Here is a 56350-nt window from a genome sequence, read left to right on the forward strand (position 1 = left end):
AGCGCCGAGCCGGCCGCTGATGAGCACGGAGCCGAGCGGGATGAGCGGGCCGAACAGCAGCACGCCGTACACGATCCACACCAGGATGACGCTCCAGATCCAGGTCCGCGACCGGAAGCCGTGCCAGCCCTCGACCAGGTCACGCAGCGGTGACGACCCGGTTGCCGCAGGCGTGCCGCGCAGCCGCAGCCCGGCCAGGCACAGGCCGCTGACCGCGAACGTCGCGGCGTCGGCGGCGTAGAGCGGGGCCGCGCCGAGGAAGCCGAAGAGCAGACCGGCGGTCGCCGGGCCGAGCAGCTGCGCGATCGACGTGGCGATCTTGATCGTGGCGTTGGCCCGGTGCAGGTCGTCGGTGACCAGGGGCATGATCCCGTTGACCCCCGGCTGGAACGCCGCCGCGGAGATCCCGCTGACCGCCGAGCAGACGATCAGGAGCCACAGATGGGGGGTACCCGTGAAGAACGCCACGGCCACGGCCGACTGGGCCAGCAGCCGCACGACGTCCGCGCCCAGCATCAGCGGCCGGGCCCCGATCCGGTCGGCGAAGACGCCGCCGAACAGGATGCTCGCCAGGAACGGCACGGTGTAGGCGGCCAGCACCAGGCCCACTCCCGTCGCCCCGTAGAGGTGCCCGACCGCGAGGGCCGAGGCGACCACCAGCATCGCGTCGCCGTACACGGAGACGGTGCGGGCGAGGAAGTACCGCAGGAAGTTCCCGGTCCACAACACGCCCCGACCCCATCATGATCGCCGCCGGGGCGCCACCCGGCTCCGTCCGGCGGCGCTGGGATGTGACAGGCGTGACCTGCCCAACGGTTTGACCCACCGGCGCAACGGGTAACTGAGCCACCCATGATCGGGTCATGGACAGCGTAGAATGCAAGGGTATGACTGAGCCCCGCGGGATCGTCGTCGTCGGCGCGTCCGCCGGGGGCGTCGAGGCGCTGCGTGCATTCTGCGGCGCGCTGCCCGCCGACCTGCCTGGCGCGGTGTGCGTGGTGCTGCACATCCCCCGCGACGGCGGCACCGCACTGCCCAACATTCTGAACCGGTCGGGCCCGCTGCCGGCGGCACACGCCAGTGACGGCGCGGCGCTGGAGGCCGGGCGGGTCTACGTCGCCCCGCCCAATCGACATCTGCTGATCCGTGACGGGCACCTGCGCCTGTCGCACGGCCCGGTGGAGAATGGGCACCGGCCGGCCGCCGACCCGCTGTTCCGCTCGGCCGCCCGCTGGTGGGGCGCGTCCGTGCTCGGGGTCGTGCTCTCCGGCAACCGCGACGACGGCGCCTACGGGCTGGCCGAGGTGGCCCGCCAGGGCGGCGTCGGGCTGATCCAGGACCCGGCCGAGGCGCTGTACCCGTCCATGCCACGCCACGCCGCCGCGCAGGTGCCGACGGCCCGGACGCTGCCGGTCGCGATGATGGGACCGGCATTGGCCGAGCTGCTGGCCGACCTGCCCGGGCCGGCACCACGGGACGCCGTCGAGCACGCGGCGCTGGATGCGGAGGATGCCATGGCGGCGATGGAGGCCGTGACCGCCGACGAGATCGGCGGCGTGCCCGCCGGGTTCGGCTGCCCGTCGTGTCACGGCGCGCTGTTCGAGATGCCCGCGGCGGCCGGGCGGTTCCGCTGCCGGGTCGGGCACGCGTGGTCGGCGGCCGGGCTGCTGGGCGAGCTCGGTGGCACCCTGGAGGGCGCGCTGTGGATGGCGCTGCGCAGCCTCGAGGAGAAGGCGGCGCTGAGCCGGCGCATGGCCGACTCGGCGCGGGTCCGCGGGTTCCAGCCGACGGCCGGGCGCTACAGCGAGGCGGCCGGTGAGGCCGAGGCGGCCGGCAAGACGATCCGGCAGCTCATCGAGCGGCTCGGCGACCTGTCCGGGGGCGTCCCGGAGGATGTGCTGCAATGACGCCCGACGAGCTGACCTGCACCCACGAGCCGGGGTTCCCGGTGGCCGTGCTGCGCGCGACCGGGCGGCTGACGTTCGCCTCGGTGTCGCTGCTGCGCGGCGCGGGCCAGAAGGCGCTCACCGACCACCCCGAGGTGCTGCTGATCGACGTGGCCGGGCTCGTGGCCGTCGATGACATCACGCTCACGGTGTTCCCGATGATCGCCCGGCACGGCGTCGACTTCGGCACCGACATGATGCTCGTCGGCGCCACACCGGCCCTGCACGCGCAGCTGGACCGGCTCGGCGTCGCCCGCCAGGTGCCGGTGCACACCGGCCCGGCCGAGGCCGTCGCCGCCCACGCCCGGATGCCCGGGCCGCGGCGGCTCGAGCTGGCGCTCGCCGCCCGGCCGGCCTCCACGTCGGCCGCCCGCGAGCTCGTCGACCGGGCGTGCGCCCAGTGGCGGCTGCCGGAGCTGGCCGATCGGGCCGCGCTCATCGTGACCGAGCTCGTCGCCAACGCGATCGAGCACGCCGGCACCCCGATGCTGGTCAGCGTGGCCCTGCGCGACCGCCATCTGCACCTGGCCGTCCACGACGAGAGCCGGCTGCCCCTCGAGCGCTCCGGCGACGCCGGCGACGACGAGGACGAGGAGCCCGGCCGGGGCCTGCTGATCGTGGAGGGCATGGCCTCGGCGTGGGGCTGCCTGCATACCGCGGGCGGAAAGGTGGTGTGGGCGACGCTGCGGCGCGAGCCCAGGCGGTAGCGTGGCGCGGTGACGCAGACCGATCCGGACTTCGAGGCCCTCCTGGTCTACCTCAAGGAGGCCCGCGGCTTCGACTTCACCGGGTACAAGCGATCGAGCCTGATGCGCCGGGTCGACAGGCGCATGTCGCAGGTCCCGCCGGACGGCTACGCGGAGTACCTGGACTACCTGCAGGTGCACCCGGACGAGTTCACGGCCCTGTTCAACACCATCCTGATCAACGTGACCGGGTTCTTCCGCGACCCCGACGCCTGGGACGCGCTCAGTCGTGAGGTCCTCCCCCGCCTCGTCGAGGAGCAGGACGGGCCGCTGCGGGTGTGGAGCGCCGGGTGCGCGTCGGGCGAGGAGGCGTACACCCTCGCGATCGTCCTGGCCGAGACCATGGGCGCGGAGCGGTTCCGGGAGCGCATCAAGATCTACGCGACCGACGTCGACGAGGAGAGCCTCGTCCACGCCCGCCAGGCGACCTACGGCGAGCGCGACCTGGCACACCTCGAGCCCGGGCTGCTGGAGCGGTACTTCGAGCCCGCCGGCGGCCGGTTCACCTTCCGCAAGGACCTGCGCCGCTCGATCATCTTCGGCCGCAACGACCTGGTCCAGGACGCCCCGATAAGCCGCATCGACCTGCTGGTGTGCCGCAACGCGCTGATGTACTTCAACGCCGAGACCCAGACCCGCATCCTGTCGCGCTTCCACTTCGCGCTGGCCCCCGGCGGCGTGCTGTTCCTGGGCAAGGCCGAGATGCTGCTCAGCCACGCGAACCTGTTCACGCCCCTGGACCTCAAGCGGCGGATGTTCCGCAAGGTGTCGCGGCCCGTGCTCAACGGCGGGGCGTACCTGGCCGAGCCGAGCCACACGCCGCCGCGCACCGAGCTGTTCGGCCTGGACCGGCTGCGCAACGAGGCGTTCATGGCCAGCCCGGTCGCGCAGGTCGTGGTCACCGCCGACGGCCTGGTGGCGCTCACCAACCGGCGCGCCGAGACGCTCTTCGGGGTGTCACCGCGCGACATCGGCCGGCCCTTCCGCGATCTCGATCTGTCCTACCGGCCGGTGGAGCTGCGGGGGTACATCGAGCAGGCCCAGGTGGAGCGCAGGGTCACCCGGATCGACGACATCGAGCTGGCCACCGGCACCAGCGAGAAGCAGTTCCTCAACATCCAGATCCACCCGCTCATCGACTCCGACGCGGGCCTGCTCGGCGTCGTGGTCATCTTCCAGGACATGACCGCGTCGCGGCGGCTGCAGGACGAGCTCGAGCACGCCAACCGGCAGCTGGAGACCGCCTACGAGGAGCTGCAGTCCACCAACGAGGAGCTGGAGACCACCAACGAGGAGCTCCAGTCCACGGTCGAGGAGCTGGAGACCACCAACGAGGAGCTCCAGTCGACGAACGAGGAGCTCGAGACGATGAACGAGGAGCTGCAGTCGACGAACGACGAGCTCCAGTCCATCAACGACGAACTGCGCGAGCGCACCGCCGAGCTCAATGACGCGAACTCGTTCATGGAGGCCATCCTCACCAGCCTCCAGGCCGGCGTCGTCGTCCTCGACCGGGAGATGCACATCCTGGTCTGGAACCGCCGCTGCGAGGACCTGTGGGGCCTGCGCCCCGACGAGGCCGTCGGCCAGCACTTCCTCAACATCGACATCGGGTTGTCGACCGGGCAGCTGCGCCCGGCCATCCGTGACGTGCTCACCGGCCGATCGGCGCGGGAGGAGTCCGAGCAGACGGCGGTGAACCGCCGGGGGCGTACGGTCGAGCTGAGGGTGGTGTGCACGCCGCTCACGAGTGAGGCGTCGGGTGTCATCGGGGCGATCCTGGTGACGGAGGTGGGCGCGGGTGCGAATCCGGCGGCTCACGGTGCGGTTTCGCCCGGATCGGCATAGCGTGGGGTCGAGGGGGCGGTCATGGACTTGACAATCTTGGTGTCACAGCGGCCGGACGCAACCCTCCTGGAATGCTCGGGAGTGCTCGACTATGCGTCCGCGCCGTACCTACGGCAGATCGTGTTCGAGCAGTTCGACGCCCGGACGGCGGACGTCGCCGTCGACGTGCACCAGGTCCGCCTGGTCGACGCGGCCGCGATCAAGATCCTGGTCTACCTGCAGCGCCGAGGCGAGCAGATCGAGACCGACCTGCACGTCAGCGGCGCCACCGGCGTCGCACTCGCCGCCCTGGAGATCGCCGGCGCGGCGAAGCAGCTGGGCGTGTACGACGAGCTCGACTGGCCCCTCGACAACCGCGAACGCCGCTACGTCGACCTGGACCAGGTCGAGCTCAGCCACGGCCAGTGGCCGGCCGGTGTCACCGAGCAGCTGCTGCGCATGGCCCAGCTCGACGGCGACGACCCGGTCCGCGCCCGGATCCGCCGCCAGGTCATCGAACAGTGCCTCCCGGCCGCCCACCGCCTGGCCCGCCGCTACGACGGCGGCAGCGAGCCGGCCGCCGACCTGGCGCAGGTAGCGGCCCTGGGCCTGGTCAAGGCGGTGGACGGCTTCGACCCGCAGCACGGCACGGAGTTCGGCACCTACGCCACCCCGACGATCACCGGCGAGCTCAAGCGCCACTTCCGCGACCGCGCCTCGGGCGTCCGCCTGCCGCGCCGGCTCCAGGAGCTGCGCATGGCCGTCAACCACGCCCGCGACGCGCTGACGCAGCAACTGGGCCGCTCGCCGACCGTGCCCGACCTGGCGTCGTCGACCGGCCTCACGGAGGAGCAGGTCATCGAGGCGGTGGGGGCGACCCAGGCGTACCGCCCGCTCTCCCTGGACGTGCCGACCCCGGGCATGGACGACGACACGACGATGCTCGACACCCTGGGCGGCGAAGCACCGGAGTTCGCCCTTGTGGAGTACCGCGAGTCCCTGCGCCGGCTGATCGCCCGCCTGCCCGAACGCGAACAGCGCATCCTGTCCATGCGCTTCTACGGCAACCTCTCGCAGCTGGAGATCGCCAAGCAGGTCGGCCTGTCCCAGATGCACGTCTCCCGCCTGCTGGCCCACGCTCTGGGCTTCCTACGCCGCCACCTGGCCGAATAGAGCGCCGCTTTCGCCAGGCAGTCGACCACTGCCGCCGAGCAAGCAGCCACCAGATCGAGCAAGCAACCACCCGCACCGAACAAACACCCACGAGCCCAGGCGGGGCGACCACCACGCCGGGCGGCAACCCCTACGCCCAACACCCGCAAAGTCGCCGCCAGGCCGAACAGGCAACCACCCGCGCCGGACAAACAGCCACCAGGCCGGGTGAACAACCAGGTACGCCCTACGCCCCACAACCCGCCACCAGCCCGACCAGGCAACCACCAGGCCGGGCGGCAACCGCCCACGCCCAACACCCCGCAAATCGCCACCAGGCCGAACAGGCAACCACCGGGACGGGCGGCAACCGCCTAGGCCCAACACCCGGCAAATCGCCACCAGGCCGAACCGGCAACCACCCGCGCCATCCAGGCCAGCTGAGCAGCCACGGCCGACCAGGCAGCCGCACGCTTGCAAGAGGTCGAGCTACGACACCCAAGTCGATTTTCGTCAACATCGACCACGCCGCTCGACAACTATCCACATCGACGGACAGAACCGACAACCGTCGAGCCCGATCGAGGTGCCTCACAAACGTCGACGTCGACGAAGACGCCGAAGAGCGTGCTTGAGAAGGGTTCGATGCGCAGAGCGAGGCTCAACGACTTCGGTGCCTGGATGAGTGGGCTTGGTGATCGGGTGCCGGTGGACCTCGTCGCATACGAGCGGCGGGTTCGTTCGGGACGGTGCTTCATCTGCGCGTTCCTCGACGGTGAACCGGGGTTCGAGCACGAGCTGCTCCATGACGACGGGGCCCATGTGGCGTTCCTCAGCCGATATCCGACGCTGCCGGGCTACACGCTTGTTGTTCCACGCAGGCATGTCGAGGACGTGATCCGAGGTCTCACGCCAGAGGAGTATCTGCGCCTGCAGGCCGTGGTGCACCGAGTCGCTCATGCCGTCGGTGAGGTGGTCCAGCCAGAGCGCACCTACCTGCTCTCGCTCGGCAGTATGCAGGGCAACGCGCACGTGCACTGGCACGTCGCGCCGCTGCCGCCTGGCGTGCCGTACGAGCGGCAGCAGTATCACGCGCTCATGGCCGAGAACGGTGTCCTGCCGTATGCGCCGCAGCAGTTCGCCGAGCTGGGCGCGCGTATCCGGGCAGTGCTGGCGCATGTTTGAGAACGACTCGCGTTTGGTCGGCGTGCCGGTACGAACGCGACCCCGCCACCTCCGAAGCCACGATCCGCTGGGCTGCGATCAACACCATGGCCAGACGATTAGCCGGAGGCGAACCCGCCACCCGACAGCAACGCTGGCGCTGGCCAGACGAATGATGACCCACTTCTCAAACACGCACGAATAAACGCCCACATCGACGAAGACGCCGAACGACCGTCGACGCCCACAAATGTGCTCGACAACGATCCACGCTGACGGACAGAACCGGCAAACGTCCACGTCGACCAACGCGCCCGACAAACGTCGATGCCGACCAACGCGCCTGGCAAACGTCCACGTCGACCAACGCGCCCGGCGAACGTCGATGTCGACCAACGCGCCCGACAAACGTCGATGGCGCCGACGGTGCACTACAAACGTCGATGCTGACGAGGGTGCCCAACAACCGTCCACGGCGACGAAGATGCCTGAGCAACGTCCACGTCGACGAGGATGCCCGACAACCGTCGACGCCGACGAACGCGCCGGACAACGATTCACGCTGACGGGCACGGCCGACGGCCGTCGACGCCGGCCGATCCGGGGCGTCGGCGATCTCCCGCACGCTCACTCGGTCGTCGCCGTGCTCCAGAAATGGGTGGAGCGCGGCGTTGTCGATCGCCTTGCGGGTCTGAGCCTTCTTGCGCTTACGGCGACCGCTCTTGCTCGCCCCGCTGTTCGTAAGACAGGGCCACCGCCGGCCGGACCTGGTCGGGAGGTGCTCGTCGGCGTCGCCTGCTGAGCGCTGCCGGCCGCCGGGTGGGGACTCCAGTAAGTCAGGCCATCCTCCGGCCGGAGCGGGCCGGGCGGTGTTCGTTGGGCCTGCCGTCGTGCGCTACCAGCCGCCGGGTGGGGACTCCAGGTGGACCACCTTCGTCGCGGTCATCTCGTCAAGGAGTTCGGGGCCATAGCCGAAGCCCTGGCCGCTGCCGCGCCGCGGGTGGGCGGCGCCGCCGGGGGCGCCGCCGAAGACAGCGTTGATTTTGACGGTGCCGGTCTCCAGTTGCCGCCACGCGCGGTGGGCGTTGCTCATCGACGGGGTCAGGACCGTCGCGGCCAGGCCGTACGGGGAGCGGGTGGCGCGGCTCAGGGCCTCGTCGAACGACGCCACGGTGACCACGGGAGCCACCGGGCCGAAGGTTTCCGTCTCCACCACGCGCATCTCGTCGGTGCAGTCGGTCAGGACGGTCGGTGGGTACCAGGCGCCCGGGCCCTCCGGGATCGTGCCGCCGGTCAGGATGCGGGCGCCCCGGTCCACGGCGTCCACCACCTGGCCGTGGACGGCGCTGCGGTGGCGCAGGTCGACGAGCGGGCCGATCTCGAACGCCGCGGCCTCCTTCACCAGCGCGGCCAGGAACTCCTCGGCCACGTCCGCGTGCACGTAGATGCGCTCCACGGCGACGCAGATCTGGCCGGCGTTGGCGAATGCGCCGAGTGCCGCCTGCTGGGCGGCCCAGGCCGGGTCGACGCCGGTGTCGATGATGAGCGGGTCGCAGCCGCCGTTCTCCAGCAGAGCCTTGGCGCCGGTGCGGGCGGCCGCGGCGGCTATCGCGCGGCCGGTCGCGGTCGAGCCCACGTGGGCCACCACGTCGACGGCTGACTCGGCAAGCGCGGCGCCGGTCGGGGCGCCGCCGGCGAGCATGGACAGGACGCCCGGCGGGAAGTGCGGGGCGAGCGTCCTCGTGAGCAGCCAGCCGGTCGCCGGGGTGCGCTCGCTCGGCTTGGACACGGCGGCGTTGCCGGTCACGAGGGCGGCGCCCAGCAGGCCGCAGGAGATCGCGACCGGGTCGTTCCAGGGGGTGATGGCGGCCACGACGCCTCGGGGTTCGCGGACCATCAGGTCGGTGGCGCCCAGGTCACCGGCCAGGGTGCGGCCGCCGTGCAGCTGGCCCAGCTCGGCGTACTGCCGCAGTGTCCCCACCCCGGCGGCGATGGAGCCGGCCGCATCCGCCTCGGGCTTGCCCATCTCGGCCGACATAGTGCGGGCCAGCTCGACGGTGGCCTGCTCGACGGCGGTGGCCGCGGCGCGCAGGGCGTCCGCCCGGGCGGCGGGTGCGGTCGCAGCCCAGTCGGGCTGGGCAGCGCGGGCACCGGCGACGGCCGCCGCGACCTCGTGCGGGGTGGCCGCGGGGAAGTTCGCCACCGGTGCGCCGGCGTGCGGGCCGATCACGGTCGAGACGTCGCCGCCCGCCGACCATCGCCCGGCGATGAGGTGCTCAACGATGTGCATGACGGGCCCACCTTCCCCGCTTCCGGGCGGTCAAACGGTTCTCGCGCAGAACCGTTCCCAATGTGCGAAATCGGTTCTCCGCGAGAACCGATTTGGTTGGGCGATGCGGGCCCGGGTAGGCAAGCCGGACATGAAGGTTCTCGGGGTCAACGCGATCTTTCACGACCCGGCGGCCGCGCTGGTGATCGACGGGCGGACGGTGGCCGCGGCCGAGGAGGAGCGGTTCAGCCGGCGCAAGCACGGCAAGCGGCCGGTGCCGTTCTCGGCGTGGGAGGTGCCGGAGCTCTCGGCGGCGTGGTGCCTGCGCGAGGCGGGGCTGCGGCCGGAGGACCTCGACGCGGTCGCGTACTCGTTCGACCCGGCCCTGTGCGGCGACCTCGCGGCGCTCGGAGTCGACGATCCGGCCGACGCGATGCGGGTCGACTACGCGCGGCGGGCCCCGCAGTTCCTGGCCGCGGCCCTGCCCGGGCTCGATCCGCAGCAGGTCCGGTTCGTGCCGCACCACGTCGCCCACGCCGCGTCCGCGGGGCTGGCCACCGGCGGCGACGGCGCGGTCCTCGTGCTTGACGGTCGCGGTGAGACGGCCAGCCACCTCGCCGGCGTCTACCGCGACGGCCAGCTGACAGCGCTCGCCGCCCAGCAGCTGCCGCACTCGCTGGGGCTGCTGTACGAGAACCTGACCCGGCACCTGGGCTTCCTGCACTCCAGCGACGAGTACAAGGTGATGGCGCTGGCCTCCTACGGGCGGCCCCGGTTCCTGGCCGAGCTGCGCGAGCTGATCTACGCGACGGGCGACGGCGGCTTCCGGGTCGAGCAGATCGACTGGCCCGCGCTCGCGAAGGCCCGCGCCTCCGATGCGGAGCTCACCGCCGACCACGCGGATCTGGCCTCCTCGGTGCAGGCGCGGCTCGAAGAAGTACAACTGGAGCTGGCGCATTGGCTTTTTGCCGCGGCCGGCGGGCCGACGATGCTCACGATGGCCGGTGGTGTGGCGCTGAACTGCGTGGCCAACGCGCGGATCGCAGCCGAGGGGCCGTTCGCGCGGGTGTGGGTGCAGCCCGCGGCCGGGGATGCCGGCACGGCGCTCGGTGCGGCACTGCACGTCGCGGGCACGGCCGGGGCGGTGGAGCCGATGCGCGGGGCCGATCTCGGGCGCGGGTGGAGCGACGAGGAGCTGGAGGCCGAGCTGCGGCGGGCGGCGCTGCCCTACAGCCGGCCGGCCGACATCGCCGCCGAGGCCGCGCAGGTGCTCGCGCGCGGCGGGATCGTCGCCTGGTTCCAGGGGCGCAGCGAGTACGGCCCGCGGGCGCTCGGGCACCGCTCGCTGCTCGGCCACCCGGGTGAGCGGCGGATGACGGCGCGGATGAACGACGTGAAGGGGCGTGAGCAGTTCCGCCCGATCGCGCCGATGGTGCGCGCGGAGCGGTTCGCGGACGTGTTCGAGGGGCAGTACCCGAGCCCGTACATGCTGTTCGTGCACCGGGTGAAGCCGGCCTGGGCCGATCGGATCCCGGCCGTCGTGCACGTCGACGGGACGGCGCGGGTGCAGACGGTACATCCGGACTCCGAACCGTTGGTGGCCAGAATGCTTGCCGAGTTCGAGGCGCGCACGGGACTGCCCGTGGTCGTCAACACGTCGCTCAACACCGCCGGACGGCCCATGGTCGACACTCCGCGTGAGGCGATGGAGCTCTTCGGCTCGGCCCCGGTCGACCTGCTGGCGCTCGGGCCGTTCGCGGTCCACCGGGCGACGGCGTTCGCGGAGGACGGCGCGCGGTGAGCGTCAGCATCGTCGTGCCGACGCTCGGCCGGTCGACGCTGCGCGCGCTGCTCGACGCGCTCGGGTCGCTGCCGCCGGAGGTCGAGCTGCTCGTCGTCGAGGACGAGGGGCGCCACGGCCCGGCCGCGGCCCGCAACCGGGGCTGGCGCTCGGCGAGCGGTGACTGGGTGGTGTTCCTCGACGACGACGTGGTGCCGGCCGCCGACTGGTACCGGCGGCTGCTGCACGACCTCGACGTCGCCGACGACGTCGGCGCGGTGCAGGGCCGCATCCGGGTGCCGCGGCCGCACGGGCGCCGCCCGACCGACTGGGAGCGGGCCACGATCGGCCTGGAGGACGGGGCCTGGCTCACCGCCGACATCGCCTACCGCCGCAAGGCGCTCGACGAGGTCGGCGGGTTCGACGAGCGGTTCCCGCGCGCGTTCCGCGAGGACGCGGAGCTGGCGTACCGGGTGCGGCGGGCCGGGTGGCGGCTGGTCCGCGGCGGGCGGACCGTCACCCATCCGGTGCGCCCGGAGAGCCGCTGGGTCAGCCTGCGCACGCAGCGCGGCAACGCCGACGACGCCCTGCTGCGCCGCCTCTACGGGCCGCGGTGGCGGAGGCTGCTGCAGATCCCGCCGGGCCGCCGGGGCCGGCACGCGCTCATCACCGCCGCGGCCGCGGGCGCGCTCGCCGCGGCCGCGCTGCCGGGGCGCCGGCGGTGGCTGTCCGCCGTGGCGCTGCTGGGGTGGGCGGCGGGCACGGCCGAGTTCGCCGCGGCCCGGATCGCCCCCGGCCCGCGCGACCCGGCCGAGGTGGCGACGATGGCCGTCACAAGCATCCTCATCCCCCCGCTGGCGGTGGGGCACTGGCTGGCCGGCGCGTGGAGGTGGCGGGCGGCATGAACGTGTTCGACGCCGTGCTGCTCGATCGCGACGGGACGCTGATCGAGGACGTGCCGTACAACGGCGATCCGGCCCTGGTCCGCCCGATGCCCGGCGCGCGGGCCGCCCTCGATCGGCTGCGCGCCACCGGCCTGCGCCTCGGGGTCGTCACCAACCAGTCCGGCCTGGCCCGGGGCCGGTTCGGCGCCGCGCAGCTGGAGCTGGTCAACGCCCGGGTCGAGGAGCTGCTCGGGCCGTTCGACACGTGGCAGGTCTGCCCGCACGACGACGCCGACGGCTGCCGGTGCCGCAAGCCCCGGCCGGGTCTCGTGCACGCCGCGGCGGCCGCGCTCGGCACCACGGCCGAGCGGTGCGTGCTCATCGGTGACATCGGCCGCGACATGGCCGCCGCGCTCGCCGCCGGGGCCACCGGCATCCTCGTCCCGACCGCGGTGACCCTCCCCGCGGAGGTGGCCGCGGCGCCCGCCGTCGCCCCGGACCTGACAAGCGCCGCCGACCTGATCCTGCGCCGCGACGAGCTGCACCCGACCGGCCCACACCGGGCCCACACCGCCGGCACCGTCCTGGTCGTGCGGCCCGACTCGGTCGGCGACGTGCTCGTCACCGGCCCGGCCATCCGCACTGTCGCGGCCGCCGCCGGGCGGGTCGTGCTGCTGTGCGGGCCGCGCGGGCGCGCCGCGGCCGAGCTGCTGCCCGGCGTCGACGAGATCGTCGAGTGGCCGCTGCCGTGGATCGACCCCGCACCGGACCCGGTCGACCCGGCCGCGACCGCCGCGCTCGTCGGCCGGCTGGCCGCGCTCGGCGCCGACGAGGCGGTCGTGTTCACGTCGTTCCACCAGTCACCGCTGCCGACCGCGCTGCTGCTGCGGCTGGCCGGGGTCGGGCGGATCAGCGCGATAAGCGACGACTACCCCGGCTCGCTGCTCGACGTGCGGCATCGCGTGCCGCCGGGGGTACCGGAGGCGGAGCGGGCGCTGTCCCTGGCCGCCGCGGCCGGGTTCCCGCCCCGGCCCGGCGCCGATCTGCGGCTGCGGATCCGGGAGGTGCCGGACGCGCCCGAGCGGGGGCCGTACGTCGTGGTGCACCCCGGCGCGTCGGTGCCCGCCCGGGCCTGCCCGCCCGGCGTGTCCGCGCGGATCGTCGCCGCGCTCGCCGCCGCCGGGCACCGCGTGCTGGTCACCGGGTCGACGGCCGAGAAGCAGCTCACGGCCGAGGTCGCCGGGTCCGCCGGCGTCGACCTCGGCGGCGCGTTCGGGCTGGCCGGCCTGGCCGGGCTGCTCGCCGCCGCGGACTGCGTCGTGGTCGGCAACACCGGCCCGGCCCACCTCGCCGCCGCCGTCGGCACGCCGGTCGTCAGCCTCTACGCGCCGACCGTCCCCTTCGGACAGTGGGCGCCCTACCGCGTCCCGCTCGTGCGCCTCGGCGACGCCGCCGCGCACTGCCGGGACAGCCGGGCCGCGGCCTGCCCCATTGGCGGCCACCCGTGCCTGGCCGGCGTCGACCCGGCCGCGGTCGTCGCCGCCGTGGAACTGCTCAGCGCCGGGAGGCCCGCGTGAACATCCTGCTGTGGCATGTCCACGGGTCCTGGACGACGGCGTTCGTGCAGGGCAAGCACCGCTACCTGCTGCCGGTCACCGACGACCGCGGGCCGTGGGGCCGGGGCCGCGCCCAGACCTGGGACTGGCCCGAGTCCGTGCGCGAGGTGCAGTTCGAGCGGCTGGCCCGCGAACAGATCGACCTCATCGTCCTGCAGCGCCCGGAGGAGCTGGAGCTGCTCTCGCTGTGGGCCCCGACGGCGAAGATCCCGAAGGTGTACCTCGAGCACAACACGCCGAAGGGTGACGTACCCGGCACCCGCCACCCCATGGCCGACCGCGACGACGTCGTCATCGTCCACGTCACCCACTTCAACGCGCTGTTCTGGGACTGCGGCGCCACGGCGACGACGGTCATCGAGCACGGCATCGTGGAGCCCGCGGCCCGCTACACCGGCGAGCTCGAACGCCTGGCCGTCGTCACCAACGAGCCGGTCCGCCGCGGCCGGGTCACCGGCACCGACCTCTTCGCCCGGTTCGCGGCCGCCGCGCCCCTCGACGTCTTCGGCATGGGCGTCGAGCATCTGCCCGCGCTGCCGGGCCTGGCGTCGATAGGTGTCTTCGCCGACCCGCCGCAGGCCGCGATGCACGCCGAACTCGCCCGCCGCCGCGCCTACCTGCACCTGTGCCGGTGGACGTCGCTGGGCCTGTCACTGATCGAGGCGATGGCCATCGGCGTGCCGGTCGTCGCCCTGGGCACCACCGAGGCCGTCGAGGCGGTACCGCCGGGCGCCGGGGTGCTGTCCACCAACGTCGCCACCCTGCTCGACGCGGCGCTCTGGCTCATCGAATCGCCCGAGGACGCCCGGCGTCTCGGGGCCGCCGGACGGGCCGCGGCCCGGCGCCGGTACGGCCTCGACCGCTTCCTGGCCGACTGGGACCAACTGCTGGAGGAATCGTTGTGCGCATCGCGCTGATTTCGGAACACGCGAGCCCCCTTGCCCCGCCCGGGACGCAGGACGCCGGCGGGCAGAACACCCACGTCCGCGAGCTGGCCACAGCCTTGGCCGCGACCGGCCACGACGTGCGGGTCTACACCCGCCGCGACGCCGCCCGGCAACCGTCCACAGTGGCGATGGGCGACGGCGTGTCGGTCGTGCACGTCCCGGTCGGCCCGGCCCGGGTCCTGGCGAAGGACGCCCTGCTGCCGTACATGGGCGACTTCGGCCGCTGGCTCGGCGCGCAGTGGGACACCGACCCGTGGGTGCCCGACGTCGTGCACGCGCACTTCTGGATGAGCGGGCTCGCCGCGCTCACCGCGGCCGGGTCGCGCCGCATCCCGGTGGTGCAGACGTTCCACGCCCTCGGCACCGTCAAACGCCGCCACCAGGGCGCCGCCGACACCAGCCCCCCGCAGCGCATCGGCTTCGAACGGCACATCGGCCGGCACGTCGACCGGGTCGTCGCCCAGTGCCGCGACGAGGCCCGCGAACTGACCCGGCTCGGCGTGCCGCGCAGCCGCCTCGCGCTGGTGCCCTCCGGCGTCGACCTCGACCGCTTCACCCCCGACGGCCCGGCCGTCACCCTGTCGCCGGCCCACCACCACATCGTCTCCGTGGGCCGGCTGGTGGAGCGCAAGGGATTCGCCGAACTGATTCGAGCCCTTCCGTTCGTACCGCGGGCCGCCTGCCACATCCTGGGAGGGCCGGGCGACGCCGAGGCGGCCCGCCTGCGCCACATCGCCGAGGAGTGCGGCGTCGCGGACCGGGTGCACCTGGAGGGCCAGGTCCCGGCCGACGCGATGCCGGCGTGGTACCGCGCCGCCGACGTCGTCGCCGCGGTCCCCTGGTACGAGCCGTTCGGCCTCACCCCGCTCGAGGCCATGGCCTGCGGCCGCCCGGTCGTCGCCACCGCCGTGGGCGGGCTGCTGGACACCGTCGTCGACAACGTCACCGGCGAGCTCGTCCCGGCCCGCGACCCGCACGCCCTCGGCCACGCGCTGCGCCGCCTGCTCGACGATCCGATGCGCCGCCTCGGGTACGCCTCGGCGGCCCTGGACCGGGCCCGGACCCGCTACTCGTGGCAGCGCACCGCCGCGCAGCTCTCGGCCCTCTACAGCACCGTCAGCGGTCTGGCGCTCGGTGCCCGCGCCGAGGCGGTGGCCGGATGAACCCGCTGCACACGCACCTGGCCGCGCTCGCGGCGGCGATCGGGCCGTTCGGGCAGGCGGCGGACCGGCTGGAGCGCTGGGGCGGGCACCTGGCCCGGGTGCTCGGCGACGGCGGGCGGCTGCTGGTGTGCGGCAACGGCGGCAGCGCGGCCCAGGCCCAGCACCTGGCGGCCGAGCTGACCGGGCGCCTGCGCGACGAGCGCATCCCGCTGTCCGCGATCGCGCTGTGCGCGGACTCGTCGGCGGTCACGGCGATCGCGAACGACTACGGGTACGAGGACGTCTTCGCCCGTCAGGTCCTCGCCCACGGCCGCTCCGGCGACGTGCTCCTCGCCATGTCGACGAGCGGGCGCAGCCCGAACGTCCTGGCCGCGGTGACGGCGGCCCGGGGTGCGGGCCTGCACACGTGGGCGCTGACCGGCCCGGGTCCGACCCCGCTGGGTGAGCTGTGCGACGAGACGGTCCGCTGCCCCGGCGACGGCCAGGTCGTGCAGGAGCTGCACCTCGTCGCCGCCCACGTCATCTGCGAACACGTCGACGCCCACCTGCGCCTGCGCGACGACCGGCTGGTCGCGTCGTGACCCGGCGGCTGGTCGTCGTCGGGGACACGCTGCTCGACCGCGACGTCGACGGTACCGCGCGGCGGGTCAGTCCGGACGCACCCGCACTGGTGCTCGACGAGGAGTCCACTGTGGACCGGCCCGGCGGTGCCGGGCTGGCCGCGGTGCTGGCGGCCGCCGACGGGCTCGAGGTGACGCTGGTGACGGCGCTCGCCGACGACGCCGGCGGGCTGCGGCTGGCCGCGCTGCTGGCCGAGGCGGGGGTACGGCTGCATGCGGTGAACCTGCCGGGCGCGACGCCGGAGAAGGTCCGGCTGCGCGCCCGTGGGCAGGTGCTGCTGCGGCTCGACCGGGGCGGCCGCGCGCCGGCCCCGCCCCAGGACCCCGAGCATCTCCACGCGCTGTTCTCCGGGGCCGACGCCATCCTGGTCAGCGACTACGGGCGCGGGCTGACCGGCCGGCCGGGGCTGCGGGCGGCGCTCGGCGCGACGGGCACGCCGATCGTCTGGGACCCGCATCCGCGCGGCGCGGCGCCGGTGGCCGGGGTCCGGCTGGCGACCCCGAACGAGGCCGAGGCCCGGCTGCTCAGCGACGACGCCGGCGGGGGCGGGCGGATCGCCGCCACGACCCGGGCCGGGCAGGAGCTGCGGCGGCGGTGGCGGGCCGGCGCGGTCGTCGTCACCACCGGTGCGGCCGGAGCCGTGCTGTGCCACGCCGGGCCGACCCCGCTCGTCGTGCCCACCCCGCAGGTGGCCGAGGGGGACACCTGCGGGGCCGGCGACCGGTTCGCCGCCGCGGCCGCCGCCGCCCTGGCCGACGGTGCACTGCCCTCGGAGGCGGTCGCGGCCGCCGTCGCCGCGGCCACCGCGTACGTCGCCCGCAGCGCGCAACCGGCCCACCCGGCCGGGCCCGGCGGCGGCCGGGGCACCGGTCCCGCCGGCGGGACCGCCGCCGCGCACGAGGTCGTCGCCCGCGTCCGCGCGGCCGGTGGCACCATCGTCGCCACCGGGGGCTGCTTCGACCTCCTGCACGCCGGGCACGTCGCCACCCTGGAGGCGGCCCGGGCCCTCGGCGACTGCCTGATCGTCTGCCTCAACTCCGACGCCGGCGTCCGCGCGCTGAAAGGCCCGGACCGGCCGGTCAACCACGAAACCGACCGCAAGCGCCTGCTGTCGGCCCTCGCCAGCGTCGACGCCGTCGTCGTGTTCGACGAGCCGACGCCCGAGGCGACGCTGTCCTGGCTGCGCCCCGACATCTGGGTCAAGGGCGGCGACTACGCCGACGGCGGCCCGGCCCTGCCCGAGGCCGAACTGGTCCGGCAGTGGGGCGGCCAGACCGTGATCGTGCCGTACCTCGACGGCCGCTCCACCACGAAGCTCATCTCCACCGCCCGCTCGTCATCGTCCGGAGGAACCGCATGAGTCGCGCAGTACTGGTCACCGGAGGCTCCAGCGGCCTCGGCGCCGCCATCGTCACCGCCGCGCTGCAGGCCGGCGACCGCCCCTACGTCATCGACCGCCAGCCCCCGGCCGGGGGTGTCCCCTGGGCCGAGTGCGACCTGGCCGACACCCGCGCCGCCGAGGCCGCCACCCGCAAGGCGATCGCGGACCTCGGCCGCCTCGACGCCGTCGTCACCGCGGCCGGCATGGACGTGCCCGGCCGCCTGGCCGACGTACCGGCCGAGGTCTGGGAGCGGGTCGTCACCGTCGACCTGCTGGCCACGGCCGCCGTCATCCGGGCCGCGCTGCCGACCCTGACCGAGTCGCACGGCAACGTGGTGACAATCGCCTCGACGCTCGGCGTCAAGGCGGTAAGCGACGCCACGGCCTACTGCGCGGCCAAGTTCGGCGTGGTCGGCTTCACCCGCGCCCTGGCCGCCGAGCTGGCCGGGCAGGTGGGCGTCACGCTCGTCATCCCCGGCGGCATGCGGACCCGCTTCTTCGACGACCGCGACGAGCAGTACAAGCCGGGCCCTGACGCGATCCTCAACGACCCGGCAAACGTGGCGGCGGCGGTCCTGTTCGCCGTGGGCCAGCCCCGTGGCAGCGCCGTGCGCGAACTCGTGGTCTGCGCGGAGCAGGAGACCTCCTACCCGTGACCCTCACCCGACCGGCCTCGCCCGCCGCCCCGACCCGCACCCGCACCGGCACCGGCACCGGCACGGGCACGGGCACGGGCACAACCGATCCTGCCGCCGTCGGCGCGGGCGCGGCTGGCCCCTACCGCGTTGCCGTCGGTGCGGCTGGTTCCTGCGGCGTCGGCGTCGGCATTCGCGCCGGCGGGGACGGTGCTCACGGCATCGGCATCGGTGTTGGCGCGGGCGTTGGCGCGGGCGCGGGCGGCGCGGACGCGGGCGCGGGCGCGGGCGCGGGCGCGGGCGCGGGCGGCGCGGACGCGGGCGCGGGCGGCGCGGACGCGGGCGCGGGCGGCGCGGACGCGGGCGGCGCGGACGCGGGCGGCGCGGACGCGGGCGTGAGTGTTGGCGCGGGCGCGGGCGTTGGCGGCGCGGACGCGGGCGTGAGCGTTGGCGCGGGCGTTGGCGCGGGCGTTGGCGTTGGCGCGGGCGTTGGCGTTGGCGCGGGCGTTGGTGCGGGCGCGGGCGCGAGTGTTGGCGCGGACGGGGCGGATTCGGCTCGCGCGGGCGGGCCCGTGGATGGCTGGGCGGGAACGGGGCGCTGGTTTCGGTGATTCTGGTGCTGCGGGCCTTGGGGGTCGGCGACCTGGCGACCGCGGTCCCGGCGCTACGCGGGGTGCGGCGGGCCTTTCCGGGTGAGCGGATCGTGCTCGCCGCTCCGGCGTGGCTGGGGCCGCTCGCCGAGCTGACCGGCGTGGTCGACGAGCTGCTGCCGTGCGGCGGGCTCGACGATCGGCTGCCGCAGCTGCATCCGGCGGTCGCGGTCAACCTGCACGGGCGCGGGCCGCAGTCGACCGAGCTGCTGCGGGCCACGCTCCCCCGGCGGCTGCTGAGCTTCGGCAGCGGGGGGCCGCAGTGGCGCTTCGAGGAGCACGAGGTGCTGCGGTGGTGCCGGATGCTGCGGTGGTCCGGGATCGCCTGTGACAGTGCCGACCTCGCCCTGGATATGCCCGGTACGCAGCGGCCGGGGGCCACGGTCCTGCACCCGGGCGCCAAGTCTGGTCTGCGCCGGTGGCCGCCGGAGCGGTTCGCCGCGACCGCGCGCGCCCTGGCCGCGGCCGGTCATGATGTCGTCGTCACCGGGTCGGCGGCCGAGGCCGAGGTCGCGCAGGCCGTCGCCGCGGACGCCGGGCTGCCGGGCACCGCCGTCCTGGCCGGCGCCACCGGGCTGCGCGAACTGGCCGGGCTCGTCGGCCACGCCCGGGTCCTGATCAGCGGCGACACCGGGATCGCCCATCTGGCCACGGCGTACGGCACGCCGTCGGTCGTCCTGTTCGGGCCGGTGCCGCCGCGGCTGTGGGGACCGCCGCCGGACCGGCCGCAGCACGTGGCGATCTGGCGCGGGCGTACGGCCGAGCCCGGGGACACTGCGAGTGACCATCCGCATCCGGCCCTGCTGGCCGTCGCCGTGGACGAGGTCGTGGCCGCCGCCGACCGGGTCGCCCGCCCGCGCTCGCCGCAGCAGATCTCGACGCGCTGAGCACGGCGAGTGACCGGCCGAGCCGCACGCCGGTCCTTGCCGCGAGACGTGGCGCTTGCGTCGATCGCGTGTGGTCTGCTGTCGGCCGGCGAGCACGGTGAGTTACCGGTCGGTGCGGCGATGTCAGCTGTTGACGTCGGTGTGACGGGGCTGGGGTGCTTGAGGCGTTGAGTCGGCGCTCTGGGTAGTTGGTGTGGCCACTGTGCGTGATCGGGTCCTTGTGGGTCGCGGGGACTGCTCGCAGTACAACCGCTGCGTTTGTCGCATTGTGAGCGGGCGGTTGCTGGGAGCATTGTCGTTCGCGAATGTGCCGAGGTGGGGGCGGTGGAACGTAGGATCGGGCAGTGGGGATCTTCGAGGCGAACGACGGCACCGTGCTGGCCTATCACCGGATGGGGGCCGGGCGGCCGCTGATCTGCGTGCCGGGCGGGCCGATGCAGGCGTCGGCGTACCTCGGGGACCTCGGTGGGCTCGCCATGAAGTGGCCGCTGCTCGCGCTCGATCTGCGCGGGACCGGTGACTCTGCGGAGCCGGCCGACCCCGGGACGTACCGGTGCGATCGGCAGGTGGACGACCTCGAGGCGCTGCGCGTGCACCTCGGGTTCGACACGCTCGACCTGCTCGCGCACTCCGGCGGGGCGACGATCGCCATGCTGTACGCGGCCCGCTACCCGAGGCGCGTCGGCCGGCTCGCGCTCGTCACGCCGACGCCGCGGCCGGTCGGCATCGATGTCACGAACGAGGACCGCCGGGCCGTGGCCGTGCTGCGCCAGGGTGAGCCGTGGTTCGCGGAGTCGTTCGCCTCGCTGGAGCGGATCTGGGCCGGGTCGGCGACCGACGAGGACTGGGTGGCGATCACCCCGTTCGTGTACGGCCGATGGGACGAAACTTCGCGGTCGCACGCCGAACGGGCCGAGGCGCTCACGAACCGGGCCGCGGCCGCGGTGTACTACAGCGACGACGCCTTCGACCCGGCGGCGGTCCGGGCCGGCCTGGCGCTGCTGACCGCGCCGGTGCTGGTGCTGGCCGGGGAGTACGACATTCAGCTGGGGCCGAAGCACGCTGCGCAGTACGCCGCGTTCTTCTCCTCGCCGCTCGCCCCACCGGCCGAGGTCGCGGTCCTGCCGGCCGCCGGTCACTTTCCGTGGCTGGACGACCCCGCGTCGTTCGTCGACCAGCTCATCCGGTGGCTGCACGGGTAAGGTCGCCGGCAACACGCCGAACCGGTCATCCGAAACGGGGTGTCCGGGGCTGAACCGCCGCACGGCTTCTGGCAAACTGCCCGAATGCAACGACCGGCGAATCGCTGGACCGTCGGCCCCCTGCCCTCTTCCGTCTACTGGCGCCGCCGTGCCATGGTGGCGGTCGTCGTCGTGGGCGCGGTCCTGCTCGTGTGGATCTTCGCCCGCAACAGCGGCGGCGACCACCCGACGACGGCCACCAGCGCGGCGGCGTCCGGGCAGGGCGGCGGCTCGACCGCGAACCCCGCCGCGGGCGCGACCGGCGGCCCGGGTGCCACCGGCGGCCTGGGTGCCACCGGCGGGCCCGGTGCGAGCAGCGACCCTTCGGCCACGCCGCAGATCGTCCCGGCCAGCCCGGACCCGACCGGCCAGCCGACCGCGCAGCGCAGTGCCCCGCCGGCGAACATCCCGCCGTGCACCGACGACCAGATCGCCGTGACCGTGACCGTGGTCCCCTCCCCCGGCCCGCTCGGCGGCACGTTCTCCTTCGACATCAACATCGCCAGCAAGGCCACCGACTGGTGTACCCGCGACCTGGGCTCCGGGGCGCAGGAGGTCCAGATCCTGCGGGCCGGTGCCCTGCTGTTCTCCTCGGACGACTGCAACACCGCGAAGAAGACGGATGTGCGGGCGTTCGCTGTCGGGGACGCGGTGACGTACCGGATCCAGTGGAGCAGTTACCGCGCGACGCCGCACGTCTGTGCGGTCGGCGCCACACCGGCGCCCGAGGGGACGTATCAGGTGGTGGCGCGGGTCGGCTCGAAGCTCAGCGCCGCTACCGACTTCGCCATCAAGCGCTGAACGCCTGCCTGCGCCCTGCTGCTGGACCCGTGACCCCGCTCGCCGGTCTCCGGTCAGGGGTCTGGCCCGCATGTTCATAGCCCGGGGCGACGGGCGTTCGCGGGCTGATCGAGCGTGTGACGCTCGGGCGCGGACGGCGGCGCTGGGGCGCGGACGCCGGCGCTCCGGTGTGGATACTGGCGCTCCGGCGCGGACGCCGGCGCTCCGGCGTGGTCAGGTGCGGAGGCGGGCGTTGAGTTTGGCGGCCTGGCGGGTCAGGTGGTCGCGTTCGGCCAGGTTGCCGGCCTTGCGGGCGGCTTCGGCGTAGAGGCGGGCGGCGGCCGGGAGGTCACCGGCGCGCTCGTGGAGGTATGCGGACGCGGCGGTGTGGCGGGGCAGGCCCGGGTCGAGGGTGTTGAGGGCGGCCAGGCCGGCTTGGGGACCGTCGGCCTCGCCTACGGCGACGGCGCGGTTGAGGCGGACGACCGGGCTGTTGTTGAGGTTGAGAAGCTCGTCGTACCACTCGACGATCTGGACCCAGTCCGTCTCGGCGGCGGAGGGGGCGTCGGCGTGCAGCGCGGCGATGGCGGCCTGGGCCTGGTACTCGCCGAGGCGGTCGCGGGACAGTGCGGCCTGCAGGATGGCGACGCCCTCGGCGATCGCCGTGGTGTCCCAGCGGGTGCGGTCCTGGTCGGCCAGGAGTACCAGGCTGCCGTCGGCGGTGATCCGGGCGGCTCGGCGGGCGTGGTGCAGCAGCATCAGGGCGAGGAGACCGGCCACTTCCGGGTGGTCGATGACGGCCGCGAGCTGGCGGGTGAGGCGGATGGCCTCGGCGGCGAGGTCGACGTCGCCGGAGTACCCCTCGTTGAACACCAGATACAACACGCGCAGCACGGTGGCGACGTCGCCCGGCTGGTCGAGGCGGACACCGGAGACCGTGCGCTTGGCCCGGCTGATGCGCTGGGCCATCGTGGCCTCGGGGACCAGGTACGCCTCCGCTATCTGCCGGGTGGTCAGCCCGCCGACCGCGCGCAGGGTGAGAGCGACGGCTGACGAGGGCGTCAGGGCGGGGTGGGCGCACAGGAAGTACAACTGCAGCGTTTCGTCGTTCGTCGTGACCGGGCCCATGGGCGGCTCCGACTCGACCGTGTCCTCGCGGCGTCGGCGGGCGGCGTCGGCTCGGGCCGCGTCGAGGAACTTGCGCCAGGCCACGGTGATGAGCCAGCCCTTCGGCTCCCGTGGCGGGTCGGCGGGCCAGACCCGCACCGCCTCGACAAGCGCATCCTGGACGGCGTCCTCGGCCGCCGCGAAGTCGGCTCCGCGGCGGACGAGGACTGCGAGCACGCTCGGGACGAGGCTGCGGAGCAGCGCGGCGTCGTACATCGTCTCGGTCACTCCGTGATAGTCGTCGGCCCGAACTGCAGTCCATGACAGTCGTCAACGGTGATGACCGTCAACGTTGACTGCCAGCCGCTTCCGTTGCCGACTCCCCCACCGCTGTGTCCGCCGGGGGAGTCGTCGGCGTCGGCCGGTAGCCGAGGACCTCCACGGTGTCAGTGGGCCGGGACGACGGCACATTGACCTGCCAAGTTACCTGTCGGTGATGCACGCCCGGGCGGCACCGCCATCCATTTGCCCGTTCCGCAGCAACGCCGATCCCGCCGCCCGACCGGCAGCACCGATCCCCGGCCCACCCGACCGGCCGCAGCGCCGATCCCCGGCCCACCCGACCGGCCGCAGCGCCGATCCCATCAGCCGGTCGACGTGGACGGTGGTCGGTGACAGTTGTCGACGTGGACGGTCGTCCGTGATGGTTGTCGACATCGTCGGTGACGGTGGTCGGCGTTGACTGGGCGGTGGGACTGGCGGGCCCGGTGACGGGTGCAAGAGGTCGGAAGCGGGTGCAAGAGATCGAGTGGTGGGTGCTGCAGATCGGGTGGTGGGTGCTGCAGATCGGATGGTGGTGCTGGAGATCGGGTGGTGCCAAGAATCGGGTGAATGCTGGAGGTCGAGTGGTGGGTGCTCGACCTCCGATGGTGGGTGGTGACGGGGCGGTGGTGGTGGGTCAGTCGGTGACGGTGGGGGGTTCGGCCAGGAAGGGGCGCAGTTCCAGCCACTCGTGGATCGGCTTGCCGCCGGCGCCGGGGGCGGCGGAGAGTTCGGCGGCCACCTCGACGGCGCGGTCGTAGGAGTCCACGTCGACGATCATCCAGCCGGCGATCAGGTCCTTGGTCTCGGCGAACGGGCCGTCGGTCACCGGCGGGCGGCCCTCGCCGTCGTAGCGGACCCAGGTTCCCTCCGGCGCCAGAGCCTGGCCGTCCACGAACTCGCCCGTGCTCTCCAGGCGGGCCGCCCAGTCCCTCATGAACTGGATGTGCGTCGTGATCTCGTCCGGCGTCCACTTGTCCATCGGCACGTCGTTGACCCCCGCCGGCGCGCCGCGGTAGTGCTTCAGCAGCAGGTACTTCGCCATCGTCGACTCTCCTCGAAGCCTCGGTGACCCCGTGTCAGGTCACTCTCGCCGCGGGGACGGGGCCGCCGACGGGTTCTCGACATTCTGCCCGATGTGAGCTGGGTCACCGTGTTTGGCCGGGCGGCGAGCGGGGACGTGAGCAGGTATGGGCGACGTGAAGGTCGGTACCGCGTCGTGGACGGACAAGACGCTGCTGGAGTCCGGGTGGTACCCCGCCGAGGCCGACGACCCCGCCAAGCGACTGGGCTACTACGCGTCGCAGTTTCCGCTCGTCGAGGTGGATGCGACCTACTACTCGCCGCCGGCCGAGGCGACCGCGCGCCTGTGGGCCGAGCGCACGCCGCCCGGCTTCACGTTCAACATCAAGGCGTTCAGCCTGCTCACCGGGCACCCCACGAAGCTGACCGCGCTGCCGAAGGACCTGCGCCCGCCCGACGGCAAGGCGCGGCTGTACCCGAAGGACCTGCCGGCGCAGGTGTACGAGGACGTCTGGTCACGGTTCCTGAGCGCCCTCGACCCGCTCGTCGACGCCGGCAAGCTCGGGGTGCTGCTCTTCCAGTTCCCGCCGTGGTTCACCATCCGCCGGTCGAACAAGCAGACGCTGCTCGAGGTGGCCGCGCGCTGCCGGCCGCTGCGGGTGGCGATCGAGTTTCGTCACGGGTCGTGGTTCGACGGTGACAACCGGGCCGAGACCCTCGAGTTCCTGCGGGAACACGACCTGCCCTACGTCGTCGTCGACATGCCGCAGGGTCACCGCGAGTCGGTCCCGCCCGTCGTGGAGGCGACCTCCGACCTGGCGGTCGTGCGGTTCCACGGTCACAGCGAGCAGTGGACGAGCAAGAACATCCACGAGAAGTTCGGTTATCTGTACTCGAAACACGAGCTCGAGTCCTGGGCGCCGAAAATCGAGTCACTCGCGGCAGCCACGTCGACGACGCACGTGCTGATGAACAACTGCTACGGGGACAACGCCCAGCGCAACGCCGCCGACCTGCTGGGCCTGCTGCCGGTCGACGAGCCCGGCCCGGACTGACCCGAACACGAGCGCCTCCTCCACAAGTGTCCGGGCTCGGGGGGTGCCCGCCCCGGCCGCGCCCAACCGGTCGATGCCTCCCGCACCACGTCATGGCATAAGGTCTGCGGTGATCACACGGGCGTGGACGTGGAAGGGATGCCACGGTGGCGTTACGAGTCGGGATCGGCCTGCCGCAGCTCAAGCACTTCGACGCGCGCACCGCTGTCACCCGGGCCGCGCGGGCGGCCGAGGAGATCGGGTACGACAGCGTCTGGGTCTTCGAGCGGTTCCTGCGGCCGCAGGACCAGGGCGGCCCGCACGGGCTGTATCAGATGCCCGACGTCCCGTGGCCGGTGCGCTACGGCGGCGTGCTCGACCCGCTCGTCGCGCTCACGCTGGCCGCCGCCGTGACCGAGCGTGTCGAGCTGGGCACCTGCGTCCTGATCGCGCCGCTGCACGTGCCGGCCCGGCTGGCCCGGAGCCTGGCCAGCCTCGACGCGGTCAGCGGCGGGCGGCTCGTCGCCGGCCTCGGCGCGGGCTGGAGCATCGACGAGTTCGCCGCTCTCGCGCCGCGCCCGGTCACCGAGCGCGGCGCCGCCCTGGACGAGTTCCTCGACGTCGCCGCGGCGATCTGGGGCCCCGACCCCGTCGCGTACCGCAACGACCGCTGGACCGTCGCGCCCGCCGAGATAGGCCCGAAGCCGGCCCGGCGCATCCCCGTGTACCTGGGCGGGTTCGCGGACGCGGCCCTGCGCCGTATCGCCCGCCGCGGCGACGGCTGGCTGCCCACCGGCCTGCCCCCGGCCGCGGCCGGGGCGACCCTCGCCCGCATCCGCGCGATGGCCGCCGACGCCGGTCGCGACCCGTCGACGGTGTCGTGCACGTTCCAGGTCGGCCTCGACGGCACCCTCGATCCCGTGCCCGAAGCGGATCGCCGGCCGTACACGGGCAGCATCGACCAGATCGTCGAGGACATCGCCGCGCTCGAGACGGCCGGCGTCGACCACGTGTTCCTGACGGTGTCCAATGTGGTCACCGACCTGGACGCCTACGTGGACACCGCCGCCGCCTTCCACGCCGCGCTCGAAGCGGCCGGCCTGACCACACCACCCGCCGCCCGATAGGACCGCGCCACGCGCCGACCACGCGGGATGCCGACAACGGCCACGCCGACAACGCTCGATGCCGACAACGCGCGACGCCGACGACGACGACGTGCCGCGCCACCGGCCCGGCCGGCCGCCGGACGAGCGATGAACGCGCCGGCCCCGGCCTCACGCAGAGACCACCGCAGGGATCACCCCAAGCGGTCACCCCACGCGCGGAGCGACAGGCCGCACCAGTCGACCCGCGCACGCAGCAACCGTGCGGCAGCGACGCTCAGTGGTGCCGGCCCGCCAGCGTCGCCGGGCGGGCGATGAGCGCGCCGACCTCGGCCGGGCTCATCGGGCGGGCGTAGTGGTAGCCCTGGGCCTTGCGGTACCCCAGCGCGGCCAGCCGGTCGGCCTGGTCCTGCTCCTCGACGCCCTCGGCGACGATATCCAGGCCGACCACGCGGGCCAGGGCGAGGACCGCGGCCGGCATGATGCCGCGGCGGCCGGACTCCTCCCGCTGGACGAACGAGCGGTCCAGCTTGAGCTCGTCGACCGGCAGGTCCTGCAGCAGCGTCAGCGATGACCGGTCGGTGCCGAAGTCGTCGAGGGAGACGCGCACGCCCATGCGGCGCAGCTCCTCGAGGCGGGTGACGGCCGGGCCGAGGGCGACGGCCGCGCTTTCGGTGAGCTCGACGGTGAGGCGGTGCGGGGGCAGGCCGAAGTCGGCCAGGGCGGCGGCCACCAGGTCGGGGAAGTTCGCCGCGGCGAGCTGGCGGGCCGACACGTTGACGTGCACGACGCCCGGCGCGTCGGGGCCGAACTCGACGATCCAGGACGCGAGCTGGCGGCACGCCTCGCGCAGCACCCACTCGCCGAGCGGCACGATGAGGCCGGTGCGCTCGGCGACCGGGATGAACTCGACGGGCGCCACGGCGCCGCGGGACGGATGGTTCCAGCGCACGAGGGCCTCGACGCCGGCCAGGCGGTCCGCGTCGAGCGCGACGATCGGCTGATACTCCAGGTACAGCTCGCCGCCGAAGATGGCCTGGCGCAGCTGCGCGCCGAGCGCCGCCGAGCCCGCCACCGCGCCGGCCATGCCGGGGACGTAGCGCTGGTAGCCGCTGCCGCCGACGTGCTTCGCCGCGTACATGGCGATATCGGCCAGGCGCAGCAGCTCACCCGGTGCGTCGCCGGTGCGGCCGTCGGCGATGCCGATGCTGGCCCGCACGAGCAGCTCGTGGCCGTCGGCGACGACGGGCTCGGCCAGCGCCGCGACCATCCGCTGCGCGACGAGTTCGGCCTCATCGGGGTCGATGGCGTCGAGCAGTACGACAAACTCGTCACCGCCGAGACGGGCGACCAGGTCACCGGGGCGGACGCTTTCGGCCAACCGGCCGGACACCGCGATGAGCAGCGCGTCGCCGGCGCCGTGGCCGAGCGTGTCGTTGACAATCTTGAAGTCGTCGAGGTCGACAAGGGCGACGCTCACCGGCCGCGGCGGGCCGGTGGTGGCGAGGACCGCCGTGAGGCGCTGGTTGAACAGGGCCCGGTTGGGCAGGCCGGTCAGGGCGTCGTGGGTGGCGTTGAAGTCGAGGCGCTCGACGAGCGTCGTGTTCTCCCGGAACGCGGTGACCTGCCGCCACACCACGAGGCCGGTCAGCACCACGGCGGCGACGGCGGTCACGGCCAGGTCCTCCGACGCGGTCCCGATCGACAGCAGCAGCAGGGCGTCGATGGCGGCGACGGCGAGGTACGGCAGCACGCTGAACGGCCGCCGCGACGCGTCCCGGACCGTCTCCGGGTTGGCGAGGGTGTCGTACTGGCGCCGGGCGCCGACCGTCACGCACACGAGGATCACCGGCACGGCGACCTGGGGCAGGCTCAGCTGGGGCTGGTCGAGGACGAAGCGCTGGGCCACGCCGCTGAACGCGCCGCCGAACAGGCCGATCGCGAAGAGCCGCAGCGTGCCCCGGGCCACGTACGTGTGCCCGGACAGGACCACCTTGACGATGACGAAGACCGCCACCAGCTCGAGCACCAGCGTGAACCCGGCCACGGCCAGCGAGCCCGCCTTGTATCCGTCGGTCGCCAGTAGCGGCGAGGTCTGGAAGTGCCACATGAACACCGCGGCCGCCACCAGCACCGTCGCCGCGTCGAGGCCGATGCGCAGCCGCTCGTCCCGGCTGGTGGTGCCGATCGGCAGCCGCCACAGCGCCCACAGCAGGGTCAGGACGGCCGCGCCGTACGCGCAGACGGTGAGCGTCGAGAACTGCTGGCTCGGCACTGGGCCGCCGATGGCGTCGAAGGCGTTGCAGACGGTGCCGATGCCGGCCAGGGCCATGATGAGGGCCACATGCCGCCAGAAGCGCCGGGTCGGCGCGGCGAAGGCCGGCGTCCGGGCGACACGCAGCGCGGCGGCCAGCGGCAGCACCACCGAGACCGGTGTCAGCAGCCACATCAGCCACAGCGGTATCCGCGCGTGGCCGTAGTCGAGTGCGAACGCGCCGGCCGCGTACACGGCGAGCGCCACCGAGCCGAGGACCGCGCGGTCCAGCCGCCGGGTCGCCATGTCTGTCTGGAGCACGTCGTCCCATCGGCGGACACCGCCCGGCGGTTGAGCGCCGGACGGTTGCCCGCCGGTCGCCAATGCGTTTTGTCGACGTGCCGCTGGGCAATCGGTCTGCATGCCTACGTTCCTCGCCCGCCTGGAGGCCGCCCGCCCGCTCGACCGGTTCGCCGAGGCGCTGCGCCGGGTCGCGCAGGCCACCGCCGGCCGCGGCCGCCTCGGTGACGTCCTGCACGGCCGCCCCGCCGGGCATCCGCTGCACCCCGCGGTCGTGCAGTTCCCGGTCGGCGCCTGGATGAGCACCGCGGTCCTGGACGCGCTGCCCGGGCGCGACACCCCCGGCTCCCGGCGCGCCGCCGCGGCGCTGCTGACGGCCGGGACGGCGGGCGCCCTGCCCGCCACCCTCACGGGCCTCGCCGACTACGTGACGCTCACCCCGCAGCAGCGCCGCGTGGCGCTGGTCCACGTGACAGCGAACGTGACGGCGCTCGGCTTCTTCGCCGCGTCCATCGCCGCCCGGGCCCGCGGTGACCATGCCCGCGGCCGCCGGCTCTCGTTCACCGGGCTGGGGCTGGCCGGCGCGGGGGCGTACCTCGGCGGCCACCTCGCCTACGCCCAGGGCGCCGGCGCCAACCACGCCGCGACCGCCCTGCCCCTGGTCCCGTCCGGCTGGCACCGCCTCGACGCGGTCGGCGCCATCGCCGAGGGCAAGCTCTCGTCCTACACCGTCGGTGACGTGCCGGTGCTGGTGTACCGCGAGCACGACCGCTTCAGCGCGCTCGTCGGACGGTGCGCCCATCAGGGAGCCCCGCTCGCCGAGGGCCGCACGCTGGACATGGGCGGCGACGCCTGCGTCGAGTGCCCCTGGCACGGCAGCGTCTTCCGCCTCGCCGACGGCCGCGCGCTGCGGGGGCCGGCCGCCTCCGACCAGACCCGGCTGCAGACCCGCGTCCACGCGGGCCACCTCGAGGTCGCCCAGCCGTAACCGGAACCGCAGCCCCAGCACAAGCCAAAGCGACAGCACAGGCCAGAACGAAAGACGAAGCGCTTCAGGATTCCGGGGCCGCTTCGCTCCCGCCCCGGTCAAGGGGGCTGCGCCCCCTGCCCCCGGCACCCCGTCGACGGCACCACCCGGCCCCCGGACCACAGCGTCCGGGGGTTCGCCGTGTTTCGAAACCGAACCGGTCCTTGACAAGATTCTGCAAAGGTTTGCAGACTCGACGGTGATCGATGGGAGGCATCGATGCCGGTGACGATCAAGGATGTCGCGCGGGCCGCCGGCGTGTCCGCGTCCACCGTCAGCCGCGCATTGGCGTCGCCCGATCTCGTCCACGCCGACACGCGGGAGCGGGTGCGCCAGGCGGTCGCCGAGCTCGGTTACCACCCCAACCGGGCGGCCCGCGGCCTGATCACCGGGCGCACCGGCAACCTCGGGCTGCTGGTGCCCGACCTGGCGAATCCGTTCTTCCCGGGCGTCGTCAAGGGCGTGCAGGCCCGCGCCCGCGAGTTCGACTACGCCGTGTTCCTGGCCGACACCGACGAGGACCCGGCGGCCGAGGCCGGGCTCGTGCGCAACCTCAGCAAGCAGGTCGACGGCCTGATCCTGTGCTCGCCGCGGATGAGCGAGCCCGAGGTCCGGGCACTGAGCGGCGACACCCCGATCGTGCTGCTCAACCGGCGGGTCGGCCGGGTGCCGTCGGTGACCGTCAACAGCGTCGACGGGCTGCGCCACGCGATCGGGCACCTCACGGCGCTCGGGCACCGGCGGGTCGCGTACGTGCCGGGGCCGAAGGTCTCCTGGTCCAACCGCGAGCGGCTGCGGGCGCTGCGGACGGCCACCGCCGAGGCCGGCGTGGAGCTCGTCGAGACCGGCAACGTGGTGCCCCGCTTCTCCGGCGGGGTCGCCGCGGCCGACCAGGTGCTCGCCACCGGCGTGAGCGCCGTCATCGGCTACAACGACCTGGTCGCGATCGGCATGCTCAGCCGGTTCGCGGCCCGCGGCGTCGCCGTGCCCGGGCGGATCAGCGTCATGGGCTTCGACGACATCGTCCTGTCCGAGATGGTCAGCCCGGCCCTGACCACGCTCGCGCAGCCCAAGGAGCAGACCGGCCGGGCCGGTGTGGACCTGCTCCTGCAGCTGCTCGCCGACCCCGGCCACCCGATCCAGCGCCGGGAGCTCGACTCCCACCTCATGGTCCGCGACTCGACCGGGCCCGCACCGCATCCCTAGCACCAGAAGGGAACCCCGCCATGTCCCTGCGCAACCGCACGCTCGCCCTGCTCGCCGCCTGCACCCTGCTCACCGCCTGCGGCGCCCCCGACAAGCCCGGCGCGAACACCACCGACACCGGCGGCGCCGTGCCCGACACGCCGAGCGCGCCGGTCGCCCTCAACATCCTCGACGTGGCCGGCAACCTCCAGCTGACCCAGGGCATGATCGACGAGTTCACGCAGAAGAACCCGAAGGTCATCTCGAAGGTCACGTACTCCAAGGCGACCGCGCCCGAGCTGGCCGGGAAGATCAAGGCCCAGCAGGACGCCGGCCGGGTCGACATCGACCTGGTCCTCACCGGCGTCGACGGGCTCGCCGCCGGCATCGACCAGAACCTGTGGCTGCCGATCGCCGGGCGGGCCAAGGCCGACTACCTGCCCGGCGCGGCGGCGATGCAGAAGCTGGCCGGCGAGTTCGGCGTCACCGTCACCTACTACCCGTCCGGGCCGCTCATCGAGTATCTGCCGGCCAAGGTCCCGAACCCGCCGAAGACCGCCCAGGAGCTGCTCGCCTACGCGAAGGCCAACCCGGGCGCGGTGCAGTACGCCCGGCCCGCCAACTCCGGCCCCGGCCGCACCTTCCTGATGGGCCTGCCGTACCTGCTCGGCGACAAGGACCCCAAGGACCCGGTCAACGGCTGGGAGAAGACCTGGGCGTACCTGAGCGAGCTCAACAAGTCCGTGACGCTCTACCCGTCCACGACGAGCGAGACGATGAAGAGCCTCGCGAACGGCTCGGCGAAGATCATCGCCAGCACCACCGGCTGGGACATCAACCCGCGGGTCCTCGGCCAGGTGCCGACGGAGGCGGCGATCGGCTCGCTGCAGGGCTTCCACTGGGTCACCGACGCGCACTACGTCGTGGTGCCGAAGGGCGTCTCGGCCGACAAGCAGTCCGCGATCTACCTGCTGCTGCAGTCGATGCTCACCAAGGAGCAGCAGGCGAAGGCGTACGACAAGGGGTACTTCTACCCGGGCCCGGCGGTCAAGGACGTGCCACTGTCGATCGCGCCCGCGGACAGCCAGAAGGCCATCGCCGACTTCGGCCGCCCCGAGTACGAGGCCCTCATCGCCGGCAACCCCCTGGAGACGCCCCTCGACGCGAAGGCGCTCGTGGCCGCCTTCGACAAGTGGGACCGCGAAATCGGCGGCGCGAAGGTGAACAAGTGAGCCCACGGTCCGCAAACCGTGCGCACCCGGGCGTCGCGGTGTCGCCGGAGCCTGCGGAGGTGACGACGTGAGCGGTCGGGAGCGAAGCGGACGGGCCGCGAACCATCAACACAGGGCCCTCACGGCGTCACCGGAGCCTGCGGAGGTGACGACGTGAGCGAGTTCGGCACCCTTCGCATCGAGGGCGTGTCGCGCAGCTTTGCGGGGCACGCCGCCCTGGCCGACCTGAGCCTGGACATCGAGCGGGGCGAGTTCATCGCCCTGCTCGGCCCGTCCGGCTGCGGCAAGTCCACCGCGCTGAACTGCCTCGCCGGTCTGCTGCCGCTGTCCGCGGGCCGGATCTGGCTCGACGACCGGCGCCTCGACACGCTGCCACCGGAGCGGCGCGGGTTCGGCATGGTGTTCCAGAACTATGCGCTGTTCCCGCATCTGAGCGTGCGCCGCAACATCGCGTTCGGGCTGCAGATGCGCCGCCTGCCCCGGGCCGAGGTGCGCGCCCGCACCGAGGACGCCATCCGGCTCGTGCGCCTGGAGGAGCACGCGGCGAAGCTGCCCGGCCAGCTGTCCGGCGGCCAGCAGCAGCGGGTGGCGATCGCCCGGGCCGTCGTCGTGTCGCCGTCGCTGGTGCTGATGGACGAGCCACTGTCCAATCTGGACGCGAAGCTGCGCCTGGAGATGCGCACCGAGATCCGTCGGCTGCACCAGCGCCTCGGCCTCACCACCGTCTACGTCACCCACGACCAGGAGGAGGCGCTGTCGCTCGCCGACCGGCTCGTGGTGCTGCGCGCGGGGCACGTCCAGCAGATCGGCACGCCGGAGGAGCTGCACACCCGGCCGGCCAACGCACACGTCGCCGACTTCATGGGCTTCCGCAACCTCCTGGCGCTGCAGGCCGGGGCGGTCGCGGGCGACCGGGTCACCGTCGACGTGGAGGGCGTGCCGTTCACGGGGACGGCGCTCGCCCCCGTGCAGCCCGGCGACGCGGTGCTGGCCGCCGTCCGGCCCGAGCAGCTGACGGTGGCCGGCGAGGGGCTGCCGTGCGTGGTGGAGGTGGTGGAGTACCAGGGCCGCGAGTTGGCGGTCGAGGCGCGCACCGAGGGCGGCCTGCTGCTGCACCTGCGCACCACCGCCCGGCTCGCGCCCGGCGACCCCATCGCCGTCGGCGCCCGCGACCTGCTCATCTACCCGGCGGACGGGGGCGGCTGATGGTTGCGCTGCGTCACCGGCTGGCGGAGCGCGGCATCGACCGGCAGCTGTGGCTGCTCGCGCCGGCCGCCGCGTTCGTCGTGCTGCTGTTCATCTATCCGTTCGCGTACGGCGTGGGCCTGTCCTTCCAGCCGGAGAAGGGCGGCCCGTTCGAGGCGTACCGCAGCTTCTTCGCCGACGCCTACGACCGCGACACGATCTGGATCACGCTGCGGATCGCACTGCCGGCCGCGATCGTCAACGTCGCCGCGTCGGTGCCGATCGCATACCGGATGCGTAGCCGGTTCCGCGGCAAGCGGGCCGTCACCACGCTGCTCGTCGTGCCCATCACGCTCGGTACCGTCCTGACCGCGCAGGGTCTGCTCAACTACCTCGGCCCGACCGGCTGGCTCAACCGGGTCCTGCTCGACACCGGGCTCGTCGACGCGCCGGTCCGGCTCGTGCACAACTCGTGGGGCGTGTTCCTGTCCCTGGTCATCACCGGTTTTCCGTTCGCCTTTCTCCTGGTCCTGTCGTACCTCTCCGGCATCGACCCGTCACTGGAGCGCGCGGCCGCCACGCTGGGCGCCGGTGCGTGGCAACGGTTCCGCCGGATCACGCTGCCGCTGCTGGCCCCGGGCCTGGCGACCACGTTCTGCCTGACGTTCGTGCTCGCCTACAGCGTGTTCCCGTCGGCGGTGCTCGTCGGCGACCCGGCCGGCGAGACCCGGGTCATCGCCTACGCCGCGTGGCAGGCCCGTTACCAGCACTACGACTTCGCGCAGGGCTCCGCGATCGCCATCGTCATGGGCCTGGTCGAGCTCGTCGTCATCGGCGCGGTCCTCGGCGCCCGCTCCCTGTTCTACACCGGCCCGACGGGAGGGAAGGGATGAGCGGTACGAAGCGCAGCGCAGTGGCCGCGATCCGGCAAGCACAGGGCGGGTCTCAGGCCGGCGCCGGAGCCTGCGGAGGTGACGGCATGAGACGGCCGCATACCGTGACGGCGTGGATCGTCTGGGGCGCCGTGCTGTTCTTCATGCTCAACCTGGCCGGGGTCGTCGGGTCGGTGCTCGTGAGCTCGTTCGGCCGGCAGTGGTTCGACACCTGGCTGCCGCAGGGCTACACCACGAGCTGGTACGCCCAGGCGTGGGACGAGTTCGGCCTGCTGCACGTGCTGCTGGTGACCCTCGAGGTCTCCCTGGCCGTCGTGGTCGTCTCGCTGCTGCTCGGGGTGCCCGCGGCCTACGTGCTCGCCCGGCGGCGCTTTCCCGGGCAGCGGCTGGTGTACCTCGCGTTCCTGCTGCCGATCCTGATGCCCCCGATGACGTACGGGATTCCGCTGGCCACGGTGCTGTACAAGTACGACCTGGCCGGGCACCTGTCCGGGGTCATCCTGGCCAACCTCGTGCCGTCGGTGCCGTTCGTCATCCTCACGATGACGCCGTTCATCGAGCAGATCGATCCGGCCATCGAGCGGGCCGCCCGGATGTGCGGCGCGGGGACGTTGCAGGTGTTCGGGCGCATCCTCGCGCCGCTGCTGGTGCCGGGGATCCTCGCGGCGTCGATTCTCGTGCTCGTGCGTACCATCGGCATGTTCGAGCTGACGTTCCTGACCGCCGACGAGGAGTCGTCGACGCTCGTCGTGAAGCTCTACGCGGAGATGGCGTCGCCGGGCATCCGGGCCCAGCAGTCGATCGACGCGATGGCGGTCGTATACACGGCGAGCATGCTCGTGCTGCTCGTCCTGGCGCTGCGTATCGTCAACCCGACCCAGCTCGTCGCCCGTGTGAAGGAAGAGGTCGACTGACGTGCGCATCACCGACGCCAAGGTCATCGTCACCTGCCCCGGCCGCAACTTCGTCACGCTGAAGATCGTCACCGAGGACGGGGTGAGCGGGGTCGGGGACGCCACGCTCAACGGGCGTGAGCTGGCGGTGGCCTCCTACCTCACCGAGCACGTGGCTCCGGCGCTGATCGGGCGGGACGCGGCGCGGATCGAGGACACGTGGCAGTACCTCTACAAGGGCGCCTACTGGCGGCGGGGCCCGGTGACGATGTCGGCCATCGCCGCGGTCGACACCGCCCTGTGGGACATCAAGGGCAAGGTCGCCGGGCTGCCCGTCTACCAGCTGCTGGGCGGGCGCAGCCGGGAGGGCGTCACGGTGTACGGCCACGCGAACGCCGACACCGTCGACGACGTCCTGGTCGAGGTGGCCCGCTACGCCGACCTCGGCTACAAGGCCGTCCGGGTGCAGACGGGCGTGCCGGGGCTCGACACGACCTACGGGGTCAGCGGCGACAAGCTCTTCTACGAGCCGGCCGACGCCGCGATCGCCTCCGAGGCCACCTGGTCGACGGAGGCGTACCTCAACTCGGTCCCCGGCGTCTTCGCGCGGGTCCGCGAGGAGTTCGGGCCGGGGCTCAAGCTGCTGCACGACGTGCACCACCGGCTCACCCCGATCGAGGCGGCCCGGCTCGGCAAGAGCCTCGAACCGCACGCCCTGACCTGGATCGAGGACCCCGTCCCGGCCGAGCTGCAGGAGGGCTTCCGCCTCATCCGGCAGCACACGACGACCCCGATCGCCGTCGGTGAGGTGTTCAACACGATCTGGGACTGCGAGCAGCTGGTGCGCGAGCAGCTCATCGACTACATCCGGGCGACGGTCGTGCACGCCGGCGGCATCACGCACCTGCGGCGCATCTTCGACCTGGCCGGCCTGTATCACGTGCGCACCGGCAGCCACGGCGCCACCGACCTGTCCCCCGTGTGCATGGCCGCCGCGCTGCACCTCGACATCGCGGTGCCGAACTTCGGCCTGCAGGAGTACATGCGGCACACGCCCGAGACCGACGCCGTCTTCCCGCACGGGTACCGCTTCGAGGACGGCTACCTGCACCCGTCGGAGGAGCCCGGCCTCGGCGTGGACATCGACGAGGAGCTGGCCGCCCAGTACCCGTACCGGCCGGCCGCCCTGCCGGTGAACCGGCTCCTGGACGGCACCATGCACTCCTGGTGAAACACTCAAGGCACCCTCCGCGCAACCGATTGAGCGGTTGGAGAGGGGTGGACGGGCATGACGGGGTGGCTGGCGGACCGATCGGTCCGGACCAAGGTGCTGCTGGTGGTGGCGGTGCTCGGGCTCGTGGCGCCGGCCGGCAGCGTCGTCGCGTCGCGGCGCCTGCGCCAGGTCAGGACCGGGAGCAGCAGTGACGAAGCGGCCCGCAGGTCCGGCGACCTGCAGCAGATCGTCTGACCGCCGCTGTGACGTCGATTGGGATTGGGTATCCATGACGAGCCCCGCCGAAGAGCCGCTGGCCGCGCAGGACCTCGAGGGCATCATCTGGCAGGTCTGGACCGCGTATCTGGGGACGAGCCCGACAGTCGCCTCCGACGACGAACAGCACAGCGCCGCCGCCGAGATCACCGCCAGCGTCGGCGTGGCCGGCGCCTGGCTGGGCATGATCGTCCTGCGCAGCGACCTGGGCGCGGCGGCGGCGATCGCGGCGGAGATGCTGGAGCTGGCCTCGGTCAAGCCGGACGACATCCAGGACGCGACAGGCGAGCTGATGAACATCGTGGCCGGGAACGTGAAGAGCTTCCTGCCGAAGCCGAGCCACCTGGCGCTGCCCCAGGTGGTGGTCGGCCGGGCCGAGGTCCTGTGGCCCGGCACGAGACGCCTGAGCCGCGTGATGGTCGGCTGGGACGGCCACCAGGTCACCGTCGAGGTCCTGGAGGGCGTCCCCCCGCGCCGCGACTGACTCCCGTCCGCCGCCGGCACCGCGAGCCGATGTGCGTCAGCAGGACAACAATCGGCTGGGACAGCAATCAACACCGCCCCGTCGACGTCGACGGGGCGGTGTTCAGATGCGTGGGGTACGCCTCAGCTGAGGGCGTCCTTCACGTCGTGGGCCGCGTCCTTGACCTTGTCGCCGGCCTGCTTGACGTTCGCCTCGTCCTGGTCGGCCCGCCCCTCGGCGCGCAGGTCCGCGTCGCCGGTGGCCGTGCCATAGCCTTCCTTGGCGTGGCCCTTGAGCTCTTCCGCCTTGTGCTCGACTTTGTCACCCAAGCTCATCGTGCATCTCCCAGGTCTCGCAGGGTTGTCCCACCTGTATGGGTGCCCGAATCGACCCGAGTCAAACAGCGCCCGCCCCGTCCGGCCGGACGATCTCGTCCCCGCCGGGCGGGAGCGTGCCGCGGCGGACAGCGCGACAGCCAACGGCCGGCTGCCGGTCAGGTCGGGATCGGGGTCGGGACCGGGTGGGGTGGTTCAGCGATGGCGGACGCCTTCCTCGGCGAACGTGGCAAGGGTCGGGGCGCTGATCGGAGCATCGCCAAGTGCCGCCTCGACCTGCGCCAGGATGTCGGGGGCCAGCTCGACACCGGCGGCCTCGGCGTTGGCGTGGACCTGTTCGGGGCGGGAGGCTCCCGTGATGGCCGAGGCCACCTCCGGGCGGCGCAGCACCCAGGCCAGCGCCAGCGTGGGCAGCGAGACCCGCAGCTCGCCGGCGATCGGGACCAGGCGCTGGACGGCCTCCAGGAAGTCGTCGCGCAGGACCAGGCCCTTGGCGGCGTTCATGGCGTCGCTGGCGAAGCGGGAGTCCGCCGGGATCGGCCGGCCCGGCTTGTACTTCCCGGTCAGCACGCCCTGGGCCAGCGGCGACCACACGATCTGGGAGATGCCGTTGGCCGCGCACAGCGGGAAGACCTCGGCCTCCGGGGCCTGCCACAGCATCGAGTACTGCGGCTGCGACGACACGAACAGCTCCGGGCCGGCGATGTCGATCGCCGCCTGGATCTGCTCCGGCGTCCATTCGCTGAAGCCCAGGTACCGCGCCTTGCCCTGCTGCACCACGAGCTGCAGCGCCTCGATGGTGTCCTCGATCGGGACTGACGTGTCGAAGCGGTGGGCCTGGTAGAGGTCGACGTAGTCGGTGCGCAGCCGGCGCAGTGAGGCGTCGATCTGCTTGGCGATCTGGTCGCCGGAGAGGCCGCTGTCGGTGTCGGACATCTGGCCCCACACCTTCGTGGCCAGGATGTAGGAGTCGCGCGGGTGCTTGGACAGGATCTCGCCCCACGCCTCCTCCGCGGCGCCGCGGCCGTAGACGTTCGCGGTGTCGAAGAAGTTGATCCCGGCGTCGAACGCCGCCTCGGTGCAGGCGCGGGTCTGCTCGGCCTCGACGCCGCCGGCGTACGTCAGCCACGAGCCCAGCGAGATCTCCGAGACTTCCAGGTCCGAGCGGCCCAGCTTGCGATAGCGCATGACTCTCCTCTGAACGGATGTACCTGACCCATACCCAGCATGGCCCCGTGTACCTGCCCGGTGCCGGCGGGCCCGGTGGCGGCGCCGCGGCGGAGGCCCCCCGGCGGCTGTGCCTAGAGCGCCGACCCGCGCTCGGCGGACGACGGCGCGGGCGTCGACAGGGAGCCCAGCAGGGCCAGGGAGCGCTCGCTCGGTGAGCCGGGCTCGGCGTGGTACAGGACGAGCAGCTGCCCTTGTGAATCGCCGATGGCGAGCTTCTCCCGGCGCAGCTCCAGCGCTCCGACCTGCGGATGGCGCAGCCGCAGCGGTGCGCCCGTGAGGGGCTTCACGTCGTGGCGGGCCCACAGGCGGCGGAAGTCCTCGCTGGCCAGGGACAGCTCGCCGACCAGCTGGCCGATGCGCGGGTCGGTGACGTCGGTGCCGATGGAGTTGCGGAAGGCCGCGACCATGCCGCCGATGGACTGTTCCCAGTCCGGGTACAGGTCGCGCTCGTCCGGATCGAGGAACGTGTCGCGCAGCCGGTTGGCGCCCACGACGATCCGCGGTGACAGGGCGGTGGCCAGGCGGTTGGCGGCGAGCACCTCGAAGGTGCGGCTCTCCACGAAGCCGGGGATGGCGATGACGTCGAGCAGCTGCCGGATGCCGGCCGAGACGGTCTCGCGGCGGGGGCGGCGCGGGGTGCGGGGGCGGGCGGCGGTGAGGCTCATCAGATACTGCGTCGCCTCCGCGTCCAGCCCGAACACCCGCGCGATGGCCGCGAGGACCTGCGGCGACGGGTTGCGGTCGCGGCCCTGCTCCAGGCGCAGGTAGTAGTCGGCGCTGATGCCGGCGAGGGTGGCGACCTCCTCGCGGCGCAGGCCGGGAGTGCGGCGCACGCCGACCACCCGCAGGCCCGCGTCGGCCGGATCGACAAGCTCCCGCCGCGCCCGCAGGTATTCGCCGAGCGCGTTCGTGGTCACCCGTCCAACCTACCGCCGGTACCGCCGGCGCATCCTGGTCCTGGCACTCCCAGGATGGCCAGGCAACTGCCTGAACCCGTGCGGCCGCGCGAACCTGGACGTATGACAAGCAAGGATCTTCCCGGCGGCGTGTACCGCACCGGCGACCTCGACCTCACCCGCGTCGGCTACGGCGCGATGCAGCTGGCCGGGCCGGGCGTGTTCGGCCCGCCGAAGGACCGCGCGGCCGCCGTCGCCGTGCTGCGCGAGGTCGTCGAGCTGGGCATCACGCACATCGACACCGCCGACTTCTACGGCCCGCACGTGACGAACGAGATCATCCGTGCGGCCCTGGCGCCGTACCCCGCGGACCTGCACATCGTCACGAAGGTCGGCGCCCGCCGCGACGAGCAGGGCGGCTGGCCGCACGCGCGGACGCCCGCCGAGCTGCGCTCCCAGGTGCACGACAACCTGCGCCGCCTGGGCCTGGACACGCTGGACGTGGTCAACCTGCGGGTCGGCGGGTTCGACGCGGCCGAGCCCGGCTCCATCGCCGAGCAGTTCGAGGCCCTCGCCGAGCTGCGCGAGCAGGGTCTGATCCGGCACCTGGGCCTGAGCACCGTCAACGCCGAGCAGCTGGCCGAGGCGCAGACGATCGCGCCGGTGGTGTGCGTGCAGAACATGTACAACATCGCCCGGCGCGAGGACGACCCGCTCGTCGAGCTCACCGCCGCGCAGGGGATCGCGTTCGTGCCGTACTTCCCGCTCGGCGGGTTCTCGCCGCTGCAGTCGCAGACCCTGGCGGCGGTGTCGAAGCGCCTCGACGCGACGCCGCTCGCCGTGGCCCTCGCCTGGCTGCTGCAGCGCTCGCCGAACATGCTGCTGATTCCCGGTACCTCGTCCGTGGCGCACCTGCGCGAGAACGTCACCGGTGCGGGCCTGCGGATTCCCGCCGACGCGCTGGCGGAGCTCGACGCCGTCTGAGTTTGCCGGGCGGCAACGGTATATTGTCCCCGGCCTACAGCGTGGGGGCGGAGGACGATGGGCAGCGACCTGACCGCGGACCGGGAGGTCACCCGCGGCGGTCCCGGGCCGGTCCGGGTGACGGTGCGGCTGCGCGGCCTCGTCGACCTCGGCACCCAGCCGATCCTGGAGCGGGCCCTCGACGAGGCCCTGGCCGTGCGCGACGTCGGCGAGATCGAGGTCGACCTCAGCGGCCTGACGCTGCTGGACAGCACCGGCATCGCGACGATCCTGCACGCGTATCGCCGCGGCGCCACCCGCCACATCCGGGTGCGCGCGCACGGCTCCACCGGCATGGTCCACCGCGTCCTGGACATCACCGGCGTGCTGGCGGTGCTGACCGCCGAGGATTGACATCATCGATTCGGGGCATGCAAATGTAATGACCCCGCCGCGATTCACTGATGACACGGTGCCCGAGACCGGCATCCGCAAGCTGTTCACGACGGCGGGGCACTGGCAGCGCTGGCTGGACGTCGAGGGCGCGCTGGCCCTGGCCGAGGCGGACGCGGGCGTGGTGCCCCCGGACGCCGCCGCGGCCATCGCCGCCGCCGCCCGCCTGGACCGGCTCGACAAGGGCCGGGTCCGGGCCGGGATCGCGGCGACCGGCCACCCGCTCATGCCGCTGATCACCGAGCTCACCCGCGTGGTCGGCGACGACTACGGCGGCTGGGTCCACTGGGGCGCCACCACCCAGAACATCACGCAGACCGGCGACGCGCTCCTGCTGCGCGACGCGCACCGGCGCCTGCTGGAGCTGCTCGGCCGGGCCATCGGCGCCGCCGGCGTGCTGGCCGAGCGCGGCGCCGACATGGCGATGGCCGGGCGGACCCACGGGCAGCACGCGGTGCCGGTGACGTTCGGGTTCAAGGCGGCCGTCTGGATCGACGAGCTGCTGCGCCACGCCGAGCGCCTCCGCCGCTGCGAGCCGTCCGTGTTCGTGGCCATGCTCGGCGGCGCGGTCGGCACCCACGCGGCGCTCGGCGCCGACGGGCCCCGGGTCCAGGCCGCGCTCGCGGACCGGCTCGGCCTGTGGCCGATGGACGTGCCGGCCCGCAGCACGGCCGACGGCCTGGCCGAGTACGTCTGCGTGCTCGCCCTGCTCGGCGGCACGATCGGCAAGATCGGACGGGAGTTGTACTCCCTCATGCAGACCGAATACGGCGAGGTCCTCGAGCCGGCCGCCCCGGGTGACGTCGGCAGCAGCACCATGCCGCACAAGCGCAACCCGAAGCTGTCCCAGGACATGATGACGATCTCGGCGCAGATCCGGGCGCTGGTGCCGCAGGCCCTGGAGGCGATGCATCAGGACCACGAGGCCGACGGGGCGTACACGGCGATGCTCGACGACGCGGTCACGCGCGCCTGCATCCTGGCCGGGGATCAGCTCGTCCGGCTCGCCGTCGTGCTCGAGGGCCTGGAGCTCGACCCGGCCCGGATGCGGGCCAACCTCGGCCTGACCGGCGGCCTCATCGTGTCGGAGGCGGTGATGCTGGCGCTGGGCCGGGTGATCGGCCGGCAGGAGGCGCACCGGGTCGTGTCCGAGGCGGCGCACCGGGCCGCGGCCGGCGAGAGCACGTTCGCGGCGCTGTTGAACACCGACCCGCGGGTGACGACGTACCTGACCGACGCCGACCTGCGCGCCCTGCTCGACCCGGCCCGGCACCTGGGCCTGTCGGCCGACCTGGCCCGCGCGGGTGCCGCCCGGGCCCGGGAGGCGGCTCAGGCCAGCTGGGCGGAGAGCCCGGCCGCGAGCACCTCGGCCTGCACGTCGGTGATCTCCTCGCCGTAGTCGCGCACCAGCTCGGCCTTCGTGTACACGATGTGCCCGCCGGCCGCGGCCGCCTCGGGCACCAGCACGACCTCGTCCTGCGCCACGGCGAGCGCGGGGTCGGCGTCGTTCGACTGCGCGAGTGCCCGGATGTTGTCCGCGGTGATAGTCGTCGTCATGCGCCCATGGCTTCCCACCTGCCGATTCGGGCAAACATGGCATTGCCCGCGAATGATCCGGCCGAATGTTTCACGGCGGGCTTTTGGGCTTCAGTGCTGGCCAGCCACCGGACCGCCGCACGCCCGGGCCCGCGCGGTTTGCCCGTCCCGGCCGGCTCGCACCATACTCGGCGCGCTTTTCGAAACACTTACTGACGTCTATCGAAACGTTTGCGAGGTGCGTCGATGCGACGATCGGGACTCCAGCACGGGCTGGCCGTGCTCGCGGCCGGTGCCGTGGCCGCCGGAGTAGCGGTGGTGGCCGCGGCGGGCCCGGCCGAGGCGGCCGCGGGCTGCAAAATCACCTACTCGATCAGCAGCCAGTGGGCCGGCGGGTTCGGGGCCAGCGTGAACATCACGAACCTCGGCAGCGCGCTGACGAGCTGGCAGCTGACGTGGACGTTCGCCGCCGGGCAGACCGTCACGCAGCTGTGGAACGGCACCGCCACCCAGTCCGGCGCCCGGGTCACCGTCACCAACGCGGCCTGGAACGGCGCCATCCCCAGCGGCGGGAGCACCGCCCTCGGGTTCAACGGGTCCTGGACGGGGTCCAACCCGCTGCCTATCGACTTCGCCGTGAACGGCACCCTGTGCAACGGCCCGGTCCTGCCGTCCTCGGCCTCGGCGTCGCCGTCGCGGTCCACGTCGCCCTCCGCCTCCGCCTCCGCATCGGCGTCGGCCTCGGCCTCGGCGTCGCCGTCCTCCTCGTCGTCGCCCGGGGGCCTGGCCAATGTCCAGACCCCGGGGCGCGTGCGGACCGTCGGCAACGCCTTGCAGTACACCTGGCCCGGCGTCTATTTCGAAGGCCGCTTCCGCGGCACGAGCGTCGGCGTGAAGCTCAACGACTCCAACAACGACTACGCGGTGCAGGTCGACGGCGCGACGGTGGCGACGCTCGTGACGCCGGGGAACACGACCTACTGGGTGACCGGCCTCGGCAACGCCGAGCACACCGTGCGGGTGGCGAAGCGCACCGAGAGCCCGTGGGCGGCCGGCGAGTTCGGCGGGTTCGTCGCCGCGGCCGGCGGGGCGATCCTGAGCAAGCCCGCGGCCCGCAGCCGGCAGATCGAGTTCATCGGCGACTCGTGGACCGCCGGCTACGGCAACATGTCGACATCGCGCGACTGCAGCAGCAACAACAGCCTCACCCGCAACTCCAACGCCGACGCCGCGTTCCCGGCACTCACCGCCAAGGACCTCAACGCCGACTACCAGGTGCAGGCGTGGTCCGGGCTCGGCATGGTGCGCAACTACGGCGGCCAGAACACCGGCACCCTGTTCACGAACTACTACGACACCGACCTGCAGGCGCTGTACAACAGCACCACCTGGCCGAACCCCGGCACCTGGAAGCCGCAGGTCGTCGTCGTCGGCCTCGGCATCAACGACTTCTCGACAGCGCTCACGGCGGGCGAGAAGTGGGCGACCGTCGACGCCCTCGCGGCCGACTACCGCACGGCGTACCTGGCGTTCATCGCGAAGCTGCGCGAGCGGTACGGCCCGAACACGTACATCCTGCTGACCTACCCCGACCTGTCGTACCAGACGACGGCGCTCGCGACCTCGGTCCAGCAGATCGTGCAGACCCGCACCAGCCAGGGCGACACCCGGGTGCGCAGCCTGTACTACGACGACAACGCGCTGGGCCTGGACCACCTCGGCTGCGACTGGCACCCGTCGCAGCACGACGACCGGATCCTCGCGAACTCGCTGCTCGCCACGATCAACGCGCTGCCGCTGACCTGGTAGTGCGGCCTGCTCTCCCCCTGGCCGCGGGCCAGGGGGAGAGCTCCCTAACATTGCCCGGGTAGGCTTGCCGCATGAGCCGACGCACCGGCGCCGAAACCCGCGAGCACGTGCTCGGCGTGGCCCACGAGCTGTTCTACCGCAACGGCATCCACGCCACCGGCATCGACACCGTCGCCGCCGCGGCGGCTGTCGCCCCGACCACGCTGTATCGGCAGTTCGCCTCTAAGGACGAGCTGGTCGCGGCCTACGTCGAGCGCGCCGATCAGGCCACCCGCGCGATGATCGAGGCCGCCGTCGCGTCGGCGCCGTCCCCGCGCGCGGCCGTGCTGAGCATGTTCGACACGCAGCTCGCCGAGATGCATCGCCCGGGGTACCGCGGGTGCGTCTGCCAGATGGCGCTCGCCGAGTATCCGGACCACCGCCCGGCGGTGGTGGCCAAGACCTGGATACGCGAGCGCCTCCGCGACATCCTGCGCGCCGCCGCCGCGACCGACGCGGACGCCCTGGCCGACCGTCTGCTGCTGGTCCACGAGGGCGCGATCGCCGCGGCCGCCAGCCTGGGCCCCGGCGGCCCGGTCACCCAGCTGCGCCCGCTCGTCGAGCTCCTGCTGGACGCCCACGGCGTCCCCGCGGCCTGAGCGCCCCGCCTCGGCGCTCACACGTGCTTGACGATGCCGCCGTCGATGGCGAACTCGGCCCCCGTCACGTTGCTCGGTGAGGCGGCCACCGCGACGAGCCGCGCCACCTCCTCCGGCGTCGAGATGCGCCCGGTCGCCGCGCCGAGCGCCGTGCGGGCCTGCGTGGCGAACTCCTCGAACGCCAGCCCCTGCGCCTGCGCGAGCCGGCCGATGAACCCGTCCGGGTCGGTCCACACCTCGGTCGCGATCGGCCCCGGCGAGACGGTCACGGCCCGCACCCCGCTCGGCCCGTACTGCTCGGCGACGACCTTCGTCAACGCGTTGAGCGCGGCCTTGGCCACGTTGTACGGCACCGGCCCGGCCGTCACCGCCCGCGCCCCCGCCGACGACACGTTGACCACCACTCCCCCGCGCTCGACGAGGCTCGGCAGCGCGGCGCGCGTCACCCGCAGCGGCGCGTAGAAGGTCAGCGCGAACGTCTGCTCCCACGCCGTGTCGGGCAGCGCGGCCAGCTGGAGCAGCGCCCCGTCGACGTGCGGCGCCCGGTCCCCGATCCCGACATTGTTGACGAGCACGTCGATCCCGCCGAGCGCGGCCAGCGCCGCCTCGACGAGCTGCGCCGCTCCGGACGCCGTCCCGAGGTCGACCATCACGGGGATCGCCCCGGTCGCCGCCAGCTCCGGCGTCACGGTCCGCGAGGCCGCAACGACCCGCATGCCCTCGTCGAGCAGCGTCCGCACGACGGCGAGCCCGACCCCCTTGCTACCCCCGGTCACCACGGCGCCCTTACCACTCAGCTGAAGGTCCATACCGACACCGTAACAGAGCAAGGGAACGATCCCTAACATTGCCTCGGCGGCGGCCGGGCCGGGGCGTGTGTGAGCGCGGGCATCGGTGGGCATAGGTGGGCCATGCCATGGGTCCTGTGGGTGTTCGCCGGTGCCGTCGCCCTGAGAAGTGTCGCGGGGCTGCTGATCTTCTGGGACCGGCGACAGTTGAAGCGCTGAGCCTCAACTCGCCCCGCCCGCCGCCGATGAGCCGATCGGCGCTCTCGTGCGCCGGACGGCGAGCGTCGGAGGTACAGCGGTGGCGCAAGAGGGTGTACAGGTCACGGTCGCGCGTGGGCGGCTGACGGCGGCGGTGGCCGATCGCGGGGTCATCACGAAGGCGTTTCTTGCTCTCATGCTCGTGACGCTCGTGGCGGCGGCGGTCGCCGTGCTGTCGCTCGACCGCATGTCACGGCTCAACGGCGACCTCCACGACATCAAGACGCGGCATCTCGACAGCGCCCAGGAGCTCGGTCAGATGCGCTCCGGGCTCACCGACATGTACCGCCACACCCTGCTCTGGGTCCTGTACTCCGCCAGCCCGGACAAGAGCGTCCTCGTCCCGATCCGCGGCGAGGTCACGGCGGCCGAGCAGCGCGTCGACGCCGCCACGGCGAAGTACCGGGACCTCGCGGCCGGCGACGGCACCCGCCTCGACGCGCTGGCCAAGGTGACCGACGCGCTCGCCCAGTACCGCACCCTGCGCAACACCGCCCTGTTCCAGGAGCCCGCGCCGGCCGGGTACACGCTGCCCGCCACCGACCAGATCGTGGTCGTGTCGGCGAACCTCGAGAAGATCGTGTCGGACTCCCTCAACAACCTGCAGACGCTCGAGGACAAGGAGGCGAGCGCGACCGCCGCGCAGGCCGACAAGGAGTACAGCAACGCCCGCCTGTACATCGTGATCCTGCTCGTCGGCGGGCTGCTGCTCGCTCTCGCCGCGGGCGCATTCGTCGCCCGGATCATCCGCCGCCAGCTCGGCAGCGTGTCCGTCGCACTGCGGGCGCTGGCCAACGCCGACCTGACCCGGCCAGCCGAGGTGTACTCCCGCGACGAGCTCGGCGAGATGGCGTCCGCGGTCAACGACGCGCGGGAGGGCCTGCGCGGCACCGTCCAGGCCATCACCACCGGCTCGCGCACCCTCGGCGACAGCTCCCAGCAGCTCACCGCGGTCAGCGGCCGGATCGCCGCCAACGCGCAGGAGGCGGCCCGCCAGTCCGACGTGGCCGCGGGCGCGGCCGGCACGGTGTCGCACAACGTGCAGACCGTGGCGGCCGGCGCCGACGAGATGGGCGCGTCGATCCGGGAGATCGCGCAGAACGCCAACGACGCGGCCCGGGTCGCCTCCGAGGCCGTGGGCGTGGCCGAGCAGACCAACCAGACCGTGTCGAAGCTCGGCGAGTCGAGCACCGAGATCGGCAACGTCGTCAAGGTGATCACCTCGATCGCCGAGCAGACGAACCTGCTGGCCCTCAACGCGACGATCGAGGCGGCCCGCGCGGGCGAGGCCGGCAAGGGCTTCGCGGTCGTCGCCAACGAGGTCAAGGAGCTGGCCCAGGAGACCGCCCGGGCGACCGAGGACATCTCCCGGCGGGTCGAGGCGATCCAGGCCGACACCGGCAACGCCGTCGGGGCGATCGGCGAGATCAGCCGGATCATCGCCCGAATCAACGACTACCAGCTGACGATCGCCTCGGCCGTCGAGGAGCAGTCGGCCACCACCAACGAGATGACCCGCAGCGTCGGCGAGGCCGCACAGGGCGCCTCCGGCATCGCCGGCAACATCGCCGGGGTGGCGCACGCGGCCCAGGCGACCTCGGCGACGCTCGCCGAGGCCGACACCACCGTCACGGAGCTGTCCCGCCTCGCCGCCGACCTGCAGCGCGAGGTGGGGCGGTTCAAGGTTTGAGCAGCACCTTCGTCCAGCCGGCATCGCGGCGGTCGAAGCGCTCGTAGCCCTCGGCCGCCCGGTCGAGCGGCAGCTCGTGGGAGACGAGGAACGACGGCTGGGCCCGGCCGGTCACGATCAGATCCCGAAGGTGCCGGTTGTACCGCATGACCGGGCACTGCCCCGTCCCCATCTGCTGGCCCTTGCTGAAGAACGTGCCGTAGTCGAACGCGACCCGGCCCTCCTTGGCCGCCGCGGTCGCGGCGCCCGGGTCCGACGGCACGTACACGCCGACGACCCCGATCCCGCCGGTCGAGCGCACCACCTTGACCAGGTTGTCCAGGACCAGCTCCGGGTGCTCGTCGCCGCTCGGGTCGTGGGCCTGGTAACCGACCGCCTCGACGCCGCAGTCGGCCCCGCGCCCGCCCGTCGCGTCGAGGATCTGCTCGGCCGGGTCGGCCCGGCTGAAGTCGACGGGCGTGGCCCCGATCTTCGCGGCCAGGTCGAGCCGGTCGCGCTCCTTGTCCACGACGAACACCTCGGACGCGCCCCGGATCATCGCGCTGTGCGCGGCCATGAGCCCCACCGGCCCGGCGCCGAACACGGCGACCCGGTCGCCGGGCCGCATCCCGGCCAGCTCGGTGCCGTGCCAGCCGGTCGGGAAGATGTCCGACAGCATCGCGAAGTCGTGCTCGTGCTCGGTGCCGGGCGGCAGCTCCAGCAGGTTGAAGTCCGCGTACGGCACGCGCAGCAGCTGCGCCTGGCCGCCGTCGTACGGGCCCATGTTGGCGTACCCGTACGCCGCGCCGTCCACCCCGTCGGTCGGGTTGGTGCGCAGGCAGAAGCTGGTCCAGCCGGAGACGCAGTTGCGGCACGTGCCGCAGGCGATGTTGAACGGCACCGAGACCCGGTCGCCGACGCTGATCCGCGACACGCCGGCCCCGACCGCCTCGACGACGCCCATGTTCTCGTGGCCGAGCACCTTGCCCGCCTCGACAGTGCTGCGGCCTTCGTACATGTGCAGGTCGGAACCGCAGATGTTCGTCGTGGTGATGCGGACGATCGCGTCGCCCGGCGCCTGGATGGACGGGTCCGGCACGTCGGTCACCTCGACGGCACGCGGACCGCGATATACAACAGCTTTCATATTTGTACCGCTACCCGACCCCGCCGGCCCGTACCGGCTAAGGTCGAGGGGATGGCCCACTTCACTACCTCCGTCGAGGTCAATGCGCCCGCCGAACAGGTCTGGGCGGCACTCACCGACTGGCGCAACCACGCCCGCTGGGCCCCGCTCACCACGGTCCGGCTCACCACCGACCGGATGGACGGGCTCGGCGCCGGGTTCGTCGCCCGCTCCGGGATCGGCCCGCTCGGCTTCGACGACCCGATGACGGTCGTGCGCTGGGAGCCACCGCACCGCTGTGACGTGGACAAGCACGGCCGGGTGATCCGCGGCAAGGCGTGGTTCGAGGTGGTGGCGCTGAGCGGCGAGCGCTGCCGCGTGGACTGGTCCGAGGACGTGACTGTCGTCCCCCACCGCCTCGATCGCCTGACCGGCGGGCTCGTCGCACTCGTCGGCAAGGCCGGGTTCGGCCAGGCGCTGCGCAAAATGGCCCGGGAGTTCGACCGGTAGACTGCGCTCTCCAGGTGCGGGAGGCGGCAGTGACCCGGTTCGCGGCGGACATCGTCGCGGACCTGCGCGCCCGCATCGTCGCCGGAGACCTGAAGCCCGGCGAGTTCCTGCCCACCGCCAAGGAGATCATGGCCGGGTGGGGCGCCACGACGGCGACCGCGTACAAGGCCATGGAGCTGCTGCGCCAGGAGGGCCTGGCGGCCAAGGTGGTCCGCGGCATCGGCCTGGTCGTCACCGCCGACGCGCCCGCCGTCGCCGCCGCCTGGGCCCCGCCGCCGGCCCGCGGCGACCTGGTGCGGGCCCGGATCGTCACCGCCGCCGTCGAGCTCGCCGACCGCGACGGCCTGGCCAACCTGTCCCTGCGGCTGATCGGCGAGCGCGCCGGCGGCCTGGTCAGCGGCACGTTCTACAAGTGGGTCCGGGACCGCGCCGAGCTGGAGACCCTGATGGCCGGCGCTGTGTTCGCCGGGCACCCGCCCCCGAAGCCGGCCGGCACCTGGCGGGCGCAGCTGGAGCGGCTGGCCCGGCTCCAGTGGCGGATGTACCGCCGCCACGCCTGGCTCGCCCGGACCGTCTCCTTCACCGCCCCCGGCCCGAGCCCGCACGTCACCGAGCACACCGACGCGGCCGCCCGGGCGCTGCGCGACCGCGGCTGCTCCCCCGCCGAGGCGGCGGATCTGGCCCTGGCCGTCGCGAGCCTCGTCCGCGGCTGTGCCCTGGCCCTGGAGTCCGAGGACCCCCGGGCCCGGCGGGCCGAGGCCGATGCCGCGGAGCCGCAGTTCGCGTTCGGCCTGGCCCGCCTCCTGGACGGCTTCGAGCGCGGGTAGGCGCTCAGAAGTCGCGGCGGCGGGACTCGGCGGCCGCGATCTCGGCGGCGTCGGCGAGGCGGTCCAGGAGGGCCAGAGGCTGGCGCATGCGGTGGTTGCCGGCGAACGCGTCGCGGTGGTGGTGCAGGAACGCCCAGTATCCGGCCGTGAACGGGCACGCGTCGGCGCCCGCGCGGTGCTTCGGGTCGAACGGGCAGCCGCCGCAGTAGTCGCTCATCCGGTTGATGTAGGCGCCACCGGCCGCGTAGGGCTTCGTCGTCATCCGGCCGCCGTCGGCGTACTGGCTCATGCCTATCACGTTCGGCGTCATCACCCACGGGTAGCCGTCGACGAAGGCCCGGGCGAACCAGTCGGCGACGTCGGCCGGGTGCCAGTCGCGCTGCAGCGCAAGGTTCCCGAGCACCATGAGGCGCTGGATGTGGTGCACCCAGCCGGTGTCGCGGACCCGGGTCAGCACGTCGCGCAGGCACGCGGAGCCGACGCCCTCCGGGTCGAGGCCGGCGAACCAGGCCGGCAGGCGCCGCCGGGCGTGGAGGGCGTCGCGGTGCTCGAACCGGGGGCCGAAGTACCAGTAGCAGTGCCACACGTAGTCGCGCCAGCCGAGGATCTGGCGCACGAACCCCTCGACACCGGCGATGGGCGCGGCGCCGCGGCGGTACTCCCCCTCGGCCCGCTCCACCACGTCGAGCGGGTCGAGCAGCCCGAGGTTGAGCGACGCCGACAGCAGCGAGTGGGCCATCAGCGGGTCCTCGCGCAGCATCGCGTCCTCGTGCGGCCCGAACACCGGCAGGCGGTGCTCGAGGAAGTGCGCGAGCCGCGCCTGCGCCTCGCCCGCGGTCACCGCAAACCGCCGCGGCCCGTCCCGGCCGATGAAGCGGATGCCGTCGTCGCGTTCCCACCGGTCCAGCTCGGCGCGCACCTCGGCGTCGACGTCGTCCTCCGCCAGTGCGGGCGGCGGCGGTACCCCCAGTGTGCGCACCCCCCGCGGAGGGGGCTCGCGGTTGTCGCCGTCGAAGTTCCAGCGCCCGCCGGCCGGCTCCGAGCCGTCCATGAGGATGCCGTGGCGGCGCCGGGCGTCGCGGTAGAAGTCCTCCAGGAGCAGCCGCGGCCGCCCGTCGGCCCAGCGCACGAAGTCGCCCGGCGCGGTGATGAACCCGCGCGGCGGCAGCATCGTCGCGTCCGGCAGCGACCGGATCAGCTCCCGGGCCGCGCGGGACGTCGGGTGGCAGACCTCGACGGGTCCGGTGACGGCGTCGCGGTACCGCTCGGTGACGATCAGCTCCGCCCGGTCCCCGAGCTCGGCCGCCCGGTGGCGCAGCGCGGACAGCACGAGGTGCGCCTTCTGCCGGTGGTACACCTTCCGCCGGAAGACGCCCTTGCTGACGACGAGCAGCACCTGCCGCTCCGGCTCGTCGTCGAGGAAATGCGGTCCGAGCTGGTCGGCGAAGAGCCAGCGCCGCCTTGTGGCCATTGGCCGCAGACTACCACCGAGAGTGAATCGACGCACGAATCGACGCAAAACTTGTCTTGCGGCAAGTTCGGCATTACCGTCGTGTTCTGAAGGGCGCTCAAGCAGCGGGCGTCACGCTCAGTAATCCGTGAACGTTCTCCGCTGCCAGAGGTCTGCCATCATGACGATCCAAGTCAACGCCACCCGCACCGCCGGCTCCGCCCGCGCCGCCCAGGACGCCGAGGCCCGGGCGCTGCTGAGCCTCCTCGCCGACCTGCCCGCCGGCCCCGACCGGGACCGGGTCCGCGGCCGCGTCATCGAGCTGTACCTGCCGCTGGCCCAGCACCTGGCCGGCCGCTTCCGCAACCGCGGCGAGCAGCTCGACGACCTGCTCCAGGTGGCGACCGTCGGCCTGATCAAGGCGGTCGACGGGTTCGACCCGGACAACGGCGCCGTCTTCGTGGGCTACGCCATCCCCACGATCACCGGCGAGCTCAAGCGCCACTTCCGCGACCGCTGCTGGGACGTCCGCGTGCCCCGCCGCATCCAGGAGAACCGCCTGCGCGTCATGCGCGTCACCGGCGAGCTCACCCAGCGCCTGGGCCGCTCGCCGACCGTCGCCGACCTGGCCGCCGAGCTGGAGACGTCCGAGGAGGACGTGATCGAGGCCCTGGACGCCGGGCGCGCCTACCGCAGCCTGAGCCTCGACGCCCCGGCGAACACCAACGAGTCCGACGGCCCGACCGACCTGAGCAACCTCCTGGGCGCCGACGACGCCGACATGGAGCAGGTCGAGACCCGCGAGGCCCTGCGCCCGCTCCTGGCCCGCCTCCCGGAGCGCGAGCAGAAGATCATCGCCATGCGCTTCTTCGGCAACCGCACCCAGTCGCAGATCGCCGCCGAGCTCGGCGTGTCCCAGATGCACATCTCGCGCCTGCTCACCAAGGCCCTGGCCACCCTGCGCACGCAGCTCACCCGCGGCTGACCGGCCTGCGCCGCCCCGGCGCGCCGGGGAGCGGATGCGCGTGGGCTACCGCGGCGGTGCACACGGTAGCCCACGGCCGCGGCCCCTCAACCACGGCCGCGGGCTACCGGCCTCAGGAAAGCCCATCGCGGTGCCGGCGAGCGGTCAGATCCTGGCTCCGACCGCCTGGCCGTTGGCGGGGACCAGGAAGTTCGACGAGGCGATGGCGCCGCTCGACGTGCGCGGGCCGGTGATGACGGACTGGTCGGTGCTCAGCAGCGTCCAGGTGCCGCCGGTGTTCCACGAGTTGCCCGACGCGGTCGAGGAGCCCAGCGCCACAGCGGTCTTGTTGCCCACGGCCAGGTTCGCGGTCAGCTTCGAGGTGGAGCCGCCGTCGAAGTCGAAGCCCGTCTTGGCGTTGTTCCAGGCGGTGTCCCGGTTCACCGTCAGGGTGCCGGTGTTGCCATTGTCGGTGAAGCCGTGCGCCGCGTTGGCGAACGACATGCTGTTGGTCACCGAGTGGTCGGCCGCGGGGCCGGTGCCGCCGCTGCCGCCGAGCTTGAAGCCGTTGCCGTCGCCCGAGAAGTTCGGGATGTTCCAGCGGTTGTACCCGTTGCCGTACGCGATGGTGCCGGAGATCGTGACGGCCGAGGTGAACATCCAAAGGTCGAGGCCGTCGTCGATGTTGCTCCAGAGCCGGGCGCCGCGGACCACGTTGCCGGAGCCGCTGCCCTCCTTGATGCCGAGACCGTCGGCGCTCTCGCCGTTCTTGCGCGGGTCGCGGTTGTTGTAGCTGTCCAGGTCGAGGATCTGGTTGTTCGCGGACGTGCCCTGCAGCTGGAAGCCGGTCTCGTAGTTGTCGTGCGTGGACAGCCGCTCGAACACGTTGTTACTGCAGTTGTTGCAGTACACCGCGTACGGGCCGTGCACGATCTCCAGGCCGGTGATGCGCCAGTAGGACGCCTCCATGTGGATCGCGCCGCGCTGGGCAGCGGGGATCGTCGAGCCGACCGCGCCCGGCGTGTATCCGAGGGCCTCGCCGTCCACCGTGACCTTCTCCCCGTTGTACGCGGTCAGGGCGATCGGCGCGGACGACGTCCCGCTTCTGGTGATCTGGATGTTGGTGGTCAGCGCGTAGGTGCCGCCGCGCACGGCGATGGTGCCGCCCGCCGCGACCAGACCGACCGCCTTCTGGATTGTCGCGAGCGGGGCGGCGAGCGTGCCGGCGTTGCCGTCGGAGCCGTTCGTCGCCACGTAGAGCGTCGCCGCGGCCGCGCCGGCCGGGGCCGGGGCGGCCAGGGCGCTCGCGGCCGCCGCCAGCGAGGCGGCCGCGAGCGGGCCGAAGAGCCGAGGAAAGCGCATTCCCGCACGCTAGACCGGGCATCGACCGCCGTCAACGACCCGCGAAACTTACAGCGGCGGGGTGGCCCGGCGCGAGGCGATCGAGATGCGGTTCCACACGTTGATGATGCCGATGGCCAAGACCAGGTTCGCCGCCTCCTCCGGCGACAGGTGCGCCCGGACCGCGGCCCACACGTCGTCCGGCACCCCGTCCTCGCCCAGCCGGGTCAGCGCGTCGGTGAGCGCGAACGCCGCCCGCTCCCGCGCGTCGAACAGTGTCGACTCGCGCCAGGCCGCGACCGCGAACAGCCGGCGCTGGTGGTCGCCGTCGTGCAGCGCCTCCGCGCTGTGCATGTCGATGCAGAACGCGCACCCGTTGACGATCGACGCGCGCACCTTGACCAGGTGCAGCAGTTTCGGCTCGACACTGCGGCGCCCGTACTTCTCCAGCTGGGCCATCACCGCGTACCCCTCGGGCACGACCTCCGCAAAGTTCATCCGTTGCTCCATACCGCCACGACCGCCCGGACCGGCCCCGGCGTGACAGTCGCGCGAGTGACGCCGGTCACGCGGGCGGGTCGAAGTAGTGCACCTCCTCGCGGGTGATGGCCCCGCCCTCGACGGTGAGCAGCGACATCTTCGTGGTCGCGCCGAGGGTGAACCGCACCGCGAACCCGTCGGCGCCGATGTAGGGCCCCTGGACGCCGACCGCCCCCGCGTCGAGGTCCCCGGCCCGCCGCCGCCCGTTGGCGAGGATCTCCGGCAGCCCGCGCAGCTCGCCTCCGCCCTCCAGGGGCGCCACCCGCACGACGGCCGGGTCGTACAGCGCCAGGGCCCTGTCGAACCGCCCGGCCCGGAACGCCTCCACGTACCGCGCGGCGACCTCGGCCACCGACGCCGGCGGCCGGAAGTCGGCGGCGTGGTCGGCCGCCCACTGCGCGAACGACCGCGCCGGATGCCCGGTGACCTCCCGCACCCCGTCGGCCACCGGCTCCGGCGTGTCGACGAGCGACGCCCAGTAGTCAAGGGCGGCGTCGGCGAACTCGGGGGTCGCCCACGCGAGCATCCCGGCCCGCGCGGTGGCGCGATCGACCTCCTCGGCGACGGCGCGCACGCCCGCCGCCGCGCCGATGAGCCGGACCTGCTCGGCCTGCGTGACGGTCCCCGGTCCACTGAGGACATGGGTCCGCCCCGCGTGCCCCGGCTCCGTCATCGCCACGACGGCCGCCTCGGCCAGGTCCCGCTCGTGCACGAGCGAGCGGGCCGCCCCCGAATAGGGGATGCGCACCGGCTCGCCGGCCCGGATCGCCGCCGCCCACTGCAGCGTGTTCGTCGCGAAGCCGCTGGCCCGCAGGAACGTCCACGCCGCGGCGGTACCCCGGATCGCCGCCTCGACCTCGCCCCACACGCCGCCGTGCTCAGCGCTCATCGCCGAGATGTAGACGACCCGCCGGCCGCCGGCCCCGAGCGCCGCGGCCACCGGCCCGATGCCGCCCGCGTCCATGAACGGCCAGATCAGCAGCACCGCGTCCACGCCGTCGACGGCCGCGCGCAGTGCCGGCCCGTCCAGCACGTCGGCGCTGAACGCCTCGACGCCGTCCGGCTGCCCGCCCGCGTCGCGCGCCATCGCCCGCACGGCCACGCCCCGCTCGCGCAGCAGCTGCACCGCGATCCGCCCGATGTTGCCCGTCGCCCCGATGACCAGGGCCCTGCCGATATCCGCCATGCCTGCATCCAAAGGGTTGAACCAAGGTTCACGTCAAGGCCGGGTTAGGCTCGTCGGCGTGAGCCTCCTGACGATCGGCGAGCTGTCCCGCCGCAGCGGCGTGCCCGCCTCCGCGCTGCGGTTCTACGAGCGCCAGGGACTGATCAGCAGCGACCGCAGCGCGACCAACCAGCGCCGCTACGACGACGCCGCGGCGAAGCGGGTCGCGTTCATCCGCGCGTCCCAGCGGGTCGGCATCCCACTCGCCCGGATCGCCGAGGTGCTGGCGTTCCTGCCGGAGGGCCACCCGCCGACCGCCGCGTTCTGGCGCCGCGCGTCGCAGTGCTGGGGCGAGGCCGTCGACGAGCGGATCGCCCGCCTCGAGCAGCAGCGCGAGCAGTTCACGGCCTGCGCGGGCTGCGGCTGCCTGACGTTCGGGGAGTGCCGCCTGGTGACGCCGGCATGAGCGCCGAGGTCATCGTGTGCACGCCGCCGCAGGTGCCGCCGCCGTGGTGGGACGCGTCGCTCTTCCTGGCCGGCCCCAACCCGCGCAGCCCGGAGGTGCCGAGCTGGCGCCCGGAGGCGATCGAGCTGCTGCGGGCCCGCTGGACGGGCGGCCGCCTGGTCGTCTTCTCCCCCGAGCCGGCCACC

Annotated in this window: 53 protein-coding genes and 1 pseudogene (2 of these 54 cut by a window edge); 39 read left to right on the forward strand and 15 right to left on the reverse strand. The window is 73.2% G+C overall.

The genetic code is table 11. From position 1 onward, the window contains the following. A protein-coding gene (locus Dvina_RS28720) for an MFS transporter (protein WP_223092453.1) crosses the window boundary here: on the reverse strand, positions 1–729 show its 5' portion. 492 nt of this gene lie to the left of the window's left edge; the window shows 729 of its 1221 coding nt (coding positions 1–729); it begins with the start codon at positions 727–729; its stop codon lies beyond the left edge, outside the window. A 158-nt stretch (positions 730–887) separates the two neighbouring features. Between Dvina_RS28720 and Dvina_RS28725 the strand changes: the two genes are divergently transcribed. The 5 genes from Dvina_RS28725 (at position 888) to Dvina_RS28745 (ending at position 6856) form a co-directional block, all read left to right on the forward strand. Then, entirely contained in the window at positions 888–1907 is a 1020-nt protein-coding gene (locus tag Dvina_RS28725) for a chemotaxis protein CheB (protein WP_223092454.1), read from the forward strand. After that, positions 1904–2653 (forward strand): ATP-binding protein, encoded by a 750-nt coding sequence (locus tag Dvina_RS28730; RefSeq protein ID WP_223092455.1) that lies wholly within the window; start codon positions 1904–1906, stop codon positions 2651–2653. The genes Dvina_RS28725 and Dvina_RS28730 overlap by 4 nt, the downstream gene beginning before the upstream one ends. Positions 2654–2662: 9 nt before the next feature. Next, positions 2663–4540, forward strand: a complete 1878-nt coding sequence (locus Dvina_RS28735; RefSeq protein ID WP_223092456.1) for a CheR family methyltransferase — start codon at positions 2663–2665, stop codon at positions 4538–4540. A gap of 21 nt (positions 4541–4561) precedes the next feature. Beyond that, entirely contained in the window at positions 4562–5692 is a 1131-nt protein-coding gene (locus Dvina_RS28740) for a SigB/SigF/SigG family RNA polymerase sigma factor (protein ID WP_223092457.1), read from the forward strand. A 606-nt stretch (positions 5693–6298) separates the two neighbouring features. Then, positions 6299–6856, forward strand: a complete 558-nt coding sequence (locus tag Dvina_RS28745) for an HIT family protein (RefSeq protein WP_223092458.1) — start codon at positions 6299–6301, stop codon at positions 6854–6856. Positions 6857–7730: 874 nt separating this feature from the next. Here the strand turns inward: Dvina_RS28745 and Dvina_RS28750 are convergent. Next, positions 7731–9125, reverse strand: a complete 1395-nt coding sequence (locus tag Dvina_RS28750; RefSeq protein WP_223092459.1) for an aldehyde dehydrogenase family protein — start codon at positions 9123–9125, stop codon at positions 7731–7733. A gap of 103 nt (positions 9126–9228) precedes the next feature. Between Dvina_RS28750 and Dvina_RS28755 the strand changes: the two genes are divergently transcribed. The 12 genes from Dvina_RS28755 to Dvina_RS28810 all read left to right on the forward strand — a co-directional run bounded on the left by Dvina_RS28755 (position 9229) and on the right by Dvina_RS28810 (position 21710). Continuing rightward, entirely contained in the window at positions 9229–10905 is a 1677-nt protein-coding gene (locus Dvina_RS28755) for a carbamoyltransferase family protein (protein ID WP_246655381.1), read from the forward strand. Next, complete coding sequence (locus Dvina_RS28760) at positions 10902–11789, forward strand: glycosyltransferase family 2 protein (RefSeq protein ID WP_223092460.1); 888 nt, start codon at positions 10902–10904, stop codon at positions 11787–11789. The genes Dvina_RS28755 and Dvina_RS28760 overlap by 4 nt, the downstream gene beginning before the upstream one ends. Then, a complete protein-coding gene (locus Dvina_RS28765; RefSeq protein WP_223092461.1) occupies positions 11786–13345 on the forward strand; it encodes an HAD-IIIA family hydrolase in 1560 nt (519 codons plus the stop codon). Before Dvina_RS28760 ends, Dvina_RS28765 begins: the two co-directional genes overlap by 4 nt. Next, the gene (locus Dvina_RS28770) at positions 13342–14301 is read left to right on the forward strand and encodes a glycosyltransferase (RefSeq protein WP_223092462.1); all 960 of its coding nucleotides are present in this window, start codon (positions 13342–13344) and stop codon (positions 14299–14301) included. Before Dvina_RS28765 ends, Dvina_RS28770 begins: the two co-directional genes overlap by 4 nt. Further along, on the forward strand, positions 14286–15494 hold the full coding sequence (locus tag Dvina_RS28775; RefSeq protein ID WP_223092463.1) for a glycosyltransferase: 1209 nt from the start codon (positions 14286–14288) through the stop codon (positions 15492–15494). Before Dvina_RS28770 ends, Dvina_RS28775 begins: the two co-directional genes overlap by 16 nt. Then, on the forward strand, positions 15491–16075 hold the full coding sequence (locus tag Dvina_RS28780; RefSeq protein WP_223092464.1) for a D-sedoheptulose-7-phosphate isomerase: 585 nt from the start codon (positions 15491–15493) through the stop codon (positions 16073–16075). Before Dvina_RS28775 ends, Dvina_RS28780 begins: the two co-directional genes overlap by 4 nt. After that, positions 16072–17475 (forward strand): PfkB family carbohydrate kinase, encoded by a 1404-nt coding sequence (locus Dvina_RS28785; RefSeq protein ID WP_223092465.1) that lies wholly within the window; start codon positions 16072–16074, stop codon positions 17473–17475. Before Dvina_RS28780 ends, Dvina_RS28785 begins: the two co-directional genes overlap by 4 nt. Next, positions 17472–18152 (forward strand): SDR family oxidoreductase, encoded by a 681-nt coding sequence (locus Dvina_RS28790; protein WP_223092466.1) that lies wholly within the window; start codon positions 17472–17474, stop codon positions 18150–18152. The genes Dvina_RS28785 and Dvina_RS28790 overlap by 4 nt, the downstream gene beginning before the upstream one ends. After that, complete coding sequence (locus Dvina_RS28795) at positions 18149–18742, forward strand: hypothetical protein (protein WP_223092467.1); 594 nt, start codon at positions 18149–18151, stop codon at positions 18740–18742. Before Dvina_RS28790 ends, Dvina_RS28795 begins: the two co-directional genes overlap by 4 nt. Next, positions 18739–19668 carry a glycosyltransferase family 9 protein gene (locus tag Dvina_RS28800; protein ID WP_223092468.1) on the forward strand — a complete coding sequence of 310 codons (930 nt, stop codon included), beginning with the start codon at positions 18739–18741 and terminating at the stop codon, positions 19666–19668. The genes Dvina_RS28795 and Dvina_RS28800 overlap by 4 nt, the downstream gene beginning before the upstream one ends. Before the next feature lie 344 nt (positions 19669–20012). Beyond that, entirely contained in the window at positions 20013–20870 is an 858-nt protein-coding gene (locus Dvina_RS28805; RefSeq protein WP_223092469.1) for an alpha/beta fold hydrolase, read from the forward strand. A gap of 84 nt (positions 20871–20954) precedes the next feature. Next, the gene (locus Dvina_RS28810) at positions 20955–21710 is read left to right on the forward strand and encodes a hypothetical protein (protein ID WP_223092470.1); all 756 of its coding nucleotides are present in this window, start codon (positions 20955–20957) and stop codon (positions 21708–21710) included. A gap of 213 nt (positions 21711–21923) precedes the next feature. Here the strand turns inward: Dvina_RS28810 and Dvina_RS28815 are convergent, their stop codons facing one another. Both Dvina_RS28815 and Dvina_RS28820 read right to left on the reverse strand, forming a co-directional pair. Continuing rightward, entirely contained in the window at positions 21924–23072 is a 1149-nt protein-coding gene (locus Dvina_RS28815; RefSeq protein WP_223105769.1) for an RNA polymerase sigma factor, read from the reverse strand. Between the two features lie 682 nt (positions 23073–23754). Then, complete coding sequence (locus Dvina_RS28820) at positions 23755–24162, reverse strand: YciI family protein (RefSeq protein WP_223092471.1); 408 nt, start codon at positions 24160–24162, stop codon at positions 23755–23757. Positions 24163–24307: 145 nt separating this feature from the next. Here Dvina_RS28820 and Dvina_RS28825 point away from each other — a divergent pair, with 145 nt between their 5' ends. Both Dvina_RS28825 and Dvina_RS28830 read left to right on the forward strand, forming a co-directional pair. Next, positions 24308–25195 (forward strand): DUF72 domain-containing protein, encoded by an 888-nt coding sequence (locus Dvina_RS28825; RefSeq protein ID WP_223092472.1) that lies wholly within the window; start codon positions 24308–24310, stop codon positions 25193–25195. 146 nt (positions 25196–25341) lie between these two features. Then, complete coding sequence (locus Dvina_RS28830; RefSeq protein ID WP_223092473.1) at positions 25342–26301, forward strand: TIGR03619 family F420-dependent LLM class oxidoreductase; 960 nt, start codon at positions 25342–25344, stop codon at positions 26299–26301. A gap of 256 nt (positions 26302–26557) precedes the next feature. Here the strand turns inward: Dvina_RS28830 and Dvina_RS28835 are convergent, their stop codons facing one another. Then, positions 26558–28855, reverse strand: a complete 2298-nt coding sequence (locus Dvina_RS28835; RefSeq protein ID WP_223092474.1) for a putative bifunctional diguanylate cyclase/phosphodiesterase — start codon at positions 28853–28855, stop codon at positions 26558–26560. Positions 28856–28955: 100 nt separating this feature from the next. On the opposite strand from Dvina_RS28835, the gene Dvina_RS28840 reads away from it, so the two are divergent. The 9 genes from Dvina_RS28840 to Dvina_RS28880 all read left to right on the forward strand — a co-directional run bounded on the left by Dvina_RS28840 (position 28956) and on the right by Dvina_RS28880 (position 37222). Beyond that, complete coding sequence (locus Dvina_RS28840) at positions 28956–29822, forward strand: Rieske (2Fe-2S) protein (protein WP_223092475.1); 867 nt, start codon at positions 28956–28958, stop codon at positions 29820–29822. Positions 29823–30080: 258 nt separating this feature from the next. Next, the gene (locus Dvina_RS28845; RefSeq protein WP_223092476.1) at positions 30081–31067 is read left to right on the forward strand and encodes a LacI family DNA-binding transcriptional regulator; all 987 of its coding nucleotides are present in this window, start codon (positions 30081–30083) and stop codon (positions 31065–31067) included. A 20-nt stretch (positions 31068–31087) separates the two neighbouring features. After that, positions 31088–32278, forward strand: a complete 1191-nt coding sequence (locus tag Dvina_RS28850) for an extracellular solute-binding protein (RefSeq protein WP_223092477.1) — start codon at positions 31088–31090, stop codon at positions 32276–32278. Between the two features lie 153 nt (positions 32279–32431). Beyond that, positions 32432–33484, forward strand: a complete 1053-nt coding sequence (locus Dvina_RS28855) for an ABC transporter ATP-binding protein (protein WP_223092478.1) — start codon at positions 32432–32434, stop codon at positions 33482–33484. Further along, complete coding sequence (locus Dvina_RS28860) at positions 33484–34356, forward strand: ABC transporter permease (RefSeq protein WP_223092479.1); 873 nt, start codon at positions 33484–33486, stop codon at positions 34354–34356. The genes Dvina_RS28855 and Dvina_RS28860 overlap by 1 nt, the downstream gene beginning before the upstream one ends. Positions 34357–34442: 86 nt before the next feature. Continuing rightward, positions 34443–35270 carry an ABC transporter permease gene (locus Dvina_RS28865; RefSeq protein ID WP_223092480.1) on the forward strand — a complete coding sequence of 276 codons (828 nt, stop codon included), beginning with the start codon at positions 34443–34445 and terminating at the stop codon, positions 35268–35270. Position 35271: 1 nt separating this feature from the next. After that, positions 35272–36480 carry a D-mannonate dehydratase ManD gene (gene manD / locus Dvina_RS28870; RefSeq protein WP_223092481.1) on the forward strand — a complete coding sequence of 403 codons (1209 nt, stop codon included), beginning with the start codon at positions 35272–35274 and terminating at the stop codon, positions 36478–36480. A gap of 57 nt (positions 36481–36537) precedes the next feature. Continuing rightward, on the forward strand, positions 36538–36717 hold the full coding sequence (locus Dvina_RS28875; RefSeq protein WP_223092482.1) for a hypothetical protein: 180 nt from the start codon (positions 36538–36540) through the stop codon (positions 36715–36717). A gap of 34 nt (positions 36718–36751) precedes the next feature. Then, complete coding sequence (locus Dvina_RS28880) at positions 36752–37222, forward strand: chemotaxis protein CheX (protein WP_223092483.1); 471 nt, start codon at positions 36752–36754, stop codon at positions 37220–37222. 122 nt (positions 37223–37344) lie between these two features. On the opposite strand, the gene Dvina_RS28885 is transcribed toward Dvina_RS28880, so the two are convergent. The 3 genes from Dvina_RS28885 to Dvina_RS28895 form a co-directional block, all read right to left on the reverse strand. Beyond that, positions 37345–37536, reverse strand: coding sequence for a CsbD family protein (locus Dvina_RS28885; protein WP_223092484.1), 192 nt, complete (start codon positions 37534–37536; stop codon positions 37345–37347). Between the two features lie 195 nt (positions 37537–37731). Beyond that, entirely contained in the window at positions 37732–38724 is a 993-nt protein-coding gene (locus Dvina_RS28890) for an aldo/keto reductase family protein (RefSeq protein WP_223092485.1), read from the reverse strand. A gap of 113 nt (positions 38725–38837) precedes the next feature. Then, positions 38838–39683 carry a helix-turn-helix domain-containing protein gene (locus Dvina_RS28895; RefSeq protein WP_223092486.1) on the reverse strand — a complete coding sequence of 282 codons (846 nt, stop codon included), beginning with the start codon at positions 39681–39683 and terminating at the stop codon, positions 38838–38840. 102 nt (positions 39684–39785) lie between these two features. Between Dvina_RS28895 and Dvina_RS28900 the strand changes: the two genes are divergently transcribed. Genes Dvina_RS28900 through Dvina_RS28910 form a run of 3 tightly spaced genes read left to right on the forward strand, consistent with a single transcriptional unit; the run spans position 39786 to position 42477 of the window. After that, positions 39786–40646: an oxidoreductase gene (locus tag Dvina_RS28900; RefSeq protein WP_223092487.1), complete on the forward strand. Its 861-nt coding sequence runs from the start codon at positions 39786–39788 to the stop codon at positions 40644–40646. 57 nt (positions 40647–40703) lie between these two features. Beyond that, complete coding sequence (locus Dvina_RS28905) at positions 40704–41039, forward strand: STAS domain-containing protein (protein WP_223092488.1); 336 nt, start codon at positions 40704–40706, stop codon at positions 41037–41039. 28 nt (positions 41040–41067) lie between these two features. Next, the gene (locus tag Dvina_RS28910; protein ID WP_223092489.1) at positions 41068–42477 is read left to right on the forward strand and encodes a class-II fumarase/aspartase family protein; all 1410 of its coding nucleotides are present in this window, start codon (positions 41068–41070) and stop codon (positions 42475–42477) included. Here the strand turns inward: Dvina_RS28910 and Dvina_RS28915 are convergent. Next, entirely contained in the window at positions 42408–42635 is a 228-nt protein-coding gene (locus Dvina_RS28915; RefSeq protein ID WP_223092490.1) for a hypothetical protein, read from the reverse strand. The genes Dvina_RS28910 and Dvina_RS28915 overlap by 70 nt on opposite strands. A 225-nt stretch (positions 42636–42860) precedes the next feature. On the opposite strand from Dvina_RS28915, the gene Dvina_RS28920 reads away from it, so the two are divergent. Beyond that, entirely contained in the window at positions 42861–44423 is a 1563-nt protein-coding gene (locus Dvina_RS28920) for a cellulose binding domain-containing protein (RefSeq protein ID WP_223092491.1), read from the forward strand. Positions 44424–44494: 71 nt separating this feature from the next. Next, complete coding sequence (locus Dvina_RS28925) at positions 44495–45061, forward strand: TetR/AcrR family transcriptional regulator (protein WP_223092492.1); 567 nt, start codon at positions 44495–44497, stop codon at positions 45059–45061. Between the two features lie 17 nt (positions 45062–45078). Here Dvina_RS28925 and Dvina_RS28930 read toward each other — a convergent pair whose 3' ends face one another. Continuing rightward, a complete protein-coding gene (locus tag Dvina_RS28930) occupies positions 45079–45870 on the reverse strand; it encodes an SDR family oxidoreductase (RefSeq protein ID WP_223092493.1) in 792 nt (263 codons plus the stop codon). A gap of 277 nt (positions 45871–46147) precedes the next feature. Here Dvina_RS28930 and Dvina_RS28935 point away from each other — a divergent pair, with 277 nt between their 5' ends. Beyond that, a complete protein-coding gene (locus Dvina_RS28935; protein WP_343217023.1) occupies positions 46148–47797 on the forward strand; it encodes a methyl-accepting chemotaxis protein in 1650 nt (549 codons plus the stop codon). Here Dvina_RS28935 and Dvina_RS28940 read toward each other — a convergent pair. Next, positions 47787–48923, reverse strand: coding sequence for a glutathione-independent formaldehyde dehydrogenase (locus Dvina_RS28940; protein ID WP_223092494.1), 1137 nt, complete (start codon positions 48921–48923; stop codon positions 47787–47789). The genes Dvina_RS28935 and Dvina_RS28940 overlap by 11 nt on opposite strands. A 51-nt stretch (positions 48924–48974) precedes the next feature. Between Dvina_RS28940 and Dvina_RS28945 the strand changes: the two genes are divergently transcribed. Together Dvina_RS28945 and Dvina_RS28950 are read left to right on the forward strand one after the other, a co-directional pair. Beyond that, positions 48975–49412: an SRPBCC family protein gene (locus Dvina_RS28945; protein ID WP_223092495.1), complete on the forward strand. Its 438-nt coding sequence runs from the start codon at positions 48975–48977 to the stop codon at positions 49410–49412. Positions 49413–49441: 29 nt separating this feature from the next. Next, positions 49442–50239 (forward strand): TetR/AcrR family transcriptional regulator C-terminal domain-containing protein, encoded by a 798-nt coding sequence (locus Dvina_RS28950; protein WP_223092496.1) that lies wholly within the window; start codon positions 49442–49444, stop codon positions 50237–50239. A 4-nt stretch (positions 50240–50243) separates the two neighbouring features. On the opposite strand, the gene Dvina_RS28955 is transcribed toward Dvina_RS28950, so the two are convergent. After that, positions 50244–51710, reverse strand: a complete 1467-nt coding sequence (locus Dvina_RS28955) for a cryptochrome/photolyase family protein (protein ID WP_223092497.1) — start codon at positions 51708–51710, stop codon at positions 50244–50246. A gap of 160 nt (positions 51711–51870) precedes the next feature. On the opposite strand from Dvina_RS28955, the gene Dvina_RS28960 reads away from it, so the two are divergent. Then, positions 51871–52674 carry an RNA polymerase sigma factor SigF gene (locus Dvina_RS28960; RefSeq protein ID WP_223092498.1) on the forward strand — a complete coding sequence of 268 codons (804 nt, stop codon included), beginning with the start codon at positions 51871–51873 and terminating at the stop codon, positions 52672–52674. 144 nt (positions 52675–52818) lie between these two features. Here Dvina_RS28960 and Dvina_RS28965 read toward each other — a convergent pair whose 3' ends face one another. The 3 genes and pseudogenes from Dvina_RS28965 to Dvina_RS28975 all read right to left on the reverse strand — a co-directional run. Next, entirely contained in the window at positions 52819–54015 is a 1197-nt protein-coding gene (locus Dvina_RS28965; RefSeq protein ID WP_223092499.1) for a right-handed parallel beta-helix repeat-containing protein, read from the reverse strand. Between the two features lie 48 nt (positions 54016–54063). Further along, positions 54064–54492, reverse strand: coding sequence for a carboxymuconolactone decarboxylase family protein (locus tag Dvina_RS28970; protein WP_223092500.1), 429 nt, complete (start codon positions 54490–54492; stop codon positions 54064–54066). Between the two features lie 409 nt (positions 54493–54901). Next, a pseudogene (locus Dvina_RS28975) lies at positions 54902–55720 on the reverse strand (SDR family oxidoreductase); the annotation flags it as partial. A 58-nt stretch (positions 55721–55778) separates the two neighbouring features. Here Dvina_RS28975 and soxR point away from each other — a divergent pair. Further along, complete coding sequence (soxR, locus tag Dvina_RS28980; protein ID WP_246655382.1) at positions 55779–56165, forward strand: redox-sensitive transcriptional activator SoxR; 387 nt, start codon at positions 55779–55781, stop codon at positions 56163–56165. Further along, positions 56162–56350, forward strand: partial view of a nucleoside 2-deoxyribosyltransferase domain-containing protein gene (locus Dvina_RS28985; protein ID WP_223092503.1) — the 5' end (the start) only. Its footprint extends 1014 nt past the window's final position; the window shows 189 of its 1203 coding nt (coding positions 1–189); it begins with the start codon at positions 56162–56164; the stop codon falls past the right edge of the window. Before soxR ends, Dvina_RS28985 begins: the two co-directional genes overlap by 4 nt.

It is taken from the genome of Dactylosporangium vinaceum (assembly GCF_019904175.1).
GTDB classification, from domain to species: domain Bacteria; phylum Actinomycetota; class Actinomycetes; order Mycobacteriales; family Micromonosporaceae; genus Dactylosporangium; species Dactylosporangium vinaceum.

Bases quoted from the DNA above. Each gene is read 5' to 3' on its own strand.
- Dvina_RS28725 (WP_223092454.1), top strand. From the start codon at position 888: ATGACTGAGCCCCGCGGGATCGTCGTCGTCGGCGCGTCCGCCGGGGGC.
- Dvina_RS28730 (WP_223092455.1), top strand. From the start codon at position 1,904: ATGACGCCCGACGAGCTGACCTGCACCCACGAGCCGGGGTTCCCGGTG.
- Dvina_RS28740 (WP_223092457.1), top strand. From the start codon at position 4,562: ATGGACTTGACAATCTTGGTGTCACAGCGGCCGGACGCAACCCTCCTG.
- Dvina_RS28750 (WP_223092459.1), bottom strand. From the start codon at position 9,125: ATGCACATCGTTGAGCACCTCATCGCCGGGCGATGGTCGGCGGGCGGC.
- Dvina_RS28755 (WP_246655381.1), top strand. From the start codon at position 9,229: ATGCGGGCCCGGGTAGGCAAGCCGGACATGAAGGTTCTCGGGGTCAAC.
- Dvina_RS28765 (WP_223092461.1), top strand. From the start codon at position 11,786: ATGAACGTGTTCGACGCCGTGCTGCTCGATCGCGACGGGACGCTGATC.
- Dvina_RS28780 (WP_223092464.1), top strand. From the start codon at position 15,491: ATGAACCCGCTGCACACGCACCTGGCCGCGCTCGCGGCGGCGATCGGG.
- Dvina_RS28790 (WP_223092466.1), top strand. From the start codon at position 17,472: ATGAGTCGCGCAGTACTGGTCACCGGAGGCTCCAGCGGCCTCGGCGCC.
- Dvina_RS28810 (WP_223092470.1), top strand. From the start codon at position 20,955: ATGCAACGACCGGCGAATCGCTGGACCGTCGGCCCCCTGCCCTCTTCC.
- Dvina_RS28815 (WP_223105769.1), bottom strand. From the start codon at position 23,072: ATGTACGACGCCGCGCTGCTCCGCAGCCTCGTCCCGAGCGTGCTCGCA.
- Dvina_RS28820 (WP_223092471.1), bottom strand. From the start codon at position 24,162: ATGGCGAAGTACCTGCTGCTGAAGCACTACCGCGGCGCGCCGGCGGGG.
- Dvina_RS28825 (WP_223092472.1), top strand. From the start codon at position 24,308: ATGGGCGACGTGAAGGTCGGTACCGCGTCGTGGACGGACAAGACGCTG.
- Dvina_RS28840 (WP_223092475.1), top strand. From the start codon at position 28,956: ATGCCTACGTTCCTCGCCCGCCTGGAGGCCGCCCGCCCGCTCGACCGG.
- Dvina_RS28845 (WP_223092476.1), top strand. From the start codon at position 30,081: ATGCCGGTGACGATCAAGGATGTCGCGCGGGCCGCCGGCGTGTCCGCG.
- Dvina_RS28850 (WP_223092477.1), top strand. From the start codon at position 31,088: ATGTCCCTGCGCAACCGCACGCTCGCCCTGCTCGCCGCCTGCACCCTG.
- Dvina_RS28860 (WP_223092479.1), top strand. From the start codon at position 33,484: ATGGTTGCGCTGCGTCACCGGCTGGCGGAGCGCGGCATCGACCGGCAG.
- Dvina_RS28865 (WP_223092480.1), top strand. From the start codon at position 34,443: ATGAGACGGCCGCATACCGTGACGGCGTGGATCGTCTGGGGCGCCGTG.
- Dvina_RS28875 (WP_223092482.1), top strand. From the start codon at position 36,538: ATGACGGGGTGGCTGGCGGACCGATCGGTCCGGACCAAGGTGCTGCTG.
- Dvina_RS28880 (WP_223092483.1), top strand. From the start codon at position 36,752: ATGACGAGCCCCGCCGAAGAGCCGCTGGCCGCGCAGGACCTCGAGGGC.
- Dvina_RS28885 (WP_223092484.1), bottom strand. From the start codon at position 37,536: ATGAGCTTGGGTGACAAAGTCGAGCACAAGGCGGAAGAGCTCAAGGGC.
- Dvina_RS28890 (WP_223092485.1), bottom strand. From the start codon at position 38,724: ATGCGCTATCGCAAGCTGGGCCGCTCGGACCTGGAAGTCTCGGAGATC.
- Dvina_RS28900 (WP_223092487.1), top strand. From the start codon at position 39,786: ATGACAAGCAAGGATCTTCCCGGCGGCGTGTACCGCACCGGCGACCTC.
- Dvina_RS28905 (WP_223092488.1), top strand. From the start codon at position 40,704: ATGGGCAGCGACCTGACCGCGGACCGGGAGGTCACCCGCGGCGGTCCC.
- Dvina_RS28910 (WP_223092489.1), top strand. From the start codon at position 41,068: ATGACCCCGCCGCGATTCACTGATGACACGGTGCCCGAGACCGGCATC.
- Dvina_RS28915 (WP_223092490.1), bottom strand. From the start codon at position 42,635: ATGACGACGACTATCACCGCGGACAACATCCGGGCACTCGCGCAGTCG.
- Dvina_RS28920 (WP_223092491.1), top strand. From the start codon at position 42,861: ATGCGACGATCGGGACTCCAGCACGGGCTGGCCGTGCTCGCGGCCGGT.
- Dvina_RS28925 (WP_223092492.1), top strand. From the start codon at position 44,495: ATGAGCCGACGCACCGGCGCCGAAACCCGCGAGCACGTGCTCGGCGTG.
- Dvina_RS28930 (WP_223092493.1), bottom strand. From the start codon at position 45,870: ATGGACCTTCAGCTGAGTGGTAAGGGCGCCGTGGTGACCGGGGGTAGC.
- Dvina_RS28940 (WP_223092494.1), bottom strand. From the start codon at position 48,923: ATGAAAGCTGTTGTATATCGCGGTCCGCGTGCCGTCGAGGTGACCGAC.
- Dvina_RS28945 (WP_223092495.1), top strand. From the start codon at position 48,975: ATGGCCCACTTCACTACCTCCGTCGAGGTCAATGCGCCCGCCGAACAG.
- Dvina_RS28955 (WP_223092497.1), bottom strand. From the start codon at position 51,710: ATGGCCACAAGGCGGCGCTGGCTCTTCGCCGACCAGCTCGGACCGCAT.
- Dvina_RS28960 (WP_223092498.1), top strand. From the start codon at position 51,871: ATGACGATCCAAGTCAACGCCACCCGCACCGCCGGCTCCGCCCGCGCC.
- Dvina_RS28965 (WP_223092499.1), bottom strand. From the start codon at position 54,015: ATGCGCTTTCCTCGGCTCTTCGGCCCGCTCGCGGCCGCCTCGCTGGCG.
- Dvina_RS28970 (WP_223092500.1), bottom strand. From the start codon at position 54,492: ATGAACTTTGCGGAGGTCGTGCCCGAGGGGTACGCGGTGATGGCCCAG.